This is a genomic window from Microcystis viridis FACHB-1342 (genome assembly GCF_014698335.1).
GTDB lineage: Bacteria > Cyanobacteriota > Cyanobacteriia > Cyanobacteriales > Microcystaceae > Microcystis > Microcystis ichthyoblabe_A.
Window position 1 is genome coordinate 57,672 of the sequence record NZ_JACJSV010000004.1, and the last position, 57,671, is coordinate 115,342.

Genomic DNA, 57,671 nt, shown 5'->3' on the forward strand with positions numbered 1-57,671 from the left:
TTTATGCTGATATGCTTCTTCTTTGAGTAAGGCACCCTTTTCTGTCAGTGCTAAAATTATCGCTTCATTAGCATCTTTTAGGACATTTAAACCCGCAAATTGTCCCGCTTCTGCGGTGAAATTTCCCTTATCATCCACGGGAGAAAGTATCGGTAAACCGTAACGTTGTCCGACGATATAATCCTCCTGACCATGGCCAGGTGCAGTATGAACTAATCCGGTGCCGGAATCAGTGGTTACATAATCCCCACCGATGAGAATCGCACTTTCTCTGTCAAACAAAGGATGACGATATTTAGTATGTTCTAATTCCAGACCTTTAACCGTTGCTTTAATCGTCAAAGTCCTGTTAAAAGTGTCGGCTAATTTTTCGACTAAATCCGTCGCTACAATTAGATAATTAGACTCGCTGGTTTCCACCACTGAATAGTTTAATTCTGGGTTTAATGCGACGGCCAAATTCCCGGGTAAAGTCCAGGGGGTAGTCGTCCAGATAGCCACGGATAAATTAGGCAAAAATGGCGTTAAAACTGGGGTTGAAACTGACGTAATCGGAAAAGCAACATAGACACTGCGGGAAGTGTGACCTTCGGGATATTCTAATTCTGCCTCAGCTAAAGCGGTTTGAGAACTAGGACTCCAGTGAACCGGTTTTAGTCCCCGATAAATATAACCTTTTAGGGCCATTTTTCCGAATACGGCAATTTGAGCGGCCTCGTATTCAGGTTGTAGGGTTAAATAGGGATTTTCCCAGTCTCCCCAGACTCCATACCTTTTGAAACCTTCACACTGTTCTTTTTGCGTTTGAAGGGCAAAATCGTGGGCTTTCTGACGTAATTTCAAAGGGGTTAGACCCTCTTTTTCCGAGCTTTTGAGACTTTGTAAAACCTTTAGTTCGATCGGCAACCCGTGACAATCCCAACCAGGCACATAGCGCACTTTGTAGCCTTGCAGCAGTTTATATTTATTGATAATGTCTTTGAGAATTTTATTTAAAGCATGACCGATATGCAGGGATCCGTTAGCGTAGGGTGGACCATCGTGGAGAATAAATAATTCTTTGGGGTTATTTTGCGCTAATTTCTCGTATATTTGCTCATCTTGCCAGAATTTCTGGATTTCTGGCTCACGTTTGCTGGCATTTGCTCGCATATCAAAGTCAGTTTGAGGCAAATTAACGGTATCTTTGTAACTTTTAGCGTTGGACATTCTGGCAAACCTATGGATATCAATCGTTTTCGGGATTCATTCCTAAATAACGTCTCTTTGAGAGTCGTTATCTCTATTCTGTCACATAACTGTAATACAAATATTACAAGTGACAATCAATGATTTATAAGTCTAGCGAGATTGAGTCCAAGAGCGATGATTCCCAAAGGCTATAATTTAGTTATTCGAGGATAGGGAGCATGGGGACGATGGTGACGAATCCTAATTTTTTTTATGTCTCTCCAGAAGTGTATCTAGAAGGGGAAAGAGTCAGTCCGATCAAGCACGAGTACCGAAAAGGACGGATTTATGCGATGGTAGGCGCAAAAAAGCCCCATATTGTCTTAAATACAAATCTAGCCACTTTATTGAATATCCATCTCGATGATAGTCCCTGTCTTGTTCTCACTTCCGATATCAAAGTCCGGTTAGAGGAGGCAAATTGTTATTATTATCCCGATATTACGGTGCTTTGTGACGAGAGAGAGATTAACAATACCGATGATTTTATTCTCTATCCCGTTCTGATTATTGAAGTATTATCGAAATCTACGGAATCCTTTGATAGGGGTGATAAATTTAGCGATTATCAAACCTGTCCCACCCTAAAAGAATACATTCTTATTCATCAAAACCAGATGAAAATTGAATGTCACCGTCGCGAGGATTCGGGAGTTTGGCAAGAACAGATCTATGAAGCGGGAGATGAGGTAGAATTTACCAGTGTAGGATTCCGGGGATCGATCGCTTCTATCTATCGGAAAGTCCCCGGTTTGATATAATTACAATTATTTTTTGACATCGCACTTTTAGGTCTCTAATTCTCTAAAGCTTCAAATTGACGTAAAGCAAGACTAGAACCTTGATTCCAGCCTAATTCAACATAATAGGGAAAAAGTTTCTTGATATTTATATCGGGAAAGAGACGACTATTTCCGCTTTCCTGACAACTATCTTCTATGAACAGATATATTTTTAATTCTTCCCGACGATAAACCCACAATTCGGGGATTTTTAGCAATTGATAAGCCTCTACATCAGTCAGAGAAGTAAAATCCACTTCTATAGCTAAATCGGGAGGAGGATCAACAGTTAAATCAATTCTCTCTTTGCCTAAAATTGCCTGTCTATTATCAATATAAAAACAGGTATCTGGTTCTACTCCCGCTTCTCCAGGAATTTTCAAGGTAATCGGATCAAAACATTGCCAGTCTTTACCTTGACGACGGAGGATAATTTTTACTAAATCCCTTAATGTATCAACACGATTGCCATGACTTGGTAGGGGAGACATAAGCCGAATTTCTTGAGTTTTGCGATTAAAATAGAGTTTGGGATAGGTTTTCTGGAGACGTAAACTCAGCAATCTTTGGTAATCTTCCCAAGTCTGATGCGGAAAAATCACTTGACTGCCAGGAGATAAAGATAAAGTATTTTCGTTGAGAGTAATTAGTAGCATTTTGGTAATTATCTTTAGTTTGTCAGATTCCCCCGCCTATCGGCACCCCCCTTAATAAGGGGAGCAGGGGGGATTAATTGGGTACATGGCTCACTTTTATACAAAAAGTGTTTTAACTAAAATTCTCTAAAGCTTCAAACTGACGTAAAGCAAGACTAGAACCTTGATTCCAGCCTAATTCTACATAATAGGGGAAAAGTTTCTTGATATTTATATCAGGAAAGAGACGACTATTTTCACTTTCTTGATAACCGTCTTCTCTGAACAGATATATTTTTAATTCTTCCCGACGATAAACCCACAATTCGGGTATTTTCAACAATTGATAAGCCTCTACATCAGTCAGAGAAGTAAAATCCACTTCTATAGCTAAATCGGGAGGAGGATCAACAGTTAAATCAATTCTCTCTTTGCCTAAAATTGCCTCTCTATTATCAATATAAAAACAAGTATCTGGTTCTACTCCTGCTTCTCCCGGAATTTTCAAGGTAATTGGATCAAAACATTCCCAGTCTTTGCCTTGACGACGAAGGATAATTTTTACTAAATCACTTAAAAGATTGATACGTTTGCCATGACTTGGTAAGGGAGACATAAGCCGAATTTCTTGCGTTTTGCGATTAAAATAGAGTTTGGGATAGGTTTTTTGGAGACGTAAACTCAGCAATCTTTCGTAATCTTCCCAAGTCTGATGGGGAAAAATAACTTGACTGCCCGGAGATAAAGATAAAGTATTTTCGTTGAGAGTAATTAGTAACATTTTGGTAATTATCCTTGATTTTTAGCTGTGGGATTTAACTAATTTCGCTCTGGCAACCAATGCCTATCAAGCATTTGTTCGAGAGAATAGGGACAATTTAGAGGAAAATTGTGAGGAGATATTTCAGTTTTTTGCCCAACAATAAAAACGGCATCTTGATAGATTATTTCTTGGTTATCTAGGAGATATTTTTCTAAATTTGTGCTTAAATATCCATTTAACTGAACTCTAAAAGTGGCTATTTCTCCTTGCCAATGCCGATGATTTAATTCAAATTCTTCTGACCAATATTGCCACAACAAAAGATGAATAATTATCTGTCTTAAAAAACTCTCAACTCGATTTTTATCCCGTTTGCTCAAAGCCTCCAACTTCTCGATTAAATGTTGAATATCCAACTCAGCTAGACGATTTTCCTTGAGAAGTTTAATTGTTTCAGTTAACCAGAGATGTTCATCTTGTTCGTAGAGAAATTGTAACTGATTTAGCCAAGTATCTTTTTTCATATTTTTTTGGCTGAGGAGACTTCTAAAACTGCTTTCGGGTAGGCAATGCGTTGATGGTGGAATTGTTGCCAAACTTGCACAAAAACCTCGGCAATAATTGGTAATTCCTCCTGACGAATACCACTATCTACTAATTGTTGATCGCGCCATCGGGCCTGAAAAATCTTTTTGATCATATCCATAGCTTGTTCTGGGGAGGCCTCCTTCAGCGATCGCAAAGCGGCCTCACTACTATCGGCTAACATAACGATCGCCGTTTCTCGCGATTGGGGAATCGGACCATCGTAGCGAAAGGCCGCCTCATCGACGAATTCTTGACCATTTTGGGCGGATTTTTGCAAAGCTTGCTGATAAAAATAGGAAATTAAGAGATTACCTTGGTGTTCGGGAATAAAATCGCGGACGACTCGCGGTAAACCGTGTCTGCGGGCCATGACTAACCCTTCACTAACGTGCTTTTTAATAATCTCGGCGCTGACGTAGGGATCATTAATTTCATCGTGTTTATTCGGGCCACCCATTTGATTTTCAATAAAACCGAGGGGATCGTGCATTTTCCCGATATCGTGATAGAGGGTTCCCGTGCGAATTAATTCCACATTACAGTGCAGTTTTCGGGCGGCCGCTTCAGCTAAACAGGCGACAAAAAGGGTATGTTGAAAAGTCCCCGGTGCTTCCGTGGCCAAACGTTTGAGCAAACTACAATTAGGATTGGACAACTCCACCAGACGAATGGGAGTGACCACATCGAAACAGCGTTCGAGATAGGGGGATAATCCTAGGGCGATTACCGTCCAAGCTATCCCCGATAGACCATAGACGAGGGCCGTGGGTAGTAGAGTATAGATGATCGTGCTGGCCGTGGCACTAACGATTAGGTAAGTGAGCAGATAAACACCCCCTTGACTGACTCCGATTCCCATCCCTAGCAGCGATAATTCATCCCTAGAACGCAATTTTCCCGCTATCATAGCCGCTAATAGTCCCCCTATCGTCCCCGCGATTAAATCGGCGCTGATACCTTGGATGCTGAATAGGGAAAGACCGGCAGTTAAGAGGACCTGGGTGACGGCCAGAGTCGGGCCGTAGAAACTGCTGACTAATAAACCTACCGCTGCCAGATTGGTAAAGGGAATATTGGCGATCGCTAGGATCGGTGTGGTAAAACTTAGTAAACCCAAGAGAATAAAATCCCGGTGACGCAGAGGCCGATGGAGACGCTGAGCAACGAGACAAAAAGTCCCGATCGCACTGGTGACAAGGATTGCCGTTGACCCTAAACCCATCCAGTTAATGCCCCGTTCGCTCAAACCAAAGCCATCGATGAGAACAAACTGAGCTTGAGTAATTTTTTCGCCTGCTTTAACGATAATTTGACCGGTTTGAGCGCTAGACATGACCATATCTACCGCTTCCACCGCTTTAGCGGCTTGTTCTTTGGTTGCCTCCCGATCTTCTATCAGGTTCGCTTCTCCCTCCAGGGCCGCTAGAAGGATATTTTCGGCTAAAAGCTGCTGGCGACGGGTTAGGCGATCGCTGCTAATCTGCACGGCGATGGTATCCTCTAGGTGACTGGTGGAAATCCCCGGGGGAATGCCTTGCACCAAAATCCGGCGACTCGCTTGCAGGATGGCTTTTTCTAGGTTTTGCCACTCTCGATCGCCCATTTGGGCCACTGTGATCAGATCGGCGTATTTGAGTTTATTTAAGCTGGAATGCTGATAATTTTGGCTGGTTTGCCCCTTTATTTGCCGTAATTGCCCCAATCGATCGATAAATTGCTCAAAGCTTCCCTTCGTCACGCGCTGACGATAGGCTTGGATTTCGTACATAGCATATTCCTGCTCTTTTGTCAAGAGGTTTGTAAAAGATTCTTCATAGTTGAGGCGGCTCTGTAGAGTTGACCATTGAGGGGCAGAAAAGGTGAGCAGCGTTTCCATTGTGGCGTTGGAAATAGTCCTGCCCATTAAAATGGAATTTTTTCGCAAAATTGGGCGAATTTGACTTAATTGCCCTAAGGTGTCCTGCAGCGATCGCTCGATCTGGTCGGTGGTTTGGGGGTCTCTTTTCAGCCGGGGAAGCAGTCCAGCCCGAATTTTTTGGCGTTTGAGGGCGGTGGTTTCTTGGTCTTGAAAACGGGCATCTTCGGGGGCGATAATCGTGACCGGGGAAATAGTCCCGACGGCCAATTTCGGCTGATTATAGAAACGATAACCGACCACGCTAGTCAGACAACCGACGGTAAACAGGAAGATTAAGGGTCGTCGCAGTTTACTCAGAGAGTAAGAGCGAGATTTTCGGGCAGAATCAGGAAAAACAGTGAAAGAATGCAGAAAATGATTCATAAATTCCAGCTAAATTCTATAAACTGCGCCACCATGCCCAGAGGAAAAATACCAGCAACTTGGTTTTGGGTTCCCTCTTCTATTTTAAGGACTCCCTGTACAAAAAAATTTTTTCTCGAAAGGTATCTAGATTAACTTGATGCGGGGGTTTTTCGCCTTCCGCTGCGTCCAAAACCCCGTAGGGGCGCATTGCGTGCGCCCAAATAACCCAAATTCCCCCAAAAAACCCAAATTCCCCCCAAAACCCGTAGGGGCGCATCGCGTGCGCCCAAATAACCCAAATTCCCCCAAAAACCCGTAGGGGCGCATCGCGTGCGCCCAAATAACCCCAAAAAACCCCAAAAAACCCAAATTCCCCCAAAAACCCGTAGGGGCGCATCGCGTGCGCCCAAATTCCCAAATTCCCCCAAAACCCCAAAAAACGGGCGGGCCGATTATTGCCGGTGGGACGATTATTATTGTCGGTGGGCTGATTATTGCCAATGGGCGAACGCAGTTCGCCCCTACAAAATCGACCGGCCGGTGGGACGATTATTATTGTCGGTGGGCCGATTATTGCCGGTGGGCGAACGCAGTTCGCCCCTACAAAATCGACCGGCCTTTGGGCGGGAAAAAAAGAGAAAAAGGGTTACAGGGTCCCCCCAGCACCGCACACCACCCGAAAACCGCTGTAGTAGCCGTTGACGCGGCGGAAGCTGCTGTAGCGGGAAGCGGAACGGCAGTAAAGTGGAATGTAGCACCAAGAACCGCCCCGCAACGGAGAACGATTATCAGCCCCATATATTATCCAGACACTGCCATCCGTCGGCGCACCGTCATAATTATCGTGCCAAGTATCGGCGCACCATTCCCAGACATTGCCGTGCATATCGTACAGTCCAAAAGCGTTTGGGAAAAACTGTCCCACGGGAGTCGTTTGTTGTCGATATTCTCCCTTCGCTTCCCCTGCGTAGGTATAGCCAGCATTGTAGTTAGCCAATTCCCCGGTAATGGTTTCCCCAAAGTAGAATGGGGTGGTGGTTCCAGCACGACAAGCGTACTCCCATTCCGCCTCACTCGGTAGCCAATACTCCCGTTTTGTTTCCCTTGATAGTCGTTTACAGAATTCTGTTGCTTGATACCAGTTGACTCTTTCTACGGGTAGCTCATCCCCTATGAAGCGAGAGGGATTTGTCTCTAGGTCGATGTCTATTTTAGCGGTTGCGGCAATCGCTCTCCACTGAGCTTGGGTAATCGGGGTTTGACTCATGTAGAAAGCGGGGACTTTGACCAGGTGTTGTGGTCTTTCCCTTCTAAATCCGTCCCAATCAAATTTTTTAACCAGTCTTTCGATTTCCTCATCTTCCGTTCCCATCCAGAATTCTCCTTGGGGAATATACATCATGCGGATATAGTTTTGAGCTTTTTTCCTGTTGCCAACTTCTGGAAGGTTTTCATCGTAAAAATAGGCTTTAACAGGTTTTCTCTCGATAACTTGGCCTGTTTTATTAACCAATACCGTTTCTGCGGTAAAAAGGAAAAGGTTTTCATTGTAGGGAACAATAGCGGCTACTTTGTCTATTAAACGTTTTTGTAGGGTTCCTTCGTCTTCTGGGGAAAGTTGAAGGACATTGCCAACGTGGTTTAAATCCCCTCTAGAATAGGCGGCAATCGGTTCATTAAGCAATAACAAGGGTTCATAATCGGCTAAAGCAGCGGATATATTTTCTAATAAAGCTGTCAATCTCACAAGACGCACTCGGTTATTATTTTTGATAGCTTCTGCTAGTACCTGTTTGATTTCGTTGACTGCTTGACTGGGTTTTAGGTAGGCAAGAGCTAACCATTGTTGATTTTGCCAATAAACCGATTTTGAGCAATAATCACCGATTTGTTCCTGAATATAGGTTTGTAACTGATGGGCCAGAGATTTGAGTTCCTCTGGGGTTAATTTTTCTAATAGTAGTTTACGAACATCGGGAGACATTTCATAGAGTTCTCGATCTATTTTGCGGACTAAACTGGACAGTAAAATATCAGCGATCGCATACCAGGGAGCTTGATTATCTTTATCTTGATGTTGACGCAGATAATAAAGTAAATTAGGGGATAAACTAAGGGGAAAAGCCGCTCGTTTCGCTAGTTCTCTGGTGTTTAGTTCGTTTTCTTCTTCAAATAATCTTAAACGGCTTTTTGCGCTAAAAAAATCTTCATCCTCATCCCAATTATCCCCTTGTTGAAACTGATTAGGATTAAATGAAAAATGACGGGGTGGGATAGCTTCTTCTTTTAGCCATATTATCAAGTTTTCCCAGTCCTCTGTGGTTAGTTCAAACATGGAAAAATTGGGTATATCTTCAGCTAAATCAGCAATATCCCAGGCAGTTGTCCCATACCATCGATGATAGGGTAAGGGGTTTAACCATGCGACTCGGCTAAATCTTCGGCTAAATCGTCGGATAAGGGTTTCTGTTGCGCTCAAGCGCTCTTCTACATAACGTTTTCTAGCGGCACCCGCATCACTAAGAATTAGACAACTGGTTACTTCAGGAGAATAGTTAGAGAGAACTTTGATTAAAGATTGACTTTCCCAACCGTTTTCTTGTCGTAAAACCTCGTCTCTAATCAGATTATCAAAGTAAAAATGGGGAACATTTGCCCAAGTTTGCTTCATTATCCTACCAAATCCTGCAAAGGGAATCATCGAGTCAGAACAATCAATAAAAGTTATAATTTCTCGGCGATAAAGTTGTTTCTTTTGGTAAATTATTTGATCAAAAAAACCTCGTTTAGCCGTTGCCATCACCGTAGCTTTTAGATCCCAAGTTTGTCGAGGACTTTCTAGGGGTAATGGACGCAGTTGCTGCCAACTTTCTTGTAACTTAGCGATGCCAATAGGATAATAATCAGGATTATCTAGGGATGTGATTTTTTTTCGCTTTTCAATAGCTGTGGCAATTTGTGGAAATGAAGTCTCCGGTGCTATTTTTGTATCCCCAGAAGGGGTAATTTCTAATGAGGGAGATTCCCTATCATCCATCGGGTTTATGATTTTGCTAATCGATTCTTCTGGATGACGAATAGGTGTTTTTTTGGCTATTTCTATATTTATTTCTGGTTGTAACTGTAGCATCTCTGTCCAGGCCTGATCAAACTTTTCTTTTTCTTTCGGGGATTTAACCCATAAAGCTTGACAAAGAAGTTTAATTTTAGGATTCTCTAAGTTGGGATTTTCTTGAATAGCAATATCAGAATCATTGGCGAGTTTTTGAATTAGGTAATTTTCCACCCGATAATATTGTTCAATAGACAGCAGAAATCCTTGTTCGTCTCTGAGTTGATAAAATAGGTCAAGTAGGGGGGATGTCATTGGCTTTTTTAACCTCTTGTTCCATAATCTTGTAAATCGGTACGGCTTTTTAGTAAAACACTAGCGTGGGGTAATTTGTCCTCGTTTAATTTGGCGATAATTTCTTCAGGTTTGTACTTGAGCAACGATTTAAACCAGGCTATTAATTCACTGGTGCTAACTTTTTTTTCTCCTTCAGATTTAGTCTCGTCTTGTGATGTTCTCACTTCCAGAAAACGGTCCACTGCTTTGATGATAACCTCTTGTTCAGCGTCGGTAAACCGTTCGGTTAATATTTTTCTTAATCTTTCTTGGTTGGGTAGCTCAATATAGTGATAAATGCAACGTCTCAGAAAAGCATTGGGTAAGTTTTTTTCTTGATTACTGGTAATAATAATCAGAGGAAAAGCTTGATCATTTGCTTGAATTGTTTCTCCTGTTTCTTTAATGAAAAAACGACGAGATTCAATGGCTAAAAGTAAATCATTAGGAAAATCTCGATCTGCTTTATCTATTTCATCAATTAATACTACCGATTGTTCTTGTTTATCTTGACTTTGTTCAAATGCTTTACCCAAGGGTTGTAAATCAACCCAATCCTTTGAAGTAGCTGGATTTTTTTGCTCAGAAGAAGATTCTTCTATTTCTTTTTGGCTTAAAATTCCGCTAATTTGAGCAGCTTGTAAACGGCCAATATAATCATATTGATAGAGACTATCTTCCGCTTTACTTGTAGATTGAACTATCCACTCATAATATTTTATAGGATTACTTTCCTGACGATAATTAAATTCATAAACTAAGGCATGAGCTAGACGACTTTTGCCACATCCCGGTTCACCTTCTAGTAACAAAGGCATTCCCAATTCAATAGCCAAGTTAACAACTTCTATTAACTCATCACCTGCGTCATAGGGATAAATTTTCTGTTGAATCGGTTCATAATAAAGATCCGATTTGGGTTGAATTTTTCCCGTGTAGGTTAAGGATAGTTTAGCCATCTATTTTCCCTCGATAATTGTCCTTGAAATTGTTGATAAAAAGCTTTCAGTGTGTCTTCTATCTTGCCTTGATCGCTATTTTGCCATAATTGCTGCAAGGTAGATTTAAATAAGTCTGTGGTTTCATCCTGTAAGTCACAACCTAACTGAAGTTGTTGAGCAAAAGTAGGAATAATTTCCTGAAAAGACCGTTGTTCAAAGCAAGAGTCAATCTGTAAGCGGTGAATAGAACTTAATTCTGATAATTTGTCCTTATCTCTCCAATCATTACTTTTTCCATAATCTAACCAAATCATTAATAAAAAGCCTTTAATGGGACTATTTTGTATTTTACGAGCGTTGGTAATTAAGTTTTGCCAAAATGAATCAATGTCTTTTAAACGGGAAAAGTCTGCACAATCAATTCCTTCAAAAATCAAACAAAAATTATTAGTCTTTAAATTTTTAATTCCTCCAGAATTATTTAAAAAATGTTCATGAAGACTATAGCTATCCCATTCTTCCTGACCATCTCCTTGAAATTTAAAAACAATATGTTTAACGGGCAAATTATTAGTGATAAAGAGTTGTTTGTGTAAACGATGTAAACACCAAAAACGATATGTATGAGGACAAGGGGGAATATAAATACTGCCTTCTCGTAAAGGTTTAGCAGCTATTGAACTGGTAAATTTTACTAGATTAGTGTAATTAAATTCTGTTAAAATATCATAAATCTTCCCATTATTTGTTCGTTGATCTTTTGGGTTTTGATGATGAAGTTGACAACATTGTAAGCTTTCAAAATCTAGGCCTAATACTTCGCAATAAGCTTGAACAATATAAGACTGTTTAGAGGTTCGCCCTTTTTTTCCTAGTCCATATTTTTTTTCAGTACAAAACCGCAAACTATCTCCAGATATGCCAATTACCTTTAAAATAGACGAATCTAATAAACCATTAATATCTTCTAAGGTTAAATGAATTGAATTATCATTAATATCTTCAATTCTGTACTCGCTTTTCTTCTCATTTTCAAATCTTTTAAAATCCGATTCATTTTGTAAGTACAATTTCTTACCCTTTGGTTTTAAAACCTCTTTAGTTGCTCTAGATTTTGGCTGAGATTCTGTCATCCAAGCTTTCAAGACATTTAATGGAATGGTATAACTGGAAGTTTCTGTTTGACTACGGTATTCTTCGAGAAATGCCTCAAGTAACCATCGACTTGCTTCTATTAATATTTGCTCTGTTTTCTCCGAAGCACAAGAATAGGTTCCCTTATAAGCATCTTTAGCCTTACGAAGGGTTTCCACATCATCATCCCATAATCTGATTTCGCCAGACCTTAACATAAATCTCGTCAAACGTCAACCTAAGATCTGATCCACTTTTTGATCCCCTTTTGCCAGCATTTGCTGAAAGCATTTTAATCAACTTGTCCTCAAAAAACAAGCTATAGGGGGACAGGAGTAAATATGAAAAAGGAAAATTTCTGGCAAAAACATAAAGCGGACATTGACGTGATTTGCCGCATCATCACCACTTTAGCTGCTTTGGCTAGTTTGGGTGTTCAGGTGGGAGAGTTAAAGATTCCCCAAAGCGAGATTCTTCCCCCTATGACTGAGGTTCAATTGGAAGCGGGGAAAAAGACTCACACCCACTAAGGAAGATAAATACTAGGGATTTAAGCACATTACCTGAAATAAAGGCCGATGTGCTTTTTTTATAAGACTAGGCCAAAACGAGGGTGAGTTAATAAGATAACCCACCCTGAAAGAGATTTAGCGATCGACTGACCCCATAATAATATCAATACTGCCTAAAATCGCCATAATATCGGCAACTTTTACCCCTTTGAGGATATGGGGCAGAATTTGAAGATTATTAAAATCGGCGGCCCGAATTTTCCAACGCCAAGGGAAAACATCATCATTACCGACGATAAAGATACCTAATTCCCCTTTACCGCTTTCCAAGCGCACATAATGTTCACCTTTAGGAATCTTAAAAGTGGGGGCGACTTTTTTGGCGATATACTGATAGTCAAAATCATTCCAAGCTGATTTTTTCCCTTCTGCCATCCGTTTTGCTTCCAGATTTTCGTAGGGACCACCGGGTAAACCTTTCAGTGCTTGCCGGATAATTTTCACCGATTCGCGCATTTCCCGAATCCGCACCAGATAACGAGCAAAACAATCGCCGGCAGTTTCCCAATGCACTTCCCAGTCAAAATCGTCGTAACACTCGTAATGGTCAACTTTTCTTAAATCCCATTTCACCCCAGAAGCGCGTAACATCGGACCGGATAAACCCCAGTTAATCGCTTCGTCTCTGGTAATGCAGCCTATCCCTTCAATACGACGGCGGAAAATCGGGTTATTAGTGATTAATTTCTCGTATTCGTCCACTTTGGGGTCAAAATAGTCACAGAAATCCACGCACTTATCCACCCATCCGTAGGGTAAATCTACCGCCACGCCACCAATACGGAAATAATTATTATTAATTAACCGCATTCCCGTGGCAGCTTCCCAGAGGTCATAAATCATCTCCCGTTCCCGGAAAATGTAGAAAAAGGGAGTTTGTGCGCCTACATCCGCCATAAAGGGGCCTAACCAGAGTAAATGGTTAGCGATGCGGTTGAGTTCCAACATAATCACCCGGATATATTGCGCTCGTTTGGGAACGGCGATATCGGCTAATTTTTCGGGAGCATTGACCGTAATCGCCTCATTAAACATCCCTGCGGCGTAATCCCAACGACTAACGTAGGGAACGTACATGACATTGGTGCGATTTTCGGCAATTTTTTCCATGCCCCGATGAAGATAACCGATCACGGGTTCACAGTCAATCACGTCTTCCCCGTCAAGGGTGACGATTAAGCGCAAAACTCCGTGCATCGAAGGGTGATGGGGTCCCATGTTTAAAACCATGGGTTCTGTTCTCGTTTCAATTTTTGCCATAGGGCTACCGATGATCCCGAAAATCTTTTTAAAGTTATTATAAGTAAACGCCTTGACAATACACAAGGACTATCGGGTATCAGTAATCAGTAATCAGTGATCAGTAATCAGTAGTCAGTAGTCAGGAGATTATTTTTATTTATTCTCCCCACTTCCCCACTTCCCCACACCCCACACCCCACACCCCCACACCCCACACCCCACACCCTACACCCCACACCCCACACCCCCACTTCCCCGCTCGATCGAGTACAATAGAGTGTTCAGCAAAAGCGATCAGCTATTAGCTTTGATTAGTCCTTCGGTAAGAATATAAACCAGAGAAAAGAGCCATTAAGAGCGGCAATCAGCTGAAAAAGCTCAAAAACTGAATTTTAGGCTGAAGGCTGACGGTAGCTTGCTGAAAGCTGAATCCCGTTGATAATTTTTTTACTTGAATCACCGTGGTTATCCAAATCGACTCAACTCAAAACTACGAAACCAAAACCCAAGAGATCGCTAGACAACTTTTAGCCGAAACTCGGGAAAAAAAAGGTCTTTGGTCTGCTTTACAGGATCAAATGCGTTGGGATGATAAATTACTCGATTGGGCCATGTCTAACCCCAATTTACGAGTACAATTATTCCGTTTTATTGATTGTTTACCCGCTTTACGCAGTAATGCCGAGATCGCTAATCATCTCCAACAATACCTCGGTGATGCCTCCGTAGAACTGCCCAGTGCGCTGAAAAGTATCCTCAACTTTAGTGATCCTAACTCCCTACCGGCTCAAACGGCCGCCAGTCTGATCAGTAAATCCGTAGAAACCTTAGCTCGTAAGTATATCGCCGGGGAAGACCTAGGGCAAATTACTCGCACTGTCACCCGTCTGCGCAAGGAAAAAATGGCTTTTACCATAGATCTCCTCGGTGAAGCGGTAATTACTGAAGCGGAAACCCAAGTTTATCTACAAAGTTATCTGGATTTAATGACCCATTTGGCTCAAGAAGCGACCAAATGGAATAAAGTTAGCCAAATTGATGAAGCAGATGGCGAGTTACTACCACAAGTGCAGGTTTCTGTCAAGCTAACTGCCTTTTATTCTCAGTTTGATCCCATAGATCCGATTGGCAGTAAGGAGAAAGTTTGCGATCGCATTCGCCTACTGTTGCGACGCGCTCAGGAGTTAGGGGTGGCAGTCCATTTTGATATGGAACAGTACGTTTATAAAAACCTCACCCTGGCTATCCTGAAAGAATTACTCCTAGAAGAAGAATTTCGCAGTCGTACCGATATTGGCATCACCCTACAGGCATATTTAAGAGATTCTGCCCAAGATTTACAAGATTTAATTAATTGGGCCAAAAAGCGCGGTTATCCCCTGACTGTCCGGCTAGTCAAAGGCGCTTACTGGGATCAGGAAACGATTAAATCTCGGCAAAATCACTGGCCACAGCCGGTATATAACGAAAAATCCGCCACCGATGCCAATTATGAGCGGATGACGCGGTTATTATTGGAAAATCATCAATATTTATACGCCGCCATCGGTAGTCATAACGTGCGATCGCAAGCCTTGGCCTGTGCGATCGCAGAAAGTTTAGAAATTCCCCGTCGTCGCTTTGAAATGCAGGTATTGTACGGCATGGGCGACCAATTAGCCAAAGCGTTAGTGAAGCGGGGTCATCGGGTGCGGGTTTATTCCCCCTACGGACAACTCTTACCCGGTATGGCCTACCTAATCCGCCGTTTATTAGAAAATACCGCTAATAGTTCCTTCCTGCGGCAAAATTTGGAGGATCGTCCCGTGGAAGATTTAATCGCAGCCCCCCGGGTTTTAGGCCAGGATAACCCGATTATCCCCGGTTTTCCTAATGCCCCCGATACAGATTATGCTAACGAGCAATTACGAAATAAAGCGAGTCAAGCCCTTACTTTTGTCAAAAATTCCCTCGGTAAGACCTATTTACCCCTAATTAACGGCGAATACGTCGCCACCAATGTTCAAATTAATTCCGTTAATCCCTGTAACCCGCAGGAAATAGTGGGTAAAGTGGGCTTAATTGAGGTGGAACAGGCAGAAAAAGCGATCATAGCGGCGAAACAGGCTTTTCCCGATTGGAAACGCACTCCAGTGGCAAAAAGAGCCGAAATACTGCGAAAAGCGGCAGATTTGATGGAAGCGCGACGACACGAGTTATCGGCCTGGATTTGTTTGGAAGTGGGCAAAGTTATCCAACAGGCGGATCCGGAAGTGTCAGAAGCGATCGATTTTTGCCGTTATTACGCCTCCGAGATGGAAAGACTGGATTTAGGGCATAATTTCGACGTAGCAGGCGAGAATAATCGTTATTCCTACCAACCCCGGGGTATTGCTTTAGTGATTTCCCCCTGGAATTTCCCCCTAGCCATTGCGGTGGGGATGACAGTAGCGGCTTTAGTAGCCGGTAACTGCACGCTATTGAAACCTGCCGAGACTTCCTCGGTGATTACGGCGAAATTTGCCGAGATTCTCCTAGAAGCGGGTATTCCTGCCGGAGTCTTCCAATATATCCCGGGTAAAGGTTCCCAGGTGGGGGCGCATCTAGTCAGCCATCCCGATGTTCACCTAATCGCCTTCACCGGTTCACGAGAAGTGGGCTGTCGCATCTATACAGATGCCTCCATCGTGCAAAAGGGTCAAAAACACCTAAAACGAGTTATCGCCGAAATGGGCGGCAAAAATGCCCTAATTGTCGATGAGAGTGCCGATTTAGATCAGGCCGTTGTCGGTGCGGTTAAGTCCGCTTTTGGCTACACCGGCCAGAAATGTTCGGCCTGTTCGCGGATAATCGTTCTGGAAAGCGTCTATGATAGCTTTGTTGATCGCTTTGTCGAGGCTACCAAGTCCCTCAATATCGGGCCGACGGATTTACCGAGTACGGAAGTAGGACCGGTTATCGACGAGAAAGCTCAAGCAAGAATTCGGGAATACATCGAAACTGGTAAAAAAGAGGCAGAATTGGCTCTAGAGATGCCGATTCCAGAGGTAGGTTATTTCGTCAGTCCCACCGTCTTTAAGAATGTTCCCCCTGATGCGGTAATAGCGATGGAGGAAATTTTTGGTCCGGTGGTGGCAATTATCAAAGTGAGCAATTTTGAGGAAGCTTTAGCTGTAGCTAACGGAACCGACTATGCTCTAACCGGTGGCTTATATTCTCGCACTCCTGCCCATATTAACCGAGCTATGCAGGAATTTGAAGTGGGAAACCTCTATATTAACCGGGGAATCACCGGTGCGATTGTCTCCCGTCAACCCTTCGGGGGTTTCAAGATGTCGGGGGTAGGTTCCAAAGCAGGGGGTCCCGATTATCTCTTGCAATTCCTCGAACCTCGTCACATCAGCGAGAATATTCAACGTCAGGGATTTGCACCGATTGAAGGGGCCGATTAAGCGATATAGCTAAAATTGGTTATTATTGGGGGTTTATACCCCCAAATCTGGTTCATTTATCGGCTAAGACCCATCTTAACCCCCTATCCTTAGATTAGCTCTCTTATTCTTTGTGTGATCTCGCGTAGCGAGCGCGTTGCGACCAGTTTAAATTATATAGGAGCGATCGATCTCTGTGTCCTTTGTGTCTGGAGTGGTTCCTTCCACTCACTCACCAAACCCAATAGAACCGTTGTCTTTCTTACCCGATTTCTTGGCTGTCAACCTACTGCTATATACTTAAGTTTACAATTGCGTCGGCCTATCAAGAAAAGACTATGACGATTGAAACTGTTGCCACAAAACCCTTTAGTGACCAGAAACCGGGGACTTCTGGATTGCGAAAATCCGTTCCCGTTTTTCAACAACCCCATTATCTGGAAAATTTTATTCAAGCTATCTTCAATACTTTAGACGGTATCGAGGGTCAAACCTTAGTCGTCGGTGGAGATGGTCGTTATTATAACCGTCAAGCTATTCAAACTATCCTGAAAATCGCTGCCGCTAACGGTATCGGTAGAATCCTCGTGGGAACCGATGGTATTGTCTCCACTCCCGCTATTTCTGGGTTAATTCGCGAAAATAACGCTTTTGGCGGTATTGTTCTCTCCGCTAGTCATAACCCCGGCGGTCCGGAGGGGGATTTTGGCATTAAGTACAATATTACTAACGGCGGACCGGCCCCGGAAAATATCACCGATGCAATTTATGCCGAGACTAAGGTGATTAGCAGTTATAAAATCCTCTCAGGGGCCGATATTAATCTTGATCGCCCCGGTTCCTTTAAACTGGGAACTATGGATGTGGAAGTGATCGATGCGGTCACTCCCTACGTCAAAATGATGGAAAAGATTTTTGATTTCGATCGCATTCAGACCCTACTCACTTCTGGTAAGTTTAAAATGTGCATGGATTCTCTCCATGCGGTAACCGGTCCCTACGCTTATGCTCTATTTGAACAGCGTTTAGGCGCGCCCAAGGGTACAGTATTAAATGGTATTCCCTTAGAGGACTTTGGTGGGGGTCATCCCGACCCTAACCTAGTCTATGCCCATGATCTGGTAGAAATTCTCTTCGGTCAAGAGGCTCCCGATTTTGGGGCTGCTTCCGATGGAGATGGCGATCGCAATATGATCCTCGGTCAGAATTTTTTTGTTACCCCTAGTGATAGTTTAGCGGTACTAACAGCCAATGCTCATCTAGTACCGGGCTATCAAAATGGTATCACGGGAGTGGCGCGATCGATGCCCACCAGTGCGGCGGCCGATCGCGTAGCGGCTAAACTGGGAATTGACTGTTATGAAACTCCCACCGGTTGGAAATTCTTCGGTAATTTGTTAGATGCGGGGAAAGCAACCCTTTGCGGTGAGGAAAGTTTCGGCACGGGTTCCAATCATATTCGCGAAAAAGATGGTTTATGGGCGGTTCTTTTCTGGTTAAATATTTTGGCAGTTAAAGGGGAATCTGTAGAGGAAATTGTTCGCAGTCATTGGCAAGAATTTGGTCGTAATTTCTATTCTCGTCATGATTATGAAGAAGTCGCCTTAGAACCGGCAAAAGAGATGATGGCACGTCTCCAGAAGCTGGTTTTAGACCTTAAGGGTAAACAATTTGGTAACTATGAAGTGGAATATGCCGATGATTTTAGCTATACGGATCCCGTGGATGGTAGTGTGAGTAAAAATCAAGGTATTCGCATTGGTTTTACCGATGGTTCTCGGATTATTTATCGTCTATCCGGTACGGGAACTAAAGGAGCAACTCTCCGGGTTTATCTAGAAAGTTATGAACCGGACGCAAGTAAACACGATATCGACACCCAAAAGGCCCTACAGCCGTTAATTGATTTAGCTGAAGAAATCGGTCAAATTCGTCAATCTACTGGACGGGAACAACCCACAGTTATTACCTAAAATCTAGGGAGCGGCTATCAGTTTTTATCGGGGAATTTTTTGACCTGCTCATCACTGATAGCTACTCCTTAATTACTTTCATTAATTGCCCTGTGGTACAATTTCTGAATTCCCGTCACTAATTTATCTAAAATCGATCGATGGCTATCGTGAGTCGGATCAAAACTCTGCACTTTGGTTAATAATTTCGCTTCCTGTACGTCCACGTCGTCATCGCTATAGATTAAAGTGCTAATCGATGTTAGTAGATCTTGATAGATTTCTGGACTAGGATTATCGCCTAAATAGGACTCTAACCATCGATAACATTCACTGGTTTTAACTGGTTTTAGTTCCGATAATAGTGGTTTTATCTCCGGATCATCATCAAGTTTTTCCCTCACAGCTACCTGTCGTAAATAATTTCTTTCTGATGGTTGAATGACACCATCAATCCAAGCAACACCGATGAGAATTTTCAGTAATTGTTTATTTTTCATCCCACACTTCCTTGACTAACTTAGCCATAAAAAAACCGTCTTGATTATGTCGATGGGGTAACACTTCGATCGCTCCCGTTTCTGTATAGTATTCTGAGACGCATGAATTAGAGTCAGGAGTGGCCATTTTCCAATCGGGATGAGCGGCTAAAAACTGCTCGATCACTCTTTCATTTTCTAACGGATTTAAAGTACAAGTGGCATAAACTAAGATTCCCTTCGGTTTTACCCAAGTGGCAGCCGAGGCTAAAAGTTCCCCCTGTCGTTTGGCTAGTACAGGTAAATTTTCCGGTGTTTGTCGCCAACGTATATCAGGACGCTTGTGCAGGGTTCCCAATCCTGAACAGGGAGCATCGATTAGTACACGATCAGCGATGCCACACCACTGGGGACGATCGCGACTATCCCCTAGATGTATTTCGATCGCTTTTAAGTCTAATCTTTTAATATTGGCTTCTAACTGTCTTAAACGGGATGGCGTTTGATCACAGGCTAATATTCTACCCTGATCGCCCATTAATTCGGCAATATGAGTGGTTTTTCCCCCCGGTGCCGCACAAGCGTCGATAATTGTCTCTCCGGGCTGGGGATCGAGTAGATAAGTGACTAATTGGGCGCTAATATCCTGTAGGGTGTAATTTCCGGCTCGAAATCCCTCTAAACGCTCAATATTGCCTAAACCAGAGGTTAAACGGCAAGCTAGAGGTAATTTAAGATGATGAAAAGTTATATTGGCTGATTCTAACTCATTTTCTAGGGCTTCTCGGCTAGTTTTCAGGGGATTAATCCGAATATCGAGGTCAGGAGAGCGATTAAACCATTGACACAGTTGTTCCGTTTCCGTAACACTAAAGCGATCTAACCACAATTGCACCAACCAATCGGGGAAACTGTGGAGAATACCCAATCTAGAAGCGGTATTTTCCGGTAAAAGTAAAGGATCGTCGCTATTAGCAGTTAAACGGAGATATTGCCGCAGCATTCCGTTAACCACCGCCGCTAATTTGCCTAAATGACTGATTTTAGTTAATTCTACCGCCGTATTCACCGCCGCTGATGGGGGAATCTGGGAGAGATAGCGCAGTTGATAAAGACCAATATGGAGAATTCGCCGTAAATCTGGGGGTTGCTGGGCCGCGGTTTTTTTCCCCAGGCGATCGAGCAGCGCATCCAAAGTTCTTTGTCGGCGCATTATACCATAAACAATCTCCGTTGTCAAGGCTTTGTCAAGACAATTTAAGGAACTAGCGGACAAATGGCGATCAAGAGCGCGATCGGGATAGGCGGAGGAGCGATCGATATCGCGTAAAATCAGCAAAGCCAGCTGACGAGCATTATTCATGCAGTTTCCAGACGATTGCGGAGGAATTGGCGTAATATAGTCAGCGCCGGAATGGGGATTTCGTGGCCCATATTTAACTCGTGATATTCGACGTTAACCCCCAAACCAAGCAGTAAATCCCTGGCTTGACGAGCGGCAGCGATAGGAACGACGGGATCCTGCTTACCATGAACAATTAAGACATTTTGTGGACCCTGGGGATGGGGTTCACCGTGCAGATAACCACTCAGGGAACCCAATCCCGCCAAGGGTAAGGATAAACCCACATCCAGGGTCATCGCTCCCCCTTGGGAAAAACCGGTCAAAAAAGTCCGCTCTAGGGGAATGCCGGTAGTTGCTTCTAGGGAAATAATCCAATCGTGCAACTGTTGACGACTAGCGACTAAACCTTGATGATCGGAGGTTTCTAGCGCATACCAGGCGCGTCCCCCCGGCACTTGCGGATGATCAAAGGGAGCATTAGGAAACAAAAATTGACAATCAGCCAGATCCAGCATCGATGCAAGGGGGGCCAGATCCATGGCATCGGCACCCCAACCGTGCAGCATGATCACTAGATAGCGAGCGGGATTTTCCGGGGAAGGGGGAATGACAATCGGGTTAAAAGACAGAGTTTTTTCCTCGCAATTCTTTTTTCTCTCTATTCTATAGCGATTTTCCCCGGAGTAAGATGGCTGTGGGGGAGTCTTTTCAGTCAACAGTAATCAGTGAAAAGAAAACCTTGCTCCTTGCCTCATGGCTCTCTTAGGTTTGGTGGGTAAAATGTATTCTAAGATACATTACTCAAGAGCGAGGGAGTGGAGCGAACCACAAAGACACAAAGTACACAAAGATCGATCGATCATATTGTAAGTTAAACTTATCACACAGAACCTAGAAGAGCCAAATTCTCAGTAACATGGCTGAAAGAGAAAGTTTTAAACTGGAAGGTTTAGCAGTATCAAAGGTCAGTAAATTAAGCTGTTCTGTACCCTGAATCAACCCCAGAATAAATTTTTGATCATCGAGTTGGCTTGGTTCACCGTCAGTGTAATCTTTGAGCAGTTTTTGCACTTTCTTTGTTCCTTTAGCTTGGCTCAATTTATTTAGGGTATTTTTAACCATTTTTCGGTTAACGTTGGCGGGAAAAGCTGACATAGTTTGGATGCGCTTTTGAATCCTACTTAGTCGTTCTGAATTGAGTTGGATATTTTCTAAAATAGCAGTTTCTTCTAGGTCTTGGCTTAATTTTTGTTTAACTTGAACCAGTTGTTCATAAAGCTGCTGGGCTAGGTTAATGATTGGTTTCGCGGGAACAATCTGGCTGGCTTGAGGGGTTTTAAAAGCTGTGGCGATTGCTACTCCCAAACCATCATTTTCTCTGCTTAGATCGTTCCAATAAATTAGTTGATTTTGTTCGGGAATTGGTTGACCATTAGGGTCAAAGTAATTAAGAGTTAAAGCGACTACACTGGTGGGTAATTCCGAGGTGGTAAATTGACCGATAGTTAGGGGATTGGGCTGATATTTTTCTCCTAATCTTTCGTAGAGCTTCCGCAATTCTTCACTATGCAAAAGCTCGTTTTGACTGTAGAGGTTGCGGCTAGTTTCTTGTTTTTGATAGGTTTGTTCTTGAAAACTTTCTTGTTCGAGTTGTCGGGCTTTAATTAGACTGTGGATGAAGTCAATATAACCGGGGAGAATTTGATCGTCAAAGTAGGTATCTCCATAAACGGAAGCGCCCAACTCCTCTACATTACTGATATGGGGAATTTTGTCATCTTTGGCCAGTTCCCCAATTAGTTTCTTATTCAGGTTAGCTAGTCGGCCCGCTTGTCTGAGTAGCTGACTTTCACTGTTGGCGTAATAGATGTAAATATATTGGCAAGGATGGGATTTGGGGCGATCGATTCTGCCGATGCGCTGTTCCAAGACCATGGGATTCCAGGGGAGGTCAATGTTAATTAGATAGTCGGCATCTTGCAGGTTTTGACCGACGGAGAGGGTTTCTGAACCGATGAGGACGGCTATTTCCTGTTCTAGTAAAGGGCGTTCGTTCGGGTTTTTACAAGTGGCTTCGGGGGCAAATAAACGGAATAATTGTTGGCGCTGGAGTCCGGTTTGCTGGTTGTTTCCTTTGAGGGCGTTGTTTGGCGCAATCTTAACCGATTTTTCATCGATGTAGTAAAGTTTGTGACTGCCCATTGCCATGCCAATTCCTTTGGAGGCAATGACCTGATTTTGGCTCATGTAGCGGTAGTAATCAATGACGGTATCGGAGAAAGTAGAAATTAGTAAAACTTTGTGACCATCAGCAACTAATTCCATGACTTTCCGGCTAACTTGCTGTCGTTTGTGGTCGGTGACAAATTCATTGGCTAAGAGGACTGAAATCTGCTGTAGTTGCTCTAAATCACTATGACAGTCAGCGAGAATGCGGTTATAGATATTTTTAGCTTCTAGGGGATTATTTTTCAGTTTATCGGTGGCTAGGTCAATAGAGCGGCGTAACTGTTGACGTTTTTCCCCTTTGTTGCTGTCAGTTTCTTCTTCATCTTCTTCCTCTTCCCAATAATCCTCATCCCCATTTTCTTCTATCCCCAACCAGTCGGTTTCTCTTCCTGTTTTTTCAGCTTGAAATTTGTAATGTTGTAAGAGAAATTGTTTTAACCCTTCGGCATCCGGGGTGACTTGTTCGAGTTGCTGTTTGAGTAAGGAAATGCGATCGCTAAAGTTTTTAATGGTTCGTCGTAGAGCATACATACTAGACTCTGCCCGTTGTAAAAACATCCGGCGCTGGTTTTTCAGTAAAGAACGCTGTTCCACTGTGCTGGTTAAGTAACGGATGGGGTCGGCAAAGGGAATAAACAGATTATCTTCAAACTGACTGAAGATCCGTTCTAATGCTTGTTCGGTTTCTGGTTCAAATTGGACGGGCAGCCATTGGGCAAGGCGTTGGGCATAGAGTTGTAAGTCTGGGGTGGCTTCTCTCAACATCTTGCGGGTACGCTGTAAGAAGAGTTCTCGATAGGTGCGCCGGAAAATATTGGTGGTATCGGTAAAGTTTTCTATTCCTATTTCTCGGCTGGCAAACCATTCTTTGACTTCGGGGGGAAAGCCTAATTCTTGGAAGCCTTCGGGACGGGTGAGAAAGGGAGAAAGGATGTTATAGATGTCTTCGCGGCGGTTGTTCCAAGGGGTTGCCGTCAGGAGCAGGTAATATCTTTGTCTTTCAATCTGGCGATCGTGTTCTTTAATTTGCAGGCAGGTTTTATGGATGCGGTTGTTATAGTTACGGATGCCTTCATGAGCTTCATCGATGATGACTAAATCTGCCGCACCCCCATGGCGGGTAAATTCATCATAAAAGCGATCGCCGCCACGACTCATTAGGTTTTTATTGTAGAGTTCGTAGTGTTTCTTGGCGATCAATCCTAATTCTGCCATTTCTCTCTCCCAGTTCGGGTGGAGTTTTTTGGCAGCAATAATGGCAATTTTAGTTTGAGGATTTTCTTCTAGGTAGAGTTTTGTTACCGCAGCAGCAAGGCGGGTTTTTCCTAAGCCTACCGCATCGGCACAAACCACTACGCCAAAGTTCTGCATGACTCTCAAACAATGTTGTGCGCCGGATTTTTGATGTTCAAACAGGATGTCTTGATTAACCAGTCGATCTAAAATGTTACTGGATTGAATGTTGAGCAGGTGGGGGCGTTGTTGGGCTAACCAGTAGAGAAAATCATCGGGGGTTCCCTGTTTTCCCTGTAGGATTAGTTCAATCGCTTGTTTAAATCCGGCTATTTCTTCCCATTCAGGTAAGGTTATTTCTTGTTTAATAGTTGGGGCTTGATTTGGCGTAATCTGATAAGTTCCCTGTTTCTCTTTGACTCTAAAAGTTTTTAAAGAAGTGGAGGGATGTTCGGGATCAACGGTGACAGTTCCTGTTAGGAGATGGGGTTGTTTTTCCTCTATTTCTACTGCGATTAAGGGATTATCGGGAATCTCAATTTCTTCAATTTTGTCTAGGTTTTTACCCTTAATTTTAATATTTGTAGTTGCGCCTGCGGGAAATTCTTGAGGACTAATTGTCTCTATTTGAGGTTGAATTTGTTGTTGTCGGCGCTGTTTTTCTGCTAAGACTTGTTGCAAAAATTCTTGAGTTAAATCAAAGCTTAATTCTGGCTCTTGCCATTCTTGGTCAAATTCGATTATTGACTGTTGAATTGTCTCTAAATCTAAGGAGTCTGAGTAATATAAAAAGGTGATACTCTCGGCGTTACTACTATGAGCAGCACCAGTGAAGTTATCTGAGCCTTCATGTAAAATAGAGTTACCTAAACTATCGGTTAAAATCCCTGTTTTTTTATGATAAATACCTCTAGTTTCTTGCATTTTAACAAGTTTGATGGTAAGGATTCCCAACCTAACTAATTCCGCTAGAATAGTGGTACTGCTAAAGGTTTTATCAGCTAGTCCTTGTAAAAATTCGGTTAAAGTTCGGGTAATATATTGTTGACGATATTCGGGGTTGTGGAGTTTTTCTAATTCTTGAACATCTCGTTTATTGGTGAAGCCTTGCCAGTCCATTAAGAGTTTAATCTGACCTTCATTTAAGACTAAATTAAAAAGAGGTTCTTCATAAAGTTTGAGAACTCCACTATTAAAGTAGGCGGTACTTCTTCTATAGATTTTAGTACGTTCTAAATAGGCAGCAATAAATTGATTGTATTTGTCTAGCTGTTCGGGTAAATTAAATCTACGTCTTTTTTTATGTTCTATTTCGATAAATGTTCCACGAATTAAGCTTTCTTCTTTGCTGGCATTTTCGAGGTTTAAGAATTGTTCAATAATGGTTAATTTACTGGTGCGTAGCAAGGCAATGCTGGGGATATTCCCCTCTCGTTTGGGGGTATATTCAAAGATATGGGCTATATTAATATCTATCCGAAATAGCTTATAGGTAGAATGTTTTTTTAATCCCAAAAAACTCACTATATTTTGTAAAAGGTTCTCTGCATCTCGATGTTTAAAAATCAGCCAATAGTTATTATTAATTCCTTTGATGTAATCCCCTTGAGGGTGGTAGTAGGGGCGTTGTTGTTTTATCAAGTCTTGGATTACGGTTTCGAGCATAAATCTTGCTGACTATATTTACTTGATGGAAAAACTAGGTATAGCAGCATCGATTAACTGCATTAATTTGATGGTTTCTGCTAGGGCTACTACTATCTTATGATAGTGCAGTATATCCTCGTCTGACAAGGTGCGTCCTTTTCTGTCTTTTAACCATTTCTGACAAACTTGATAACCGCCAAGATATGAGAAAAGAGGTAATCTGATTTAATAAATTATCGATATGTCTCCTTATCTCCCTCGGTATGTGAAATATTATTAAAGGTTTACTAAACTAATAAAACTTGGAACCCTGCTTGGATAAAATGACGATCAGTCGTTAGAGCATCGGTTAAATGTTGTTGCTCCATAACAACAAAAGAAATACAATCAACTAATCCCCAGTTTTTATCTAATCGAGATTCATAAAGAGTCAATCCTTGATGAAAAAGTTGAGGACTAATATTGACAACTCTCATGTTTTGTGTATGGTAACATTGTTTGATAAAATTAGTAGCTTTTTGACGATTAAATGTACTTAAAGCATTCCCTACTTCCATTAAAACTGCCTCAGTAGTCCAAACTTCTAAGGCATTTTTAACCTTAGGTAATAATTTTAAGGCTTGGGCATGATATTGGTCTTGCTTATTCAGAACTGCTTGAATAAATGCTGTGTCGATAAACAGTCTTTCTTTACTCATCATTTACCTCTCGTTTCGGTGTTCCATAAAGGTAATGATCATGTTCTTTTGACCAGTCTTCTGGGGCTTCAATAGTTCCAGCCATATCTTCTAAAATGTCCCAAGCATCTCCTGAAGGTTTTTCTGGTATTTCTGCTTCTGAGACGATGGAAATAAGGTAACGGGTATTAGATTTTAAGTCTATATCTGTCTCAGGATGAAAGACTTTACCATCAAAAATAACGGTTAATTGTTTTGTCATTTTTTTATCCTTTATCAATCTAAATTTACTCAATAGGAAAACCCGGAATCGCAGCATCGATTAACTGCATTAATTTGATGGTTTCGGCTAGGGCGACCACTATCTTATGATAGTGCAATATGTCCTCATCTGACAAGGTGCGTCCCTGGCGGTCTTTTAACCATTTCTGACAGACTTGATAACCGCCAATATAGTAGTAGTGAACATGATGCAGTAACCAGTCATAATTGCTGTCGCGGGTGCAGTAGAGGTGTCTGTGGTAGATTTGGGTCATGGGGATATCAAGAAACTACTTAAAAAGTAAATTTGGTTGGTTACGGACTCAGGCTTATAAGCAGAGATGAATGTCATTAAACCCCGCAAGCATTGACTAATTGAGTACTGCTGTTGAGGAATAATCAAAATTCCCCTATGAGTTTCGTTAGTCTCAATGAATTGAATATGTAATTGCACAAAATCAGCAACATTGGCTGTGCAAATAACACGGTTTTGAGACGCTGCCCATTTTAATTGTTCCTCATCACTCAAACCCTCTCGACCCTCTGTTAAGACAGTCGTTACATCGACACCTCGATTAGCTAAAGCTTGAACTAACGAGTGTGACATCATATCTTCATCCAGATATAGCCTCAGTTGGGTCATGAATGAGAACCTGGCGACTGTGAATAAAGTTGACTATATCGCTGATAATCTGTCTGGTCTTGAGCCAAAAGTTGTTCAATTTCTTCTCGATTAGCATGATAATAAGCTAAAGCGGCATAAATTTTTGCCAGTTCTATATGGGGATATTCATTTTGAATCGCTTCAGCATTAAGTCCTTGTTTCCATAGCGTTGCAATACGCCCAACTGTGATTCGCGTCCCGGCAATGCGAGGCCGATTACCACAAGTTTCAGGGCTACTAATAATTAAAGTTCCAATATCGATAACAGTAGCAGTCATAATCTAATCATCTCCTTTATCTTATGATAGTGCAGTATGTTCTCATCTGATAGGGTGCGTCCCTAGCGGTTTTATTCATTTTTGGCTTTGGCGTTTTTGTCGAACATAATTATGGAAATCATCAATTGTTAACTGATCTAACCACTGATGGCACTCTTTGGTATAATCACCACTACCGCTATCATATTGATGAATAAAGCGCATAGCATCCACAATACCTAAAGCATCAACTAAAGCCTTAAATACCTTTCTTTGTAATTCAATCGCTGTCATTTTCATCTCTTCTTAAAGTAAAAGTTCAAATGTTTGATTATTTAGCCAACGATAAACAGTAAAATCTCGCCTATCTGTGGTTAATATTCTGTTCTCTTGAATTGTTTCAGCTAATACTACTAAAGAAGCATCAGCTAAGTCCATTGGCAAATTCAAATATTTTATCATTAATTCTAGCATTCGTTCTAAATGAATATTTTCTAGATGAAAAATTTTAATACTCCCTTGAGTTAATTGACGTATAAATTTGAATTGAGCATCATTTCCGCATCTTTCCCAAAGAAGATAACTGGTTTCTACCACCACTGGATAAGTGGTAATTAATGGCTCTTTTAATGTGACAAGTTTTTGTTTGGCTTTGGCATGAAAATTATCGTTTTTATTCCCTAAAGCAACAAAAAAACCTGTATCAGCAATAATCATAATTACCCAATATCTTTTCTGGACAAAATACCTTGGGCGATTTCCTCTGATTTTGCCGCTAAATCTGGTTCATCAGCAAAACAACCAATAAAATCACTATTTCTTAAGTCTGCTAAAGGATCCTCATTGTCTAAACCATCTTTTGCTGGAATATTCAGAGTTTTTTTTGTTGTGATAAAAGAGGTAATCTGATTTAATAAATTGTCGATCAGAGTTAATTCTTCTGTGTTTAGTAGGTCAAGTTTTTCGTTTATTTTTTGCTTAATTTCGATATTATTCATGATAATTTTTCCTTAATTACTCAATAGGAAAACCCGGAATCGCAGCATCGATTAACTGCATTAATTTGATGGTTTCGGCTAGGGCTACTACTATCTTATGATAGTGCAGTATATCCTCATCTGATAGGGTGCGTCCTTTTCTGTCTTTTAACCATTTCTGACAAACTTGATAACCGCCAATATAGAAGTTCCAAACTGCTTCAGGTACTCCTCTAAAACAGTCTCCTTGTTTGTTAATGTGGACTTCTCCTTTGCTATATTTGGGATGTCCTGCCGCTACAATTCTATCGCTTTTACTCACAAAAGATAGATCCCCCCAACCCCCCTTAATAAGGGGGGCTTCCACTCCCCCCCTTTTTGAAGAGGGGGCTAAGGGAGGATCAAGTTTAGGAGATGTCATCAGGTGAAGCTGTACCAGTTGTTCTCCGTATTCTGCGAGTTGACGGAATAGGTTATCGTTGCTGGTGAGGGGTACTCTGGGAAAGTCTATCTTGAGAAATTCGGCGTAACGGCTGCGATAGGTGGGAGAATGAAAGACGGCGTAGATGTAGTAAAAGATTGTTTCTGGTGTAGGTAAGTAACCGAGTTTTGTTTCTAGGGTTTTGAGAAAGTCTGGGGAGAAGTTGGGACGTTTTTCTTGTTGGAGTTCTTGAGCTTTATCGGAGTCTGGGTAGAGGTAGAGGGGAAAAATTACCCCCCCTTCTTTTGTTCTAACAGAGATAATATGTTGATCGGTAAGATTATCAGTTACATATATATGCTCAAATGGTAATGAAGCTAACTGACGAACAGTTACTAATGCTATATTCTTTTTCTGATCTAAATGTTGCATAATACGACGATTTAAACGAGCAACAAACTTTTCGTGATAAAAAATAAATCTATTATCAAACGGTCTAAAACACTCGGATTTAATATATTTAACTATTTGATTAACATCTACAGATTTTCTTGCCATATTTGTGTTCCACATATCGTTATCAACAAGTCTTAAATTAAATTCTTGTGCAGACTGATTGTCCGTTTTCTCTGGATCAAGAAAACTGGCGATTTGTTTTTTTACTGAATTAATAGAGTAATTAATTACTAATTTATCTCTTTTGGTAAGACATCCCAAAGAATATTCGTTCATAAACTCTGTTAGTTTAAATCCTTGTTCATATTCACCAAATAAATCAGTATCTTGAGGAATCAACAAATAAAAAGGAGATTGAGGGTTAACCTCATGAAAATTAGTAGAGTTAACCGTATTTTCTTTTAATATTTGATATTTATCTTCTCTTAAACCGTATAAATGAGCGTGATAGATTTTAGCCATGATTAAACCTCCTCTTTTTATAAACGTTTAACTATATAACAATCAAATACCTGATCATAACTAATAACAGGAACATTTTCGGCTATTGCTTGAGCAATAATCATCCGGTCAAAAGGATCTTGATGCTGAAAAGGTAATTGAGCTACTTGTTCAAAATGTAGTAAATTAAGAGGCAAAATCTGAAAATCATTTATCTGAATTTGTGACTCAATAAATTCTCGAAAAGGCGAATCAAAAGTTAATTTTCTTAGACTATATTTGATAGCCATTTCCCAAATACTAGCTTGACTAAGATAAACCAGATTTTCTCTCTCATTAATCATAATTTTATGGTTATCTCGCAATTGTTTATTATTAGTGACATACCAAAGAAATACATGAGTATCTATTAAAACTTTGAGCATAATTACATATAATCCGCAAAATCAGTTAAAGGAGCATCAAAATCATCGGCTATCCAAACTTTTCCCGCAGCACTTCCGGGTTGACGCGGTGGTTTCTTGGCTAACTTGACAGGACTTAATTTAATTACAGGTTGATTATTTTCTGTAATAATAATTTCTTCACCTTTCAGGACAGCTTCCAATAAATCATTAAATTGATTTTTTGCTTGTTTTAATTCAACTGTATTCATTAGTGTACCCCACTGATAAACAATACAAACATTAGTTTAACCGAAAGGCTTTATACTTGCCTACGCTATGCTGAAAATTCAAACAATAACATTCTAGCTTATCTCCTAGTATAGCTCCTTCAGGGTTCGGTAGCTTCATGGTGTCATTAAGCTTTTTACCATTATACCAATACTAACCCCCTGCTGAATATCAAAGACATTTTCATCTTTACTACCATCAGGACAAATTTCTTTTTTCTTACTGTTACCATGTAAATCATAAATAAAAATCTCATCAAAAGTATTAATTAACTTTTGTTTCGTGCCTCGAAAAGTAGGATTATCTAAAAAGCCATGATTATTATTAACTCCTCCATTTGGGGTAAAGCTAAAGTTAACTGCTGCTTTTCTTCCCTTAACTTAATATCCTCTAGAGTGTTAATTAAATAAACCCCCAACCGCTAATTAAGATATCATCACAATATAGCTTTAAACTACGAGACATAAATAGCCTCCTCTTTGATAGAGTTAATAACTTGGGTTTTTAACATTTTTTTTGTTACTAAATCTACAGACAAACCCAAATTATCTTCTAAAAAAAACTTCCATATATTTATCAAAGGTAACTTTTCTTTGAAATTCTACTAATAAATCTAAATCACTTGTTGCTTTTGCTTCATCTCTAGCAAAAGGTTCATATTTTTACTCCATTATATTAGAACATATTTGGGTTCTACCGAACTTGTCATACAAAAATAACACTAAAAAGAAACTGCTTGTTTTTTCGTTATCCCCATGGACACCAACTCAATTTGAGATTCAGACACTTCTACCGTATTTAGAGGAATTAACCCCTCTAAACTATAACCATCTTCTCCTTCAGGATTGGGATAATGTTCAACAATAGTACCCAAATCACCCTGACTTAAACCATACTCAGGTAAATCTTCAATTAAACGAACTTGGGTAAATAAACTAAATTTCATGCTCTAACCTCCTTCAAACGGAAATAAAGTAACAAATTTTGTTTCAGTAGGTGTAACCATCCAAATGGTTTTGACTGAGAGAATCTTATTATTAACTCCTCTTAAATTACCAATAATTTCATATTTTTGACCATATTTAGTTTTAGTGGTAGGAGTTGCTTCTAAAGTAAGGATTTGCTCTCTTAAATCTTTTTCTAATTGTACCCAATTATCTTGATTATAACCAGCTTGAGCTAAATATTGTGATTTATCATCTTTAGGCAATAACACTAAAAGATAATCTTTCAATTTAGCTGGAGAAATAACCGTCTTAGGATCAAGCAAAGCCATGAGTTAACTTACATCCATGCTTTTTACCATTATACCAATACTAACCCCCTGCTGAATATCAAAAACATTTTCATCTTTACTACCGTCTAAAGCGGTTTCTTTTTTCTTACTGTTACCATGTAAATCATAAATAAAAATCTCATCAAAAGTATTAATTAACTGTTGTCTCATGCCTCGAAAAGTAGGATTATCTAAAAAACCATGATTATTAATAAAAGCTAAAATTCCCTTTTGACTTTTATCAATTCGCCACTGTGCAAACCTGATAAATTTAACATAATCATCCTGTAACCATTTCGTATTTTTCTCACCTAAACCCTTGCCATCAATAAAGTAATAATCATTAACTAAATTTTTGATCCACTCATTATTATTTTCCGAATGACCAGAATAGGGAGGATTGCCAATAACAACCATAATCGGTTCATTTTTCTTAATCCGAGAACCTGCTTTTGCTTCCTCTGCTATTAACTCCTCCATTTGGGGGAAAGCTAAAGTTAACTGCTGCTTTTCTTCCCTTAACTTAATATCCTCTAAAGTATTAATCAGATAAACCCCTAACCGCTTGCCACTCGCAAACTGATAACCTGTCTCCTCCAGAAATAACCCCAACTTTAGATGACAAATTGCATAGGGAGCCATCAACAATTCAAAGCCAAAAATCCGAGGTAATAACCTTTCCGAAACATACCCCGACCAAGACTTATCTGCTAACCCTGCCGTCAACGCGACCGGATTCTCCTCAAACCGCTTATGAATCAACTGAAATACCCATAATAAAAACGTCCCCGTCCCACAAGCAGGGTCAAGAATCATCACCTCTGGGTCCGCAATTCCCAACGGTTTATTAAACTTATCCTTAATCAACTCATCAACGGAACGCACTATATAAGACACCACAGGTTCAGGAGTATAATAAACCCCCCTTTTCTCCCGCATTTGAGGCTTATAAGCCGCTAAAAAGTCCTCATAAAAGCGAATAACAATATCCTCGCGGTTCATCTTATTGCGAAAATCCGTTAAGATTGCCTCCATTTTTGCCGCTCTGAGGATGCCAAACGCCTCACCGATACTATCAATTAACTCATCCCCCAACTCCGCCGCCGGACGCTGGGAAACATCTTTAAATAACTGCCTTAAAAAAGGGTTAGTTTCTGGTAATTCTTGCCAGGTATGGTAGCGATTAAAATCTCGTTTCGGATTCTTGACATAACTAAATACCCGCGCCGTAAACAAACCATAAGCAATAGTTTGAGCGTAAATATCACTAAAACTATAATCTTTCTGATCCTCAGAATTTAGCTTGAGATTGGGCAATAACTCTTTCCGAAAACTCTCTAATAATTTATGTAAATAACCCCCTTGATTTTCCTGACTATAAACATCAGGTATCGCCCGTTCAATGCGTTGGGTAACTGCGGCTAATTCGTGGGCTAACTCCTGAGCAGTTTCAGCAGGTTTATAGAAAATCCAATCAACTTGCGGGATTAAATTAAGAGCTTTTTCAAGAATTTTATCTGCTAATTCATCCCAATGTAACCGTGCTAACCTCGCCCTTAAATCCTCATCCTCAAAGGCAAAAGTTTGAATCCCCCGCTGCCGTAATCCCCCCTCAGTGGGTAAGATAAAAGCTACTCTAGCTTGATTTTTAATTCCCCCTAACTCCTCTTCAAAAGGGGAAAATGGGAAAAGTAAATACATGACAGGTTGATCCTCAGCAATTCTGCCAATATAGTGACCATAGATTTCCTGTTGCTGTGGCTCTGAAGTGAGAAACTGCTTAATTTCTTGGTCTGTTCCTCGATTTAATTCCTGATAAAAACCAACAGCAATAGGACAAGTTTCTGCGGCATCTTCTGGGTTGCCCCCCGGACGCAAATACCAAAACCTTGACCCTTGGGAGTCCCTTTCTAGTACGGGATAGTTAAGGATCGTTCGCAGAGATTCGGCTCTAGCGGACTCATCGCCAGTAACAATAGTTTTTAGTTGGGCGGCAGTGATAGGCATAAGACAATTATCCTATAAAATGATAATATTAAGTAGCTGGTTATAATTAAATTAAAAATGGATTTTAGGTTCGATCCCCCCTTAATCCCCCCTTAATAAGGGGGGTGCCGATCCCCCCTTAATCCCCCCTTAATAAGGGGGGCATCTGATAGTTTTTAACGCCTACCTACTTAATTAATATATCCACTGCTCACCGTCAAGCGGAAACTAGACAGAATGATCTGGCTATTATCACCCAACCCAGCCTTTAGCTGGTGAAAATGCGGGCTAATTGGCAGTTTTTCGGCAAAAAAGTTATCTAGACCTGTTAACAGGCAATTTATCCCTGCAATGAGCTACAATTATCGGTTAAACGTGGTTAATAGCGAGCAGATGCGTCGCATTGAAGGGGCAATTTTTGCCTCCGGTATGCCTGTGGCCGCTTTGATGGAAAAGGCAGCCCTGTTAACGGCACAACAGCTTAAAAAGTCCTATTCTTTGGCTAATTTCCCCAAAATCGGCGTTATCGTTGGCCCTGGTCACAATGGCGGCGACGCTCTCGTGATTGCTAGAGAATTACATCTCGCTGGTTATCAAGTATCTCTTTTTTGTCCGATCGCCAAACTCAAGGATTTAACAGCACAACAGGCTAATTATGTCAAGCATTTAGGCTTAATTTTTCAGAAAACTTTAGAATCTTTAGAGGATTGTCAGTTAATTATCGATGGTCTTTTCGGTTTTGGTTTAGAAAGGACTTTATCGGGAGAGATTGCCGAATTAGTCGATAAAATTAATAGTTGGCAAAAACCGGTAATTAGTATCGATATTGCTTCGGGAATTCACACCGACACCGGAGAGGTTTTAGGCACGGCAATTAAAGCCACTCATACCTTTTGTTTGGGACTCTGGAAGCGAGCTTTTTTCCAGGATTTAGCCCTACCCTATCTGGGTAAAGTGGAGTTAATTGATATCGGAATTAGTCCCCTTGACCTAGAAACAATTTTACAAGATTCACAGCCAATTCTAAGGGTTAATCCCGATCTAATTCGCCCTTATTTACCTTTACCCCGTCCTCTACTTACCCATAAATATCAGCAGGGACATTTATTAATTATCTGTGGTTCTCGTCGTTATGCGGGGGGGGCAATTCTCACCGGATTAGGAGCGCGAGGTAGTGGTGTGGGAATGCTTTCTATTGCCGTTCCTGCTGCCCTTAAATCTTTATTAATTAGTCATTTACCAGAAGCATTAATTATCGATTGTCCCGAAACTGCCACGGGAGCTATTGCCGAACTTCCCCTAGAATTAAATAATTATCATGTCCTCGCCTGTGGTCCTGGATTAACCACAGAAAATCCTGCTATTATCGAACAGGTTTTAGATAGTGATAAACCGATTATACTCGATGCCGATGCTTTAAATATTTTGGCTCAATTCGGTATAGAAAAATTATCATCTCGCCAGAATAAGACAATTTTAACGCCTCATTGGGGAGAATTTAAACGCTTATTTCCTAACTTATCAGGTTCTCAAGATAGGATTAATATCACTCAAGAAGCATCTCAACAAAGTGGTGCAATTGTTTTATTAAAAGGAGCCAGAACTATAATCGCCTCCCCGGAAGGGAAAATGTATATAATCCCCGAAAGTACCTCCGCTCTAGCGCGAGGTGGTAGCGGTGATGTCCTAACAGGACTAATCGGCGGATTCTTGACCCAAATGCCGGATAATGCCCCGGAAGCAACCGCATTAGCGGCTTATTTACACGCTCAAGCTGGCATTTTAGCAGCCAAAGAAAGGACAGAATTAGGAGTAGATGGAGTAACTTTAGCTAATTATTTATTTGCTGCTCTTAAAGATTCGATCCCCCCTGCCCCCCTTGATAAGGGGGGTGCCGATAGGCGGGGGGATCAGAATTGATAATTATTACTGTATCTAACATTAAAATATCTTTCATAATACCCACCTAATAAACGCAATAAACGCAGAAATAAGTAGCGATCAATCTTCGTGTCCTCTGTGTCTTTGTGGTTCGTTCCATTCACTCGCCAGCAGGACTATATCTTAGAATACATAATACCCACCAAACCTAAGAGAGCCAAAATATTATTAATAGCATAAATGTACTGTATTTAAACTGAGTATTGACATTTTAGTACAAATGCTCGGACTGCCTCCTTAAAGATTAATTCAGATAGTCGGCATTTGATAAAACATAAGGAATGTTAACCAAAACCACTTATCGTTAAGGAATTTTGATAAGTTGGAGATTGAACAAAGATAGAAAGTCTCTAGCGCTGACAACTATGGCTGTAATTGTCCAAAAATACGGTGGTACATCGGTAGGTTCCGTGGAACGCATTCAATCGGTCGCTCAACGGGTCAAAAATACGGTAATAGCAGGAAACACCGTGGTGGTGGTCGTTTCTGCCATGGGTAAAACCACCGATGGATTGGTCAATTTAGCCAAACAAATCGCCGCCGAACCCTCGCGCCGGGAGATGGATATGTTATTATCCACGGGGGAACAGGTAACGATCGCCTTGATGAGTATGGCCCTAGAGGAAATCGGACAACCGGCCATCTCCCTAACCGGCGCTCAAGTGGGAATTGTCACGGAATCCGAACATAGTCGGGCCCGTATTTTAGAAATTAAAACCGATCGCCTTTCCCGTCATCTATCGGAGGGTAAAGTAGTTGTGGTCGCCGGTTTTCAAGGTGTTAGCGATAGCGATCAATTAGAGATTACCACCCTAGGGCGCGGTGGTTCCGATACCTCGGCCGTGGCCCTAGCAGCCGCCTTAAAAGCCGATTTTTGCGAAATTTACACCGATGTACCCGGTATTCTCACCACTGACCCCCGTTTAGTCCCCGAAGCGCGTCTTTTAGACCAAATCACCTGCGATGAGATGCTCGAATTAGCCAGTTTAGGGGCGAAAGTTCTCCACCCGCGAGCGGTGGAAATCGCTAAAAACTTCGGGGTTCCCTTGGTTGTCCGCTCCAGTTGGACAGAGGATCCGGGTACTTGGGTGACATCCCCGGCACCGAAACCGCGCACCCTGCAAGGATTGGAATTGACAAAAGCAGTGGATGCGGTGGAATTTGAGGGTAATCAGGCGAAAATCGCCCTTTTAAGGGTTCCGGATCGTCCCGGTATCGCTGCCCGTTTATTCGGGGAAATTGCCCATCAACAGGTGGACGTGGATTTAATTATTCAATCGATTCACGAGGGTGACAGCAACGATATCGCCTTTACGGTGATGGGAAATGCCTTGAAAAAAGCCCAATCCGTGGCCGAAGCGATCGCACCAGTTTTACGTTCCCATCCCACTAATACAGAGGAAGCGGAAGTGATCATCGAATCCGGGGCCGCTAAAATCGCCATTACCGGCGCCGGTATGATCGGCCGGCCGGGAATTGCTGCCCAAATATTTAGCACTTTGGCCGCAGCGGCAATTAATATCGAAATGATCTCCACTTCTGAAGTAAAAGTCAGTTGTGTCATCGATGAAGCGGACGGAGAAAAAGCAATTAAAGTCCTTTGTGATGCTTTTCAAGTGGAGTATTCTGCTAAAGTTGCTCATTGCGAAATCCCTAAAAATTTAGTCCCAGTACGGGGAGTGGCCCTAGATAATAATCAGGCCCAAATGGCCATTCGTAACGTCCCCGATCGCCCCGGGATGGCAGCGAGAATTTTCTCGGTTTTAGCGGCAAAAAATGTCAGTGTTGATATGATTATTCAATCCCAACGCTGTCGCATTGTCGATGGTATTCCCCGACGGGATATCGCTTTTACTTTACCCCAAGCTGATGCTAATTTAGCCCAAAAAATCCTCTTAGAACTATCGGAAAGTTTGGGTTTACAGGAAGTGGTGGTTAATAATGATGTGGCCAAAGTGAGCATTGTTGGTTCGGGAATGGAAGGACAACCGGGGGTAGCAGCACGCTTTTTTGAAGCTTTAGCAAAGGAGAAAATTAATATTTTGATGATTGCTACTTCTGATATAAAAATCAGTTGTGTGGTGAATCAGGAAGATGGAGTCAGGGCCCTACAAGTGGTTCACGCGGCTTTTGGATTGGCCGGACAGGGTAAAATTGAAGTACCCGCCTAAATGAAATTACAAGTTCTATGATGGGGGTAAGAGTTGTTTAATTGTTGGCAACTTAACCCCCCAAAAACCAGTTAAGTAAGTTAACCCTCATCACCCCTATTTTATCTATGGACCCTCTTACAGGAGCAGCGATCGCAGTTGGTTCGATTATTGCCACTAAAGCGTTAGAGAAAACTGGTGAAAAAGTGGGAGAGAAAGTTTGGCAACAAACAGGTAAGTTTATTGAAAATATGGAAAAATTTTACTGTCATTCAGCAACGCCGCATTTTTTGCTGAGTTGGTGGATAAGCTGTTATGCGTCTAAATTTGATATTTGTTTTGACCTGTTCCCTGTTCCCTTATCTTAACTAGAACTTTAAATGCGAACTAGCTTACTGCTGATCAAGAGGAAAATTAGCAATTTTAAGCAAAGCTAGAAGAAATTAAAGTAATAGCAGTTTAGAATTAATAAATACCATCTATTCAACTTTTGAATGCTAAATTTTGGCTCTTCCGGTTTCTGTGTGGAAACGAGATCTATACTGATAGTTTCTTCTGCAGCTCGACCGAGCTTCGCCGAACGTCAAAATAGTCTTAAAAGTCTTGTCCGGTAAACATTTTGCGATTCCATAAGCAAAAATTATCACACAAAGTCGAGAAGAGTCATTTATCCACATAACCCACCTCCCGTTCTGTGTTATCATTATACCATGCTCACACAGAACCTAGAAGAGCCAATTTTTATGGAAAACTTCTCTCTCACTCGTTTTCAAGCAGCCACTTCTCTCAAAGAAATCCATTTAACCTTATCTCCCTCCCCCCTGACAACCCAGAGAGAAATTGATGCTTTTTATCGACAGGAAATGAATGAGGTTAGAGGTGGGGATAAAATCAAACGTCTCAAACTAGGATTAGAACGAGCCTTAGAAGCTAAAGACTATTATAAAGCTTGTTTAATGGGACATCCAGGGGTAGGTAAATCAACAGAATTAACCCGCTTAATTAATGATGCTGAGATTGACAATAAATTTCGTGCTATTCGATTTAGTATTCTAAGTGATCTTGATCCTCTTAATTTTAATCCCCTTGATGTTGTTTTGTTGATGGTAATTGAAATTGTCGAACAAACGGTTGCAATTGCTCAAAGACCAAGGGAAGAAAATTTACAAAATCTCTTGAATTGGTTTAATCAAGAAGAAATTACCCATAAAGAAACTAGAGAAAGCAAAGTTACAATAGAAGCAGGAGGAGGTATTAAAGGGGATTCTCTTTGGTCGCAAATGTTAGGACTTTTTGCTTCTCTTAAGGGTGAATTACGCTTTGCTTCAACCAGAGAAAAAAAAGTAGTAGAATATCGCATTCGTCGATTTAATGATTTAATTTTCGTTGCCAATCAACTCCTTGATGATTGTAATCAAAAATTGCAAGAAAAAGAAAAACGTCAATGGTTAATAATCGGTGAAGATTTTGATAAAGCAGGTATTCCAACGGAAAGAATTACAGATTTATTTATTAAATACTCTAATATTTTTAAAGACTTAAATATTCATCTTATTTTTAATTTACCAATTGCATTGTATAATTCATCTCCAGCGATTCGTCTAGCTTTTCTCCCTGAAAATAGTCTGATCATTCCAGATACGGCTGTTTTTCATCAACAACAAAATCACTCTCCCAATCAACAAGGACGAAGTGCTGTGAGAAAAGTATTAGAAGTACGAGTTAATTCTGACTTATTTGAGCAGGGACAGATAGAACGTATTATTGTAGCTTCTGGAGGCAATATTAGGGATATTTTTTATTTAGTAAATTATGCCTCAGATACGGCAATTCTAGATAATAAAAAAACGATTGATGCCGATGCTGTTAACATTGCTATTAGCAATTTAAGAACAGAATACGAACGTCGTTTAGGGGATAGTAATTTTGACATTGATCACGTTAGTTATGACGATAAAGCTGCACTTTTAAAGCGAATTTACGACGGGGATAAAAAAGCACAAATTCCTAATGAAATATTATATGCTTTACTAAATGATCGGGCGATTCAAGAACTAGATAAAGGTAACGGTGAACGGTGTTTTGGGGTGCATCCTTTGGTCGTAGATATTTTAAATTCTCAAAATATTATTCCTTTTTCTTCTCAAGGAGGTGTTCCTGGTGGTACATCAAGCAAATAAATCTGAATTAATTCCGGGAAGTATTGCCGATACTATAGCACGGTTGTTATTGTGGAGTCAAAGGTGTTCCAGAAGTTTAGCACGGGTCGAATTTTCTTCGGAGTTTTCCCGTCAAAAAGTAATTAGAGAATTGCGGAATCAATTTAAAGAAAAAGAAATCCCTTTTCATGAAATTAAATTGCCTCTTTTGGAAAACCCTTCTGTTGTGTTTAATTTTCTTTTTAAAGAATTAGAAAATATAGCATCAGGTGTGGTTTCTATTAGTGGGTTTGAAACAGCCTTCGTCAAAGAAATTCCCTTGGTGGAAGCTTTACGGGTAATTAATTTTAATCGAGAGAATTTAGCCCAATTTAATCTAAGACAAATCTGGTGGATGTCTCGTCCATTTCATAGTACAGCAATTCGAGTTATGCCCGATTTAAACTCTTGGTTTTCGTTGCGGTTGTTCCTCACAGAAGATACTCTTAATATTTTCAACGTATTTTCGGGTCATGGTTTTTATGGTAACGGTGACAATGTAGTTGGTGATAAAATCAATGTTTTATCTAATCATAATTTACCGAATCGTGGGAGTAGGGAATTTATTGGTAGAGAAAGGGAATTACAACAAATTCATGACTTTTTAAATGAAGATAATCAATATACAATGATTGCTTTAAGTGGGATGGGGGGAGTTGGAAAAACAGAATTAGCGTTACAGTATGCTTGGAGAGAGTGGGATAATAAAACTTTTTTAGGGGGAATATGTTGGTTAAATGCCCTCAATAATGACCCAGGGATTCAGATTGTTGACTTTGCGAGTCAATATCTTAAGTTAATGCTACCAGATCAAGGCACATTGACGGAACGAGTCCGCTACTGTTGGCAACATTGGATAGAAGGAGATGTATTGATAATCTTTGATGATGTACGAGATTATGAACAAATTCAGCCTTACTTACCACCAAAACAAGATAAACGCTTTAAGGTATTAATTACAACTCGCTTTCACTATTTATCACAAGCAATACATACAATAAACCTAGGCCTGTTAACAGCAGAAGAGGGATTAAAATTATTAGAAATTTATCTAGGAAATGAACGCATTGATGCCGAGTTAGAACAAGCTAAAGAACTTTGTCAGGATTTAGGTTATTTACCTTTGGGGTTAGAATTGGTGGCAAGGCTGCTAAAACAGCGACAGGATTGGAAAATTAGCAAAATACGGCAGAAATTAGCCGAAAAAGGCTTAGATGAGCCAATCTTAGCCAAAAATCCCAAGTTTGATACAGAAATGACTGGGGAAAGAGGGGTGAAAGCTGCCTTTAATCTCAGTTGGGAGGAGTTGAACAGCGAACCAGAAGCCCAAATTTTGGCACTTTACCTCAGTTTATTCGCTCTTGCGCCCTTTCCCAAGGGGATGATTCTGGATTTATTTCCCGATGAGGATGGGGATACAGTGGAGGAATGGTTAACCGATAGTTTAGTCCATCTGAGTTTGGTTAAGGATACGGGTGATGGTTGGTATGAAATTCATACCCTGCTGCGTCGCTATTTTCGGGATAAGTTAGAAGCATCATCCCACGCAGAACCCGCAAAACGCCGTTATTGTATTATTATGGCGAATAAATCGGCGGAAATGCCCCAGAATCCGACTCTGAAAAAAGTTGAAGAATTTACACCTTTCATTCCCCATCTGCAAGCATCTGTCAAGGAATATCCCCAATATATCGCTGATGAGGATTTATTTTGGTCCTATACAGGTTTAGCTCGTTATTATGAAGGACAAGGATTGTATGCTGCTGCAGAACCCTACTATCAAGCTTGTTTAACCGCAACTCGAACCCACTTAGGAGAAAATCATCCCGATGTGGCAGCTTCCCTCAACAATTTAGCAGGATTGTACGAATTCCAAGGCAGGTACAAAGAAGCGGAACCTCTCCATCTAGAAGCATTAGATTTGCATAAACGACTCTTAGGAGAAAATCATCCCGATGTGGCAACTTCCCTCAACAATTTAGCAGGATTGTACCGTTCCCAAGGCAGGTACAAAGAAGCGGAACCTCTCCATCTAGAAGCATTAGATTTGCATAAACGACTCTTAGGAGAAAATCATCCCGATGTGGCAACTTCCCTCAACAATTTAGCAGGATTGTACGAATTCCAAGGCAGGTACAAAGAAGCGGAACCTCTCTATCTAGAAGCTTTAGATTTGAGAAAACGACTCTTAGGAGAAAATCATCCCGATGTGGCAACTTCCCTCAACAATTTAGCACTATTGTACCAATCCCAAGGCAGGTACACAGAAGCAGAACCTCTCTATCTAGAAGCATTAGATTTGAGAAAAAGACTCTTAGGAGACAATCATCCCGATGTGGCAACTTCCCTCAACAATTTAGCAGCATTATACTATTCCCAAGGCAGGTACACAGAAGCAGAACCTCTCTTTCTAGAAGCATTAGATTTGTTAAAACGACTCTTAGGAGACAATCATCCCCTTGTGGCAACTTCCCTCAACAATTTAGCAGCATTGTACGAATCCCAAGGCAGGTACACAGAAGCGGAACCTCTCTATCTAGAAGCGATTAATATTGCTACCCAAGCATTAGGGGAAAATCATCCCCATACCCAAACCTTTTATCAGAATTATCTGAGGATGTTATCCCAATTACCCGAAGCAGAATTAAGACAACGGTTTCCCGATGAGGTGGTGGAGATGTTGAAACCAAAACCCCCTCATCCCTGAAAACAGTCTTAACTGTGATTGGAATGTTGAATGATGAACTATGACTAGGGAGCTAGTTAAGAGTGGATTAGAGATGAAGATTGATTGAATAAACCAATCATAGTTAAGAGCGTTGGAAAAGAGGGTCTGTAGGCGCACGGATTCTCCATTATGAATATAGTATCATGTCAAGTCGCCTTTGTCAAGAGAAAATTTAACAACATCCAGACAAACGTTATTGTAGGGGTAATTCATGAATTACCCCTACACCTATTACCTAGTCCAGTAACCCACCACCATCGACAGTGGTTGATGTAATCATCTGATGGACTATGACTAGGGAGCTAGTTAAGAGTGGATTAGAGATGAAGATTGATTGAATGAACGAATCATAGTCAATCACATAATCACATAAATCATAGTTAAGACTGTTGGAAAATAGGGTCTGTAGGCGCACGGATTTTCCATTATGAATATAGTATCATGTCAAGTCGCCTTTGTCAAGAGAAAATTTGACAACATCTAGATTTATTCGTAACCCATCACCTATCATTGACTATGATTGAATTAACCACTGATTACTGATCACTGATAATAACCCTTGAGCGCCAAAACGGACAACATCGGTACAAAATAACCCCGTTTCCTCCCGCACAGTTTCTATAGCTTTAACTGCCGCCTGCGGACTAAGATGAAAAGTATTTAAACTAATCCCCTTTACCTTCACCTCCCCGAAACTTCCCCCAGCGCTGGCAGTCATTTCGCAGAGTTTAATCACTTCCGTTAGGGGAGGGATGGGAATATCGGGTAGATCTTTGATATGAATTTGTCCAGCGCGATGGACGAGAATTAACCCCGTTGGTTGACTGCCACGCATTAAAGGCAAGGTAGCAGTGGATCCAGGGTGTAATAGGGAGCCTTGACCCTCAATAAACAGAATATCATTATTTTCTGCTGATTCTAACACCAAAGCCTCGATCGCACCAGCAGCATAATCGACGCGCACTGCATCCAAGGGTACACCTTTTCCCGCGATCATAATTCCCCCCTGTCCAGTGGCTAAAAATTGCGATTTTAGCCCTTTTTCTTGGGCAAATCGGTGTAATTCGATGCTAGTGGACATTTTGCCCACACTCATATCCGTCCCTACCGTTAGAATACGCTGACAGGTTAAATTTTTCGCCCGCGCTTGCCCAATTTTTAAGCCTTGGGGTTCCAGACGGATATCCCAAATCCATTGATCTGGTTTAAGCTGAGGAAAAAGGGGTTTTAGGGGTGTATGGAGACCATTAACGAGGGATAAACCCGCATTTACCGCCTCTTTGATTTCTTCTAGCCAATCGGGGGGTAAAATGCCTCCTGAGGGTGCGATGCCAATTAACAGGGTATCGGGATGATAGGTTAGAGCTTCCCTAACACTAGCAACAATCGGCAAGGGGCGATCGATTCCAGCCACTTCTTTTAAGGCGCTGCCGGCACTTTCTGCGTCAATAATCGCCACTACCTGCGCTTTCGCGTAACGCAGATAACTTAACCCAGTTTTGCCGCGAGTTCCTTTGATTCCTTCGTGGAGAAGAATCGCTACTTTCTTGTCAGGAGTCAAATAATTAGTCATCTTTTATCCGTAAACTAACACCCAAACCGGGCAAATTATTTGTTTGTAAACGTCCCCTTTCCAAGCTTAAACCCGTAAAGGGATCATCGCGTAAATTTAAATGACTATCTAGGTCAAGATAGTTGACAAGCGGGCCCAGATGTGCTAGGGCAGTATTGGCTAAACTGCTGTCAGAGTAACATCCGAACATAATTTGCAGTCGGCAAGCTTGGGCAACATGAATCATTCTCTGCACTTCCGCTAATCCACCAGCTTTCATTAGTTTAATATTAATGCCGTGGACTCGATCGGCCAGTTTCGGGATATCTTGACTAGAAAAACAGCTTTCATCGACGAAAATAGGTAGGGGCGATTTTTGGTATAAATCAATTAAATCTCGTTCTTGTCCCACGGATAGGGGTTGTTCCACATAAATAACGCCTTTTTCCTTTAACCATTGGCACATTTTCACCGCATCGCTAAATCTCCAACCACCATTAGCATCGACAGTTAGGGGCAAATGGGGGACAATTTCTTTAATAGCCAGAATTATAGCTCGATCGGCTTCTATCCCGTCCGGTGAGCCTAATTTGACCTTTAATAAGCTAAAATCGCCGATTTCTAGCCAATCTAACACCCTCTTCCCCACATTTTCTGGAGAATTTAAACCGATAGTAACAGAAACCGGCGGAATTAAAGAGCGATCGAGTCCAAAAATTTGCCAGAGAGGTAAATTAGCTTTTTTGCCTAACCAGTCGTGCAGTGCCGTATCAATAGCGGCACGAGTAGCCGAAGATATCTGATTTTGCCATAAAATTTTTTCAATTTCTTGGCGTTGACAGGGGTGAAAAGATTGTAAAATAGGAGCGATCGAGTTTAATTCTTGCAGGATTTTATCGGGTTTTTTCTCCTCGCTGGTAATATCAAAAGGGGATGCCTCTCCCCACCCTTCGATATTTTCCTCGCTAATTTGCAGCCAGATATTAGTATTTTCGCTGGTAGTGCCGCGACTAATCGTTAAAGGTACTCGTTTATGAATAGTAAAAGTTTGCCAGTTTAGCAGCATAATTCACCTGGGGATGATCGGGGAATAGGAACAGAAAAATTATCCACACTTACCCAAATCCTTACTTCTGTCCACTCTCCCCGCAATCATACAACCTCCGGCGGTGTTTTTCGTCAAAGACAAAATATGATAGGCTAACCGAAGGGATAGGCAAGACGGCTGCGGGTTAGGAAATGGGATGAAAGAGGAGTGAGTTAACCAAAATCAATGATTAAGAAAAAGATTTCTTACTGGGTAAATGGAGGTATTGCCCTCATTGATCGCTATCTGATCAGCCAACTACTACCCCCATTTTTATTTAGTGTTGGTTTATTTGCCTCTTTGGGAGTAGCGATCGGCAATCTTTCCGATTTAGCTAATCAGGTAGTTGATGCTAATCTACCCCTTGTCTCGGCCCTAGAAATTCTCCTGTTAAAAGTGCCAGAATTTGTTACTTATTCCCTGCCAGTTTCTCTTTTACTGGCCACTTTAATCACCTACGGACGTTTAAGTAGTGATAGCGAAACCGTTGCCCTGCAAAGCTGTGGAGTCACTCTTTACCGTCTTTTTATACCCACTTTCTGCCTGAGTTTAATAGTTACAGTGGTGACATTTTTATTAAACGAATATGTGGTTCCTAATGCTAATTATCGAGCCACAGAAATTTTAGTGCAGAAAATTAATAAAGAAGCAAGTTTTTGGAAAAATAAAGATTTTTATTATCCCGATTATGAAATAAAAACCCTAGAAAATGGTACGATTAATCGCAATTTAAGAAGTTTATTTTATGCCGAACAATTTGACGGCGAAAAAATGAAAACTGTCACCGTTATCCGTTGGCTAAAACAAGAATTAAATCAAATTATTATCGCCGATTCGGCCCGTTGGAATGCCGTCGATAACGTCTGGGACTTTTTTAACGGCATTATCTATGAATTAACCCCCCCTAACGCCTCCTATAGCCAAGTTATCCCCTTTAAAACCGAAAAAATCGCTTTATCTCGCTCTGCTTTCGATTTTGCTCGTCAAAGCCGCGATCCCTACGAGATGAACATACCACAGGCGATCGAATATGTGCAACTGCTCAAACTCAGTGGCGATGAGAAAAGAGTCAGGTTTTTTCAAGTGCGAATCCAGCAAAAAATCGCCTTTCCCTTTGTCTGTATCGTCTTTGCTACCATCGGCTGTGCCTTGGGTTCTCTACCGCAAAGAATCAGTCGGGGAACCAGTTTCGGTCTCAGTGTCGCCATTGTTTTCCTCTATTATCTTTTAAACTTCCTTGTCGGCAGCTTGGGACTAACCGCCACCCTCTCCCCCTTCCTAGCTGCCTGGCTGCCTAACTTTTTCGGTTTTGGTTTAGGTCTGTGGTTATTATGGCGACTTAACGGTTAGACTTTTTTGAAAATTTTCGTCAAGATAGGAGACGTAGAGTTATAGCAGACCCCTTAGATCTATGTTTCCCTTTTTCTTCAACACTTGTGGCAGCACTTCCCGCCAAGAATGTCAAGAGCGTAAATTAACATTCCTCAAATGGATGCGCGACGACCTCGAAACCCGTCTAGCGGGATTAAATGCCGCTATCGAAACTATCGAGCGTCAAATCGGTCGGGAAGGTCAATAAACCCTGAAAATAGGCGAGTTTTCCCCTCGCCTTCTCCCCACAATTGGCTAAAAGAGATAATAGGAGTCTATCGTTATTGTAATCGGCACTCGGCCTGCATGGGTTACGCTACCGCTAACCTATCCTACAAATAATTGCGTCTCCCTACTTAGGGTCTGCTGAAAAAGTTTGTTGGTGGGGGCAGGGTGTGGGGTGTGGGGTGTGGGGTGTGGGGTTTTACCGATTTTGAGGTAGTCAGTTACCTAATTTTCAGGGAAAAAGTACCTGAATTTTACCCCCGATCCCTCCAATGGTCGGCACTTTTTGAGGTCAAAAAAGTCTAAAAGCCTTATCCAACAAGGTTTTTAGATTTATTCAGCAAGCCCTACTTATTGGCACTCAATAGCATAATTCTTTGAGCGACTTTTTCAGCAAACCCCATATATTCAGCATTCATGAGGGGAACCCTAAGGCGAAGTAATTCTCCCGTTTAAAAGCGCCGTCCCATGGCTAAAAGCGAGAGACTTCTGCTGATACTAAATTCAACCAGTAATTACTCCCGCCATTGTCCTGACTTGCTAGGGGTGTTTTCCCCTTGTTATCGTCAGGGTCACAAAGAGGCCGCAGCCATAGCCATCAAAACCTAACCGCCGGTCAACCTTCTCAATCTGAAGAGGAGGAGGAGCGAGGAAACAATAGTCCCTATTGCCTATTTAGACAATCGCTCCCCGTTTAAACTGTTGCCGCCGATGAATCAAGCACCACCTGTTCATTGGTGGGTAACTCCAGACAATAACCCGCACCGTAAACGGTTTTAATATAGCGAGGGTGGCGGGGATCGGGTTCTAGTTTCGTTCTCAGATGGCGAATGTGAACGCGAATAGTCTCGATATCATCATCGGGATCGTATCCCCAGACTTCCTTGAGAATATCACTGGGGGAAACGGTCTGACCGTGACGCTGGAGAAGACAGTGGAGTAACTCGAATTCTAGATGGGTTAACTTGACCACACCTTCAAACCAGACCGCCTCAAAACGTTCGGGAACCAGGGTTAAAGGCCCAAAACTGAGTATTTCTGAGTGTTTAGCGGCTTGGGGAATGCGATCGGTGCGTCTCAGGAGAGCGCGTACCCTAGCTAACATTTCCTCCACCTCGAAAGGTTTGGTCAGGTAATCATCGGCACCCGCGTTAAAACCTTCCACTTTATCTTGGGTTTGTCCTAAGGCTGTCAGCATCAAAATCGGGATGTCTGACGTGCGTTCATCTCGTCGCAAACGCTGACAGACAGTAAAACCATCGACTTTGGGCAACATTAAATCCAGCATGATTAAATCGGGTTGTAACTGGACGGCCAAGGCCTGGCCTTTAATCCCGTCCTCTGCGGGGTTAACGTCATAACCCGCCATCTCCAAGTTGATGGAGACTAATTCCGCGATCGCAGGATCATCATCGATTACAAGTATTCGGGGCATTACCAGAGTGTTATGACTAAGGGTTTGGGTAGGGGGTTGCTAAATGTGTTCTCGCTGACATCGCAACTAGGGCTTTGTCTCTCAAGGGCTTGAGTTTAGCACAACATAAAGAATCCTGTACTGATTATAAGCATGATTGCTAAATTCGGTTTTAATTTGTGAAATTTTGCTGATCTAAGTCTCCTGAATGTTAAGAATTAATAAGAAGTGTGAAGAATGTTGCTCGATAATCGATATTAGTGCTATGTCCTAGCCTCTCTCTCCCCAAGATGACCTAGGCAGCAGTTTTTCACTAATCTTTACAATTTCGCCATCTGGCTCAATACCAGTTTCAACCGACGGTTAAGTCCTGCTAGAGCTAACTTTTCCCCCTAAGCTCCCCCGGCGGCACTGTAAAAATTCTTAATAAAATTAGCGATCGATTCAGTTTAATCTACCAAAATAGGCGGTTTTAGTAAGCATCTGTAACGAACCCGATCCATTCTACTCATCCCAACAGGTGATCATAATATGAGCGTTAATTTATCAACTCAGCTGCGAGAAGGCACGAAAAAATCTCACACCATGGCAGAAAACGTCGGTTTTGTCAAGTGTTTTCTCAAAGGTGTGGTGGAAAAAACTTCCTATCGCAAACTGGTGGCTAACCTCTACTTCGTCTATTCGGCCATGGAAGAGGAGATGGAAAAACTTCGTAGTCATCCCGTCGTTTCTAAAATCTGTTTTCCTGAACTCAATCGCAAAAATGCGCTAGAACAGGATTTATATTTTTATTATGGTCCAAATTGGCGCAACGAGATCGCTTTATCTCCCGCAGGTCAGGCCTACGTTGACCGGATTCGGGAAATCGCCACAACAGAACCCGAATTATTAGTCGCTCATTCCTATACCCGTTATCTCGGCGATCTGTCCGGGGGGCAAATCTTGAAAAAAATCGCCGAAAAAGCGATGAATCTGGAAACTGGTGGCACAGCTTTCTATGATTTCAAAGATATTACCGACGAAAAAGCCTATAAAAACCACTATCGTCAAACCCTCGACGAGTTACCAGTAGATCAAGCCATGGCCGATCGCATTGTCACCGAAGCTAACGCCGCTTTTGGCATGAACATGAAAATGTTCCAAGAGTTGGAAGGTAATCTAATCAAAGCGATCGGAATTATGCTCTTTAATACTCTCACCCGTCGTCGCAGCACCGGCAGCACCGAAACTGGATTGGCTACCGCCGAATAGTAGTCAAGAAAACCAAAAAAACGGAAATTCTAAAATTTGGGTGATGGTCAGCCATGATTATTATCTTAATTTCAGAGTTATCCGTTATATTTTTGCTTTTTATTCAGGAGGCAGGAGTCAGTAGTCAGTAGTCAGTAGTCAGTAGTCAGGAGACAGGAGATTATTTTTATTTATTCTCCCCACACCCTACACCCTACACCCCACACCCCACTACCCCACACCCTACACCCCACACCCCACTACCCCACACCCTACACCCCACACCCTACACCCCAATTTCCCTGATGATCGCGAAAAAACTTCATCAAGAGGGGAACAACTTCCAGTAAGATGAAAAATGGTCAGTGAAAAAGCTAACCGAAATTTATTGCTGGAAATGGTAACACCGCCCCATTTCCCCAGACCCTAGGGGCTAGAGTCTGGTAAACCAGCGGATAAAAATTGACATCCATGAGTAAAGCAGACATTTTCGATCGAGTTAAAAAAGTTGTTGTGGAACAATTAGAAGTAGAGGATCCGGGTACAGTTACCCCCCAAGCAAGCTTTGCTGATGATCTGAAAGCGGATTCCCTTGATGTGGTCGAGTTAGTGATGGCTTTAGAGGAAGAATTTGATATTGAAATTCCCGACGAAGATGCCGAACAAATTGACACTGTGGGCAAAGCTGCCGATTATATTGGCCGGAGAGCAACCGCCTAATTATTGCGGGAGAATTGACAATTTAGGATTAAATATCTGGGGCAAAATCTGCCCTTATTTTTGAACAAACATGACAGAATTGCCATTAAAAAGGGTTGTCATCACGGGGATGGGTGCGATCACTCCCCTCGGCAATAATCTAGCAGACTATTGGACAGGCTTAATCAACGGCAAAAGTGGCATTGGTTTAATTACCCACTTTGATGCCTCCCGTCACGCTTGTCGCATTGCTGGGGAAGTGCGGGGTTTTGACCCCCACGAATATGTGGATCGCAAAGAGGCAAAGCGCATGGACCGTTTCGCTCAATTTGCCGTCGCCGCCAGTTTGCAAGCACTGCAAGATTCGCGATTAGTTATCGACGCTCTCAATGCCGATGATATAGGTGTACTAATCGGTACGGGCGTAGGTGGTATAAAAGTGCTGGAGGATCAACAGGAAATTTACTTGACAAAAGGTCCGGGCCGGTGTAGTCCTTTCATGATCCCGATGATGATTGCCAATATGGCCGCCGGTTTAACCGCTATCCATACGGGAGCCAAGGGACCGAGTAACTGTACCGTGACCGCTTGTGCTGCTGGTTCCAATGCCATCGGGGATGCTTTTCGTCTAGTACAAAGGGGTTCGGCCAAAGCGATGATCTGCGGTGGGACGGAAGCCGCCGTTACTCCCCTAGGATTGGCTGGTTTTGCCTCCGCTAAGGCCCTGTCCACCCGCAACGATGACCCCACCCGGGCCAGTCGTCCCTTTGACAAGGATCGGGATGGTTTTGTCATGGGGGAAGGGGCAGGAATCCTGATTATAGAGGAATTAGAAACGGCCTTGGCCCGTGGGGCGCGGATTTACGCCGAAATGATCGGTTATGGTCTGACTTGCGATGCCTATCACATGACGGCACCGGTTCCCGACGGTCGTGGGGCCACCAGAGCGATCGAATTAGCGATCAAAGATGCCGGTTTGACTCCGGCGGAAATTAGCTATATCAACGCCCACGGCACCAGTACAGGGGCCAATGATCCCACGGAAACCAAGGCGATTAAAAAAGCTTTAGGAGAATCGGCCTACCAAATCCCCGTCAGTTCCACCAAATCGATGACAGGCCACCTTTTAGGCGGTTCTGGCGGTATTGAAGCCGTGGCCACGGTAATGGCGATCGCTAATGATCGGATTCCCCCGACGCTCAACCTGGACAATCCTGACCCCGATTGTGATCTTGATTACGTCCCCTACGAAAGTCGTCAGCAGATAGTTAACGCTGCCCTTTCCAACTCCTTTGGATTTGGTGGCCATAACGTCACCTTAGCTTTTAGAAAATATGCTTGAGTCGATGCCCCTGAAAGAGTAATCTGTGAGTGGCTCCCTCTTTAACCTGGTCTTATTTTTGTAGTTCATTCTAAAAAACATTATGGTTGTAGTCTCCCAATCCCTCGAAGAACTTTGTATTAATGCGGTACGTTTTTTAGCGGTGGATGCCGTAGAAAAAGCTAAATCGGGACACCCCGGACTGCCCATGGGAGCCGCTCCCATGGCCTTTGTCCTCTGGGATCAATTCCTGCGTTTTAACCCGAAAAACCCCCAATGGGTCAATCGCGATCGTTTTGTTCTCTCCGCCGGTCACGGTTGTATGCTGCAGTACGCTTTGATGTACCTGACGGGATACGATAGCGTTCCCCTAGAGGAAATTAAACAATTCCGGCAGTGGAAATCGAAAACCCCCGGCCACCCCGAAAATTTCGTCACGGAAGGGGTGGAAGTGACCACCGGTCCTCTGGGTCAAGGGATTGCCAATGGTGTGGGTTTGGCCTTAGCAGAGGCCCATTTAGCGGCCCGTTTCAATAAACCGGATGCCAAAATTATCGACCATTACACCTATGTCATTTTGGGTGATGGTTGCAATATGGAGGGGATTTCCGGGGAAGCTTGTTCTTTAGCCGGTCACTGGGGTTTAGGCAAGTTAATCGCTCTCTATGATGATAACCATATCTCGATCGATGGTTCCACCGATATCGCTTTTACCGAAGACGTGAGCAAGCGTTTTGAAGCCTACGGTTGGCACGTTCAGCACGTCGAGAATGGTAACACCGATTTAGATGCCATTGCCAATGCGATCGCGGCTGCCAAAGCTGTCACCGATAAACCCTCGATGATTAAAATCACCACCACCATCGGTTATGGTTCCCCCAATAAGTCTAATACCGCCGATGTTCACGGGGCAGCTTTGGGAGCAACAGAAATCGAGTTAACCCGGAAAGCGTTAGGTTGGCAATACGAGCCGTTTGTGGTTCCCGATGAGGTGTTAAATCGTTTCCGGCAAGCAGTGGACAAGGGAACGACGGCAGAAACGGACTGGAATAAGTTATTTAACGAATATCAGGCTAAATATCCCGCAGAAGCGGCTTTATTTGAGCAGTTAACCACCGGTCAACTGCCGGAAGGTTGGGAGCAAGCTTTACCGGTTTATAAACCCGAAGATAAGGCCCTGGCTAGTCGTAAACACTCGGAAATCTGCTTAAATGCCCTTGCGGGGGTTTTACCCGGTTTAATCGGTGGTTCGGCGGATTTAACCCACTCTAACTACACCGAATTAGAGCATTTTGGTAATTTCCAAAAAGGCAGTTATCAGGAGCGTAACGTCCATTTTGGTGTGCGGGAACACGCGATGGGGGCGATTTGTAACGGTATTGCTCTCCATAACACGGGATTGATTCCCTACGGGGCGACTTTCCTGATTTTCACCGACTATATGCGGAATTCTATCCGTTTATCGGCATTGTCAGAAACCCGCGTCATCTGGGTAATGACTCACGATTCCATTGCCTTAGGGGAAGATGGACCGACTCACCAACCCGTGGAACACGTTGCTTCTCTGCGCGCTATTCCTAACCTGTTAGTCATGCGTCCGGGAGATGGTACGGAAACTTCCGGTGCTTATAAAGTAGCGGTGAGCGAAACTAAGCGCCCGACGTTACTAGCATTATCCCGTCAAAATCTGCCCAATTTAGCGGGAACTTCCCTTGCGGGTGTGGCTAAAGGTGCTTATATTATCACCGATTGTGAAGGTACTCCCGATGTCATTCTCATCGGTACGGGGGGCGAGTTGTATCTCTGCGATAAAGCGGCTGCGGTGTTAAAAGAAGCAGGAATTAAAGCTCGCGTCGTTTCTATGCCCTGTTGGGAGCTATTCGAGGAACAATCGGCAGAATACAAAGAATCGGTATTGCCGAAAGCAGTGAAAAAACGTCTCGCGGTGGAAGCGGGTTCAACTATGGGTTGGCATCGCTACATCACCGATGAGGGGGATGTGTTGGGGGTTGATACCTTCGGCGCTTCTGCTCCAGGAGGTGTGATTCTAGAGAAGTTCGGTTTTACCGTGAATAACGTGGTAGCGAAGGCAAAAGCGTTGTTAGGTTAATTACCTGAAATCTTAGCTGTAATGAGTCAGAAAAATCTGGCTCATTTTTTTGTTTTTCTATTGTGACTGTCAGTCAGTGGACTAGGGGTCACGTCAGGCAGTTTAATCGAAGCATGGCAAAGGACAATTTAGCTCAATTTGGCAGATGTTTACATAATGCTCGCATTCAAAAGGGTTTATCCCAAGAAAGGTTGGCCGAAGCGGCCAATTTGGATAGAACTTACATCAGTCTTCTTGAACGTGGTAAAAGGAATCCTTCTTTACTATGCTTGATTTCTTTATGTAGAGCATTAAACATAAGTCTTTCGGAGCTTTTTAACACTATGTCTATAAATTCCGATGTAAATACTGATGATGTCAGAAGATTTGATTAAATTGCTTGAGCAGTTTTTGCATGATAACGAGCTTGAATGGGAATGGTTTGAAAAAATAGAAAGTTTTTGTAAGAGTTATAGTTTGAATATCAAATATATTACAGAAGTTCTCAATGATCCAAAAGTTATTCCTATGATTCGTGGCAAGTTTTTTGAGTTCACTGTACAAGATGAACTGTCAAAAATACTCGCAAATAATTATTTAGTTACTAATCCTCGCTTAAATCCTCAAGCTGGTTCTCACGATATAGATGTAGCTATTATCAATCAAAAAAACGCCAAAAAATACTCTGCTGAATGTAAGTTAGCCAAAAAAGGTAGTTTCCGTCTTCAGGGAGGTATCAGACCTTTTATTGAAGTCAAATGTATGAGATCAAGAACCTTAGGAGACAAAGCAGCAGAACAAAGGTCTAAATTGATAGGAATACCTTCAACAAGCCTAAATATTCACAAAGATCAATATATTGAAACAGATTTTGATTTAGTGATTACATCTCTTGCCAATGCTTTTTTTCAGACCAATTTAGAAACGGGACTATTTGTTTGGAAGCCCACACCAAAAGAGCAAATATTTTTAAGCAAAATTAATATTAATAATCAAGAAGAAGCCCTTTTAAAAATGTACGTTGCCAGAAGTAAAGATTTAACAGCAAATCAAACCAATAATATCAATTGTTCTCGCCAGAAATGCCACGATAACAACTGTAATTTCATCCCTAATTATCCCAAAATTTTCTTTGATGTTAATACGGCTGAACCTCTACAACCATGGCTACCGATAGAAAAAATAGAGGATTTACTTGATTAAAATTAGGAATCAAGATACATCGAATAAACTTAATTGTAGAGGTGTAAATCTTGCAGGTTTCTGAAGATCATAATTAGCAATAAATACCTCCTTGCCCTTGCGTCTTTCACTCTGATAACCATGTTCTAATTTTAAACCATTTTTTTGATCATCAGTTCGATTAATAGTGTAATTCCATTCATTATCTTGTAAAGAAATACACCAATCATACATTTCTCTAATTTCGGAGCAATTATCATAAGTCAAAAGAAATTTAAATCGATGTTGATGTTTTTTCAACGTCTTACATAACCTTTCATGATCTTCTAGACTGAAGAAGCAGGAATAGAATTTATTTTGATCTGCTTGAAAGTAAGGAGGATCGACAAATAAAAAGTAATCATCGGGTAATTGATTGATTAAATCTTCAAAATCTAAACAAGATAAATTGACATTTTGCAGTTTTTCCGAAGTGGTTTTTAGGTGAGAAGGCCAGTTTTCAGGACGCATAGAATACTTATCACCATAGCCCCAATAACAATTTTCAAGTTTCATAATTCCTGAGTAGGAAGTTCTATTTAGATAATACCAACGCATGGCTCTTTCTAGGTCATTGGCTGGTTGAAATTCATTTTTATAATAATTGTGTAATTCTTTGGTAGCGTTTAGATCTTTTAATAATTCAATTAGACTATCAAGATGATCTTTGATATGTCGATAACAGTTCATTAATTCCTCATCTTTGTCATTGAGAATATTCTCTGCTACACTTTCCTTAGCAAAGAATATAGATGCTCCCCCCGCAAAGGGTTCACAATACTTATGGTGACTAGGAAGACAAGCTAAGATTAGCTTACGGGCATAAAATTTACCGCCAGGATAACGAAAAGGAGAATTACTAAGTTTTTTAGCGATTTTGGACATTACCTTTGATTTTAGAGGCTTTTCTTTGAGATTATTTTAACAAAATTACGATATTTTATCTAGGAATGTCAGAGAAGTTCGGTTTTACCGTGGATAACGTGGTAGCGAAGGCAAAAGCGTTGTTAGGTTAATTAAAACTTTGGTTTTGTGGAAAAAGCCCGCGCCAGCGGGTTTTTTTGTGCTAGGATCTAACCCTATCGTGCAAAGGGTTGACTGGGTGATTCCTTTTACAGACAGAGAACTACAAAAAGCATGGAGAGAAAATCAACGAGCGGCAAAGGTCGAAACCAGAACTAACGCTCATCGTTTATTGCTATTTTACTCGGTTGAATGTGGTCTCAAAGCGGTTTTACTGAAAAGACAAAGTAAAGATTGCACCGATTCTTGTCGAGAATTACTTGAAGTGCGGCATGATATAAATAAGTTACTAGACAAACTAGCTGCGGGAGAAAAACTAAAACTTCCCTCACAATTAAGTATGAAACCTTTAAAAAATAATCAAGAGAGAGAGCTTTCTTCCGGTAAAATTAATCAAATGTGGCGATATGGGGGATGCTGTGAAAATATCAAGGATGGTGAATTAGAAAAAAAATTGTTAGATATATTACGTTGGATTGAACAGGAGTTGCAGGGACTATGAGAAGACGGACATTACTAACTTGGTTTGATATTAAAAGAAAAATTGCTCGCGAAACCGCTAACGGAAATGACTTACCTGATGGTATTGTTAAAATTAGTTGTTTTAGTAGTGCTTTAGAGATTGGTATTCAAAATCAAGATGATCAACCAAAAGCTAACTCAATATTAAAAGAATGGTTCGGAGATTGGTATCAAGAATCAGAACAAATTATTCAGCTAGATATTGATAATGCTTCTATTCCTGTAGAATTTATTTTAATAGATAATAGTTCTTATTTTTCTCCATCGATTCGACCTTTTTGGCAGGAAGTCGCTTATTTAAAAGAAAATACAGATTCAGAGCAATCGGATAATTTTTTACCCAATGCTTATCAAGATAAGCCAGAAATTATTGCTTTTTATTCTTTTAAAGGTGGTGTGGGAAGAACCCTACATTTAGCCGCTTATATTCTTGCTCTCTTAGCAAGAGCAAAAGAGATAAATAAACCAATTAAAATTTTAGTTATTGACTCAGATTTAGAGGCACCGGGGTTAACCTATTGGCAAAGGTATGAAAATCAACAGGCAACCGTATCTTTGAGCAATTTTTTGGAAGTTTATCAATATCCTAATCCATCTCTAGAGGTGGCAATCTCTTGGGTAACTCAAGAAATTAAGAAAACTGCCAAACAGCAAAATAAATCAACTTTATATTTTCTCCCCGCTTTTATTGAAGAAGAAGAACTCTTAGATACTCCTATACTTCCAGAGAATTTAGCTAGAAATCCATCGGGTGCGTGGGAAGTAGGGGATGCAATTTATCAATTAGGGCAAAAATTAGCAGTAGATTATATATTTATTGATTTAAGAGCAGGATTAAGTGAAATTTCTAGCCCAATTTTATTTGACTCTAGAATCCAAAGATTTTTAGTAACAACAGTTAATGAGCAATCTTGGCGAGGTGTCAGGATGGTTTTAGAAAAAATTGGCTTACTAGCTCCCAGTGATTTAAAAGTAAA

53 protein-coding genes and 1 pseudogene (2 of these 54 cut by a window edge) are annotated in these 57,671 nt (G+C 41.6%); 20 read left to right on the forward strand and 34 right to left on the reverse strand.

The features are described from left to right. A protein-coding gene (gene ileS, locus H6G40_RS02605) for an isoleucine--tRNA ligase (RefSeq protein ID WP_002736955.1) crosses the window boundary here: on the reverse strand, nt 1-1,209 show its beginning. 1,650 nt of this gene lie to the left of the window's left edge; only the first 1,209 of its 2,859 coding nucleotides appear in the window; its start codon is at nt 1,207-1,209; its stop codon lies beyond the left edge, outside the window. 209 nt (nt 1,210-1,418) lie between these two features. Here ileS and H6G40_RS02610 point away from each other — a divergent pair, with 209 nt between their 5' ends. Beyond that, complete coding sequence (locus tag H6G40_RS02610) at nt 1,419-1,991, forward strand: Uma2 family endonuclease (protein WP_043997325.1); 573 nt, start codon at nt 1,419-1,421, stop codon at nt 1,989-1,991. 35 nt (nt 1,992-2,026) lie between these two features. Here H6G40_RS02610 and H6G40_RS02615 read toward each other — a convergent pair whose 3' ends face one another. The 8 genes from H6G40_RS02615 to H6G40_RS02650 all read right to left on the reverse strand — a co-directional run bounded on the left by H6G40_RS02615 (nt 2,027) and on the right by H6G40_RS02650 (nt 11,942). Beyond that, nucleotides 2,027-2,668, reverse strand: a complete 642-nt coding sequence (locus H6G40_RS02615) for a Uma2 family endonuclease (protein WP_069474655.1) — start codon at nt 2,666-2,668, stop codon at nt 2,027-2,029. A 112-nt stretch (nt 2,669-2,780) separates the two neighbouring features. After that, nucleotides 2,781-3,428 carry a Uma2 family endonuclease gene (locus tag H6G40_RS02620; protein ID WP_069474654.1) on the reverse strand — a complete coding sequence of 216 codons (648 nt, stop codon included), beginning with the start codon at nt 3,426-3,428 and terminating at the stop codon, nt 2,781-2,783. Nucleotides 3,429-3,466: 38 nt separating this feature from the next. Further along, the gene (locus H6G40_RS02625) at nt 3,467-3,934 is read right to left on the reverse strand and encodes a DUF29 domain-containing protein (RefSeq protein WP_069474653.1); all 468 of its coding nucleotides are present in this window, start codon (nt 3,932-3,934) and stop codon (nt 3,467-3,469) included. Continuing rightward, complete coding sequence (locus H6G40_RS02630; RefSeq protein WP_069474652.1) at nt 3,931-6,279, reverse strand: HD family phosphohydrolase; 2,349 nt, start codon at nt 6,277-6,279, stop codon at nt 3,931-3,933. The genes H6G40_RS02625 and H6G40_RS02630 overlap by 4 nt, the downstream gene beginning before the upstream one ends. 79 nt (nt 6,280-6,358) lie before the next feature. Continuing rightward, nucleotides 6,359-6,679, reverse strand: a complete 321-nt coding sequence (locus tag H6G40_RS02635; protein WP_190537230.1) for a hypothetical protein — start codon at nt 6,677-6,679, stop codon at nt 6,359-6,361. 228 nt (nt 6,680-6,907) lie between these two features. After that, nucleotides 6,908-9,628, reverse strand: coding sequence for a formylglycine-generating enzyme family protein (locus H6G40_RS02640; RefSeq protein ID WP_190537239.1), 2,721 nt, complete (start codon nt 9,626-9,628; stop codon nt 6,908-6,910). 8 nt (nt 9,629-9,636) lie between these two features. After that, on the reverse strand, nt 9,637-10,608 hold the full coding sequence (locus tag H6G40_RS02645; RefSeq protein ID WP_190537241.1) for an AAA family ATPase: 972 nt from the start codon (nt 10,606-10,608) through the stop codon (nt 9,637-9,639). Continuing rightward, a complete protein-coding gene (locus H6G40_RS02650) occupies nt 10,590-11,942 on the reverse strand; it encodes a hypothetical protein (protein WP_190537243.1) in 1,353 nt (450 codons plus the stop codon). The genes H6G40_RS02645 and H6G40_RS02650 overlap by 19 nt, the downstream gene beginning before the upstream one ends. Before the next feature lie 123 nt (nt 11,943-12,065). On the opposite strand from H6G40_RS02650, the gene H6G40_RS02655 reads away from it, so the two are divergent. Further along, on the forward strand, nt 12,066-12,254 hold the full coding sequence (locus H6G40_RS02655; RefSeq protein ID WP_002736979.1) for a hypothetical protein: 189 nt from the start codon (nt 12,066-12,068) through the stop codon (nt 12,252-12,254). Between the two features lie 117 nt (nt 12,255-12,371). Here the strand turns inward: H6G40_RS02655 and H6G40_RS02660 are convergent, their stop codons facing one another. Next, a complete protein-coding gene (locus H6G40_RS02660; protein ID WP_002760089.1) occupies nt 12,372-13,556 on the reverse strand; it encodes an NAD(P)H-quinone oxidoreductase subunit H in 1,185 nt (394 codons plus the stop codon). 443 nt (nt 13,557-13,999) lie between these two features. Between H6G40_RS02660 and pruA the strand changes: the two genes are divergently transcribed. Together pruA and H6G40_RS02670 are read left to right on the forward strand one after the other, a co-directional pair. Then, entirely contained in the window at nt 14,000-16,969 is a 2,970-nt protein-coding gene (gene pruA, locus H6G40_RS02665) for an L-glutamate gamma-semialdehyde dehydrogenase (RefSeq protein WP_190537245.1), read from the forward strand. Between the two features lie 317 nt (nt 16,970-17,286). Next, complete coding sequence (locus H6G40_RS02670) at nt 17,287-18,921, forward strand: alpha-D-glucose phosphate-specific phosphoglucomutase (protein WP_069475270.1); 1,635 nt, start codon at nt 17,287-17,289, stop codon at nt 18,919-18,921. A 68-nt stretch (nt 18,922-18,989) separates the two neighbouring features. Here the strand turns inward: H6G40_RS02670 and H6G40_RS02675 are convergent, their stop codons facing one another. The 20 genes and pseudogenes from H6G40_RS02675 to H6G40_RS02765 form a co-directional block, all read right to left on the reverse strand. Beyond that, nucleotides 18,990-19,400 carry a tellurite resistance TerB family protein gene (locus H6G40_RS02675; RefSeq protein WP_190537247.1) on the reverse strand — a complete coding sequence of 137 codons (411 nt, stop codon included), beginning with the start codon at nt 19,398-19,400 and terminating at the stop codon, nt 18,990-18,992. Then, nucleotides 19,390-20,742, reverse strand: a complete 1,353-nt coding sequence (locus H6G40_RS02680) for a 16S rRNA (cytosine(967)-C(5))-methyltransferase (RefSeq protein WP_190537249.1) — start codon at nt 20,740-20,742, stop codon at nt 19,390-19,392. Before H6G40_RS02680 ends, H6G40_RS02675 begins: the two co-directional genes overlap by 11 nt. Further along, nucleotides 20,739-21,332 (reverse strand): alpha/beta hydrolase, encoded by a 594-nt coding sequence (locus H6G40_RS02685; RefSeq protein WP_306766099.1) that lies wholly within the window; start codon nt 21,330-21,332, stop codon nt 20,739-20,741. The genes H6G40_RS02680 and H6G40_RS02685 overlap by 4 nt, the downstream gene beginning before the upstream one ends. A 283-nt stretch (nt 21,333-21,615) precedes the next feature. Further along, the gene (locus H6G40_RS02690; protein WP_190537251.1) at nt 21,616-25,851 is read right to left on the reverse strand and encodes a helicase-related protein; all 4,236 of its coding nucleotides are present in this window, start codon (nt 25,849-25,851) and stop codon (nt 21,616-21,618) included. An 18-nt stretch (nt 25,852-25,869) separates the two neighbouring features. Continuing rightward, nucleotides 25,870-25,980 carry a hypothetical protein gene (locus tag H6G40_RS02695; RefSeq protein ID WP_242028700.1) on the reverse strand — a complete coding sequence of 37 codons (111 nt, stop codon included), beginning with the start codon at nt 25,978-25,980 and terminating at the stop codon, nt 25,870-25,872. 140 nt (nt 25,981-26,120) lie between these two features. Continuing rightward, complete coding sequence (locus H6G40_RS02700) at nt 26,121-26,531, reverse strand: type II toxin-antitoxin system VapC family toxin (protein ID WP_069475266.1); 411 nt, start codon at nt 26,529-26,531, stop codon at nt 26,121-26,123. Further along, nucleotides 26,524-26,772, reverse strand: coding sequence for a hypothetical protein (locus H6G40_RS02705; RefSeq protein ID WP_002737385.1), 249 nt, complete (start codon nt 26,770-26,772; stop codon nt 26,524-26,526). Before H6G40_RS02705 ends, H6G40_RS02700 begins: the two co-directional genes overlap by 8 nt. A 25-nt stretch (nt 26,773-26,797) precedes the next feature. Then, a complete protein-coding gene (locus H6G40_RS02710; protein WP_002792387.1) occupies nt 26,798-27,046 on the reverse strand; it encodes a type ISP restriction/modification enzyme in 249 nt (82 codons plus the stop codon). Beyond that, nucleotides 27,043-27,414, reverse strand: coding sequence for a DUF5615 family PIN-like protein (locus H6G40_RS02715; protein ID WP_002775970.1), 372 nt, complete (start codon nt 27,412-27,414; stop codon nt 27,043-27,045). Before H6G40_RS02715 ends, H6G40_RS02710 begins: the two co-directional genes overlap by 4 nt. Then, nucleotides 27,411-27,713 carry a DUF433 domain-containing protein gene (locus tag H6G40_RS02720; protein WP_002736907.1) on the reverse strand — a complete coding sequence of 101 codons (303 nt, stop codon included), beginning with the start codon at nt 27,711-27,713 and terminating at the stop codon, nt 27,411-27,413. The genes H6G40_RS02715 and H6G40_RS02720 overlap by 4 nt, the downstream gene beginning before the upstream one ends. 75 nt (nt 27,714-27,788) lie before the next feature. Then, nucleotides 27,789-27,986: a hypothetical protein gene (locus H6G40_RS02725; RefSeq protein ID WP_069475277.1), complete on the reverse strand. Its 198-nt coding sequence runs from the start codon at nt 27,984-27,986 to the stop codon at nt 27,789-27,791. A gap of 12 nt (nt 27,987-27,998) precedes the next feature. After that, the gene (locus H6G40_RS02730; protein ID WP_002737382.1) at nt 27,999-28,409 is read right to left on the reverse strand and encodes a type II toxin-antitoxin system VapC family toxin; all 411 of its coding nucleotides are present in this window, start codon (nt 28,407-28,409) and stop codon (nt 27,999-28,001) included. Between the two features lie 2 nt (nt 28,410-28,411). Continuing rightward, nucleotides 28,412-28,690: a hypothetical protein gene (locus H6G40_RS02735; protein ID WP_002736884.1), complete on the reverse strand. Its 279-nt coding sequence runs from the start codon at nt 28,688-28,690 to the stop codon at nt 28,412-28,414. Between the two features lie 16 nt (nt 28,691-28,706). Next, entirely contained in the window at nt 28,707-30,008 is a 1,302-nt protein-coding gene (locus tag H6G40_RS02740) for a type ISP restriction/modification enzyme (RefSeq protein WP_069475265.1), read from the reverse strand. A 17-nt stretch (nt 30,009-30,025) separates the two neighbouring features. Beyond that, the gene (locus H6G40_RS02745) at nt 30,026-30,412 is read right to left on the reverse strand and encodes a type II toxin-antitoxin system VapC family toxin (RefSeq protein WP_002754453.1); all 387 of its coding nucleotides are present in this window, start codon (nt 30,410-30,412) and stop codon (nt 30,026-30,028) included. 2 nt (nt 30,413-30,414) lie between these two features. Beyond that, nucleotides 30,415-30,642 carry a type II toxin-antitoxin system Phd/YefM family antitoxin gene (locus tag H6G40_RS02750; RefSeq protein WP_002742618.1) on the reverse strand — a complete coding sequence of 76 codons (228 nt, stop codon included), beginning with the start codon at nt 30,640-30,642 and terminating at the stop codon, nt 30,415-30,417. A gap of 135 nt (nt 30,643-30,777) precedes the next feature. After that, nucleotides 30,778-31,082, reverse strand: a pseudogene (locus H6G40_RS24090) (N-6 DNA methylase); the annotation flags it as partial. Nucleotides 31,083-31,382: 300 nt separating this feature from the next. Next, the gene (locus H6G40_RS02755; protein WP_002735184.1) at nt 31,383-31,607 is read right to left on the reverse strand and encodes a DUF4926 domain-containing protein; all 225 of its coding nucleotides are present in this window, start codon (nt 31,605-31,607) and stop codon (nt 31,383-31,385) included. 3 nt (nt 31,608-31,610) lie between these two features. Further along, nucleotides 31,611-31,937 carry a DUF6883 domain-containing protein gene (locus H6G40_RS02760; protein WP_002749521.1) on the reverse strand — a complete coding sequence of 109 codons (327 nt, stop codon included), beginning with the start codon at nt 31,935-31,937 and terminating at the stop codon, nt 31,611-31,613. 3 nt (nt 31,938-31,940) lie between these two features. After that, nucleotides 31,941-33,944 carry an N-6 DNA methylase gene (locus H6G40_RS02765; protein ID WP_069475264.1) on the reverse strand — a complete coding sequence of 668 codons (2,004 nt, stop codon included), beginning with the start codon at nt 33,942-33,944 and terminating at the stop codon, nt 31,941-31,943. 330 nt (nt 33,945-34,274) lie between these two features. Between H6G40_RS02765 and H6G40_RS02770 the strand changes: the two genes are divergently transcribed. The 6 genes from H6G40_RS02770 to H6G40_RS02795 all read left to right on the forward strand — a co-directional run bounded on the left by H6G40_RS02770 (nt 34,275) and on the right by H6G40_RS02795 (nt 43,216). Beyond that, nucleotides 34,275-35,843: a bifunctional ADP-dependent NAD(P)H-hydrate dehydratase/NAD(P)H-hydrate epimerase gene (locus H6G40_RS02770; RefSeq protein ID WP_069475263.1), complete on the forward strand. Its 1,569-nt coding sequence runs from the start codon at nt 34,275-34,277 to the stop codon at nt 35,841-35,843. A 386-nt stretch (nt 35,844-36,229) separates the two neighbouring features. After that, complete coding sequence (locus tag H6G40_RS02775; RefSeq protein ID WP_069475262.1) at nt 36,230-38,035, forward strand: aspartate kinase; 1,806 nt, start codon at nt 36,230-36,232, stop codon at nt 38,033-38,035. Between the two features lie 107 nt (nt 38,036-38,142). Next, nucleotides 38,143-38,382 carry a hypothetical protein gene (locus tag H6G40_RS02780; RefSeq protein WP_069475261.1) on the forward strand — a complete coding sequence of 80 codons (240 nt, stop codon included), beginning with the start codon at nt 38,143-38,145 and terminating at the stop codon, nt 38,380-38,382. Nucleotides 38,383-38,757: 375 nt separating this feature from the next. Next, nucleotides 38,758-40,194 carry a hypothetical protein gene (locus H6G40_RS02785; RefSeq protein WP_069475276.1) on the forward strand — a complete coding sequence of 479 codons (1,437 nt, stop codon included), beginning with the start codon at nt 38,758-38,760 and terminating at the stop codon, nt 40,192-40,194. Between the two features lie 646 nt (nt 40,195-40,840). Further along, nucleotides 40,841-42,919: a tetratricopeptide repeat protein gene (locus H6G40_RS02790; protein ID WP_422613692.1), complete on the forward strand. Its 2,079-nt coding sequence runs from the start codon at nt 40,841-40,843 to the stop codon at nt 42,917-42,919. Nucleotides 42,920-43,069: 150 nt separating this feature from the next. Then, nucleotides 43,070-43,216 carry a hypothetical protein gene (locus H6G40_RS02795; RefSeq protein WP_184891194.1) on the forward strand — a complete coding sequence of 49 codons (147 nt, stop codon included), beginning with the start codon at nt 43,070-43,072 and terminating at the stop codon, nt 43,214-43,216. Nucleotides 43,217-43,454: 238 nt separating this feature from the next. On the opposite strand, the gene H6G40_RS02800 is transcribed toward H6G40_RS02795, so the two are convergent. Beyond that, on the reverse strand, nt 43,455-44,513 hold the full coding sequence (locus tag H6G40_RS02800; protein WP_190537253.1) for an N-acetyltransferase DgcN family protein: 1,059 nt from the start codon (nt 44,511-44,513) through the stop codon (nt 43,455-43,457). Continuing rightward, complete coding sequence (locus tag H6G40_RS02805; protein WP_069475258.1) at nt 44,506-45,558, reverse strand: dipeptide epimerase; 1,053 nt, start codon at nt 45,556-45,558, stop codon at nt 44,506-44,508. The genes H6G40_RS02800 and H6G40_RS02805 overlap by 8 nt, the downstream gene beginning before the upstream one ends. A 207-nt stretch (nt 45,559-45,765) precedes the next feature. On the opposite strand from H6G40_RS02805, the gene H6G40_RS02810 reads away from it, so the two are divergent. Together H6G40_RS02810 and H6G40_RS02815 are read left to right on the forward strand one after the other, a co-directional pair. Then, a complete protein-coding gene (locus H6G40_RS02810) occupies nt 45,766-46,929 on the forward strand; it encodes an LptF/LptG family permease (protein ID WP_004162378.1) in 1,164 nt (387 codons plus the stop codon). Between the two features lie 61 nt (nt 46,930-46,990). Further along, on the forward strand, nt 46,991-47,158 hold the full coding sequence (locus H6G40_RS02815; RefSeq protein ID WP_002736451.1) for a hypothetical protein: 168 nt from the start codon (nt 46,991-46,993) through the stop codon (nt 47,156-47,158). Between the two features lie 711 nt (nt 47,159-47,869). Here the strand turns inward: H6G40_RS02815 and H6G40_RS02820 are convergent. Then, nucleotides 47,870-48,610, reverse strand: a complete 741-nt coding sequence (locus H6G40_RS02820; protein ID WP_002736267.1) for a response regulator transcription factor — start codon at nt 48,608-48,610, stop codon at nt 47,870-47,872. A 510-nt stretch (nt 48,611-49,120) separates the two neighbouring features. Between H6G40_RS02820 and H6G40_RS02825 the strand changes: the two genes are divergently transcribed. The 6 genes from H6G40_RS02825 (at nt 49,121) to H6G40_RS02845 (ending at nt 55,131) form a co-directional block, all read left to right on the forward strand. Beyond that, on the forward strand, nt 49,121-49,840 hold the full coding sequence (locus tag H6G40_RS02825) for a biliverdin-producing heme oxygenase (RefSeq protein ID WP_002737675.1): 720 nt from the start codon (nt 49,121-49,123) through the stop codon (nt 49,838-49,840). Between the two features lie 450 nt (nt 49,841-50,290). Continuing rightward, complete coding sequence (acpP, locus tag H6G40_RS02830) at nt 50,291-50,539, forward strand: acyl carrier protein (protein ID WP_002735195.1); 249 nt, start codon at nt 50,291-50,293, stop codon at nt 50,537-50,539. Between the two features lie 70 nt (nt 50,540-50,609). Continuing rightward, nucleotides 50,610-51,860, forward strand: coding sequence for a beta-ketoacyl-ACP synthase II (gene fabF, locus H6G40_RS02835; RefSeq protein WP_002754493.1), 1,251 nt, complete (start codon nt 50,610-50,612; stop codon nt 51,858-51,860). Nucleotides 51,861-51,942: 82 nt separating this feature from the next. Next, on the forward strand, nt 51,943-53,949 hold the full coding sequence (gene tkt, locus H6G40_RS02840) for a transketolase (RefSeq protein ID WP_002736729.1): 2,007 nt from the start codon (nt 51,943-51,945) through the stop codon (nt 53,947-53,949). 113 nt (nt 53,950-54,062) lie between these two features. Next, nucleotides 54,063-54,323 (forward strand): helix-turn-helix domain-containing protein, encoded by a 261-nt coding sequence (locus tag H6G40_RS23020; protein WP_036386251.1) that lies wholly within the window; start codon nt 54,063-54,065, stop codon nt 54,321-54,323. Next, nucleotides 54,304-55,131, forward strand: a complete 828-nt coding sequence (locus H6G40_RS02845) for a hypothetical protein (RefSeq protein WP_002735872.1) — start codon at nt 54,304-54,306, stop codon at nt 55,129-55,131. The genes H6G40_RS23020 and H6G40_RS02845 overlap by 20 nt, the downstream gene beginning before the upstream one ends. Nucleotides 55,132-55,140: 9 nt before the next feature. Here H6G40_RS02845 and H6G40_RS02850 read toward each other — a convergent pair whose 3' ends face one another. Then, the gene (locus tag H6G40_RS02850; RefSeq protein ID WP_002736931.1) at nt 55,141-56,034 is read right to left on the reverse strand and encodes a DNA adenine methylase; all 894 of its coding nucleotides are present in this window, start codon (nt 56,032-56,034) and stop codon (nt 55,141-55,143) included. Nucleotides 56,035-56,212: 178 nt separating this feature from the next. On the opposite strand from H6G40_RS02850, the gene H6G40_RS02855 reads away from it, so the two are divergent. Together H6G40_RS02855 and H6G40_RS02860 are read left to right on the forward strand one after the other, a co-directional pair. Then, nucleotides 56,213-56,674 carry a hypothetical protein gene (locus tag H6G40_RS02855; RefSeq protein ID WP_256094077.1) on the forward strand — a complete coding sequence of 154 codons (462 nt, stop codon included), beginning with the start codon at nt 56,213-56,215 and terminating at the stop codon, nt 56,672-56,674. Next, a protein-coding gene (locus H6G40_RS02860; protein ID WP_002736152.1) for a KGGVGR-motif variant AAA ATPase crosses the window boundary here: on the forward strand, nt 56,671-57,671 show its beginning. Its footprint extends 1,738 nt past the window's final position; only the first 1,001 of its 2,739 coding nucleotides appear in the window; it begins with the start codon at nt 56,671-56,673; its stop codon lies beyond the right edge, outside the window. Before H6G40_RS02855 ends, H6G40_RS02860 begins: the two co-directional genes overlap by 4 nt.

Excerpts from the sequence above, each read along its gene's own strand:
- H6G40_RS02610 (WP_043997325.1), top strand. The coding sequence starts at position 1,419 with ATGGTGACGAATCCTAATTTTTTTTATGTCTCTCCAGAAGTGTATCTA.
- H6G40_RS02615 (WP_069474655.1), bottom strand. The coding sequence starts at position 2,668 with ATGCTACTAATTACTCTCAACGAAAATACTTTATCTTTATCTCCTGGC.
- H6G40_RS02620 (WP_069474654.1), bottom strand. The coding sequence starts at position 3,428 with ATGTTACTAATTACTCTCAACGAAAATACTTTATCTTTATCTCCGGGC.
- H6G40_RS02625 (WP_069474653.1), bottom strand. The coding sequence starts at position 3,934 with ATGAAAAAAGATACTTGGCTAAATCAGTTACAATTTCTCTACGAACAA.
- H6G40_RS02630 (WP_069474652.1), bottom strand. The coding sequence starts at position 6,279 with ATGAATCATTTTCTGCATTCTTTCACTGTTTTTCCTGATTCTGCCCGA.
- H6G40_RS02640 (WP_190537239.1), bottom strand. The coding sequence starts at position 9,628 with ATGACATCCCCCCTACTTGACCTATTTTATCAACTCAGAGACGAACAA.
- H6G40_RS02645 (WP_190537241.1), bottom strand. The coding sequence starts at position 10,608 with ATGGCTAAACTATCCTTAACCTACACGGGAAAAATTCAACCCAAATCG.
- H6G40_RS02650 (WP_190537243.1), bottom strand. The coding sequence starts at position 11,942 with ATGTTAAGGTCTGGCGAAATCAGATTATGGGATGATGATGTGGAAACC.
- H6G40_RS02655 (WP_002736979.1), top strand. The coding sequence starts at position 12,066 with ATGAAAAAGGAAAATTTCTGGCAAAAACATAAAGCGGACATTGACGTG.
- H6G40_RS02660 (WP_002760089.1), bottom strand. The coding sequence starts at position 13,556 with ATGGCAAAAATTGAAACGAGAACAGAACCCATGGTTTTAAACATGGGA.
- H6G40_RS02670 (WP_069475270.1), top strand. The coding sequence starts at position 17,287 with ATGACGATTGAAACTGTTGCCACAAAACCCTTTAGTGACCAGAAACCG.
- H6G40_RS02675 (WP_190537247.1), bottom strand. The coding sequence starts at position 19,400 with ATGAAAAATAAACAATTACTGAAAATTCTCATCGGTGTTGCTTGGATT.
- H6G40_RS02680 (WP_190537249.1), bottom strand. The coding sequence starts at position 20,742 with ATGAATAATGCTCGTCAGCTGGCTTTGCTGATTTTACGCGATATCGAT.
- H6G40_RS02690 (WP_190537251.1), bottom strand. The coding sequence starts at position 25,851 with ATGCTCGAAACCGTAATCCAAGACTTGATAAAACAACAACGCCCCTAC.
- H6G40_RS02700 (WP_069475266.1), bottom strand. The coding sequence starts at position 26,531 with ATGAGTAAAGAAAGACTGTTTATCGACACAGCATTTATTCAAGCAGTT.
- H6G40_RS02705 (WP_002737385.1), bottom strand. The coding sequence starts at position 26,772 with ATGACAAAACAATTAACCGTTATTTTTGATGGTAAAGTCTTTCATCCT.
- H6G40_RS02710 (WP_002792387.1), bottom strand. The coding sequence starts at position 27,046 with ATGACCCAAATCTACCACAGACACCTCTACTGCACCCGCGACAGCAAT.
- H6G40_RS02715 (WP_002775970.1), bottom strand. The coding sequence starts at position 27,414 with ATGACCCAACTGAGGCTATATCTGGATGAAGATATGATGTCACACTCG.
- H6G40_RS02720 (WP_002736907.1), bottom strand. The coding sequence starts at position 27,713 with ATGACTGCTACTGTTATCGATATTGGAACTTTAATTATTAGTAGCCCT.
- H6G40_RS02725 (WP_069475277.1), bottom strand. The coding sequence starts at position 27,986 with ATGACAGCGATTGAATTACAAAGAAAGGTATTTAAGGCTTTAGTTGAT.
- H6G40_RS02730 (WP_002737382.1), bottom strand. The coding sequence starts at position 28,409 with ATGATTATTGCTGATACAGGTTTTTTTGTTGCTTTAGGGAATAAAAAC.
- H6G40_RS02735 (WP_002736884.1), bottom strand. The coding sequence starts at position 28,690 with ATGAATAATATCGAAATTAAGCAAAAAATAAACGAAAAACTTGACCTA.
- H6G40_RS02740 (WP_069475265.1), bottom strand. The coding sequence starts at position 30,008 with ATGGCTAAAATCTATCACGCTCATTTATACGGTTTAAGAGAAGATAAA.
- H6G40_RS02745 (WP_002754453.1), bottom strand. The coding sequence starts at position 30,412 with ATGCTCAAAGTTTTAATAGATACTCATGTATTTCTTTGGTATGTCACT.
- H6G40_RS02750 (WP_002742618.1), bottom strand. The coding sequence starts at position 30,642 with ATGAATACAGTTGAATTAAAACAAGCAAAAAATCAATTTAATGATTTA.
- H6G40_RS02755 (WP_002735184.1), bottom strand. The coding sequence starts at position 31,607 with ATGAAATTTAGTTTATTTACCCAAGTTCGTTTAATTGAAGATTTACCT.
- H6G40_RS02760 (WP_002749521.1), bottom strand. The coding sequence starts at position 31,937 with ATGGCTTTGCTTGATCCTAAGACGGTTATTTCTCCAGCTAAATTGAAA.
- H6G40_RS02765 (WP_069475264.1), bottom strand. The coding sequence starts at position 33,944 with ATGCCTATCACTGCCGCCCAACTAAAAACTATTGTTACTGGCGATGAG.
- H6G40_RS02770 (WP_069475263.1), top strand. The coding sequence starts at position 34,275 with ATGAGCTACAATTATCGGTTAAACGTGGTTAATAGCGAGCAGATGCGT.
- H6G40_RS02775 (WP_069475262.1), top strand. The coding sequence starts at position 36,230 with ATGGCTGTAATTGTCCAAAAATACGGTGGTACATCGGTAGGTTCCGTG.
- H6G40_RS02780 (WP_069475261.1), top strand. The coding sequence starts at position 38,143 with ATGGACCCTCTTACAGGAGCAGCGATCGCAGTTGGTTCGATTATTGCC.
- H6G40_RS02785 (WP_069475276.1), top strand. The coding sequence starts at position 38,758 with ATGGAAAACTTCTCTCTCACTCGTTTTCAAGCAGCCACTTCTCTCAAA.
- H6G40_RS02790 (WP_422613692.1), top strand. The coding sequence starts at position 40,841 with ATGATTGCTTTAAGTGGGATGGGGGGAGTTGGAAAAACAGAATTAGCG.
- H6G40_RS02795 (WP_184891194.1), top strand. The coding sequence starts at position 43,070 with ATGAATATAGTATCATGTCAAGTCGCCTTTGTCAAGAGAAAATTTAAC.
- H6G40_RS02800 (WP_190537253.1), bottom strand. The coding sequence starts at position 44,513 with ATGACTAATTATTTGACTCCTGACAAGAAAGTAGCGATTCTTCTCCAC.
- H6G40_RS02805 (WP_069475258.1), bottom strand. The coding sequence starts at position 45,558 with ATGCTGCTAAACTGGCAAACTTTTACTATTCATAAACGAGTACCTTTA.
- H6G40_RS02810 (WP_004162378.1), top strand. The coding sequence starts at position 45,766 with ATGATTAAGAAAAAGATTTCTTACTGGGTAAATGGAGGTATTGCCCTC.
- H6G40_RS02815 (WP_002736451.1), top strand. The coding sequence starts at position 46,991 with ATGTTTCCCTTTTTCTTCAACACTTGTGGCAGCACTTCCCGCCAAGAA.
- H6G40_RS02820 (WP_002736267.1), bottom strand. The coding sequence starts at position 48,610 with ATGCCCCGAATACTTGTAATCGATGATGATCCTGCGATCGCGGAATTA.
- H6G40_RS02825 (WP_002737675.1), top strand. The coding sequence starts at position 49,121 with ATGAGCGTTAATTTATCAACTCAGCTGCGAGAAGGCACGAAAAAATCT.
- acpP (WP_002735195.1), top strand. The coding sequence starts at position 50,291 with ATGAGTAAAGCAGACATTTTCGATCGAGTTAAAAAAGTTGTTGTGGAA.
- fabF (WP_002754493.1), top strand. The coding sequence starts at position 50,610 with ATGACAGAATTGCCATTAAAAAGGGTTGTCATCACGGGGATGGGTGCG.
- tkt (WP_002736729.1), top strand. The coding sequence starts at position 51,943 with ATGGTTGTAGTCTCCCAATCCCTCGAAGAACTTTGTATTAATGCGGTA.
- H6G40_RS23020 (WP_036386251.1), top strand. The coding sequence starts at position 54,063 with ATGGCAAAGGACAATTTAGCTCAATTTGGCAGATGTTTACATAATGCT.
- H6G40_RS02845 (WP_002735872.1), top strand. The coding sequence starts at position 54,304 with ATGTCAGAAGATTTGATTAAATTGCTTGAGCAGTTTTTGCATGATAAC.
- H6G40_RS02850 (WP_002736931.1), bottom strand. The coding sequence starts at position 56,034 with ATGTCCAAAATCGCTAAAAAACTTAGTAATTCTCCTTTTCGTTATCCT.